General features: G+C 48.7%; 56 protein-coding genes and 1 tRNA gene (2 of these 57 only partly in view). 23 read left to right on the top strand and 34 right to left on the bottom strand.

Annotation, left to right across the window (positions count from 1 at the left end):
• The 3 genes in view from secB to OGX98_RS02775 are tightly spaced (at most 47 nt apart) and all read right to left on the bottom strand, a layout consistent with a single transcriptional unit that may run on beyond the window.
• A protein-coding gene (gene secB / locus OGX98_RS02765) for a protein-export chaperone SecB (protein ID WP_003024155.1) crosses the window boundary here: on the bottom strand, positions 1-162 show its 5' portion. 306 nt of this gene lie to the left of the window's left edge; only the first 162 of its 468 coding nucleotides appear in the window; the start codon lies at positions 160-162; its stop codon lies beyond the left edge, outside the window.
• A 47-nt stretch (positions 163-209) separates the two neighbouring features.
• The gene (gene grxC, locus OGX98_RS02770; protein WP_003024152.1) at positions 210-461 is read right to left on the bottom strand and encodes a glutaredoxin 3; all 252 of its coding nucleotides are present in this window, start codon (positions 459-461) and stop codon (positions 210-212) included.
• 28 nt (positions 462-489) lie between these two features.
• The gene (locus OGX98_RS02775) at positions 490-921 is read right to left on the bottom strand and encodes a rhodanese-like domain-containing protein (protein WP_045448788.1); all 432 of its coding nucleotides are present in this window, start codon (positions 919-921) and stop codon (positions 490-492) included.
• Between the two features lie 246 nt (positions 922-1167).
• On the opposite strand from OGX98_RS02775, the gene gpmM reads away from it, so the two are divergent.
• Genes gpmM through OGX98_RS02790 form a run of 3 tightly spaced genes read left to right on the top strand, consistent with a single transcriptional unit; the run spans position 1168 to position 4941 of the window.
• Positions 1168-2712: a 2,3-bisphosphoglycerate-independent phosphoglycerate mutase gene (gpmM, locus tag OGX98_RS02780; protein ID WP_045448790.1), complete on the top strand. Its 1545-nt coding sequence runs from the start codon at positions 1168-1170 to the stop codon at positions 2710-2712.
• Positions 2713-2745: 33 nt separating this feature from the next.
• The gene (gene envC, locus OGX98_RS02785; protein WP_231593101.1) at positions 2746-4005 is read left to right on the top strand and encodes a murein hydrolase activator EnvC; all 1260 of its coding nucleotides are present in this window, start codon (positions 2746-2748) and stop codon (positions 4003-4005) included.
• A 3-nt stretch (positions 4006-4008) separates the two neighbouring features.
• Positions 4009-4941 carry a divergent polysaccharide deacetylase family protein gene (locus tag OGX98_RS02790; RefSeq protein WP_048223104.1) on the top strand — a complete coding sequence of 311 codons (933 nt, stop codon included), beginning with the start codon at positions 4009-4011 and terminating at the stop codon, positions 4939-4941.
• Here OGX98_RS02790 and OGX98_RS02795 read toward each other — a convergent pair whose 3' ends face one another.
• The 3 genes from OGX98_RS02795 to kbl form a co-directional block, all read right to left on the bottom strand.
• Positions 4942-5979 carry a glycosyltransferase gene (locus tag OGX98_RS02795; protein WP_045448796.1) on the bottom strand — a complete coding sequence of 346 codons (1038 nt, stop codon included), beginning with the start codon at positions 5977-5979 and terminating at the stop codon, positions 4942-4944.
• A gap of 193 nt (positions 5980-6172) precedes the next feature.
• Entirely contained in the window at positions 6173-7198 is a 1026-nt protein-coding gene (gene tdh, locus OGX98_RS02800) for an L-threonine 3-dehydrogenase (protein ID WP_048223107.1), read from the bottom strand.
• 9 nt (positions 7199-7207) lie between these two features.
• Positions 7208-8404: a glycine C-acetyltransferase gene (kbl, locus tag OGX98_RS02805; protein WP_045448800.1), complete on the bottom strand. Its 1197-nt coding sequence runs from the start codon at positions 8402-8404 to the stop codon at positions 7208-7210.
• Between the two features lie 215 nt (positions 8405-8619).
• Between kbl and rfaD the strand changes: the two genes are divergently transcribed.
• From rfaD to OGX98_RS02825, 4 genes are read left to right on the top strand one after another with little or no spacing between them, the layout of a single operon-like run.
• On the top strand, positions 8620-9552 hold the full coding sequence (gene rfaD, locus OGX98_RS02810; protein ID WP_003827312.1) for an ADP-glyceromanno-heptose 6-epimerase: 933 nt from the start codon (positions 8620-8622) through the stop codon (positions 9550-9552).
• A 2-nt stretch (positions 9553-9554) separates the two neighbouring features.
• Entirely contained in the window at positions 9555-10601 is a 1047-nt protein-coding gene (gene rfaF, locus OGX98_RS02815; protein WP_045448802.1) for an ADP-heptose--LPS heptosyltransferase RfaF, read from the top strand.
• A gap of 3 nt (positions 10602-10604) precedes the next feature.
• A complete protein-coding gene (rfaC, locus tag OGX98_RS02820; protein WP_286594789.1) occupies positions 10605-11567 on the top strand; it encodes a lipopolysaccharide heptosyltransferase RfaC in 963 nt (320 codons plus the stop codon).
• Between the two features lie 10 nt (positions 11568-11577).
• Entirely contained in the window at positions 11578-12849 is a 1272-nt protein-coding gene (locus tag OGX98_RS02825; RefSeq protein ID WP_286594790.1) for an O-antigen ligase family protein, read from the top strand.
• A gap of 7 nt (positions 12850-12856) precedes the next feature.
• Here the strand turns inward: OGX98_RS02825 and OGX98_RS02830 are convergent, their stop codons facing one another.
• The 9 genes from OGX98_RS02830 to rfaQ form a co-directional block, all read right to left on the bottom strand.
• Positions 12857-13954, bottom strand: a complete 1098-nt coding sequence (locus OGX98_RS02830) for a glycosyltransferase family 9 protein (RefSeq protein WP_286594791.1) — start codon at positions 13952-13954, stop codon at positions 12857-12859.
• Between the two features lie 31 nt (positions 13955-13985).
• Positions 13986-14840, bottom strand: a complete 855-nt coding sequence (gene waaZ, locus OGX98_RS02835; RefSeq protein ID WP_286594792.1) for a 3-deoxy-D-manno-oct-2-ulosonate III transferase WaaZ — start codon at positions 14838-14840, stop codon at positions 13986-13988.
• Positions 14841-15171: 331 nt separating this feature from the next.
• Positions 15172-16188 carry a glycosyltransferase family 8 protein gene (locus OGX98_RS02840; protein WP_286594793.1) on the bottom strand — a complete coding sequence of 339 codons (1017 nt, stop codon included), beginning with the start codon at positions 16186-16188 and terminating at the stop codon, positions 15172-15174.
• Between the two features lie 38 nt (positions 16189-16226).
• Positions 16227-17246 carry a lipopolysaccharide 3-alpha-galactosyltransferase gene (waaO, locus tag OGX98_RS02845; protein WP_286594794.1) on the bottom strand — a complete coding sequence of 340 codons (1020 nt, stop codon included), beginning with the start codon at positions 17244-17246 and terminating at the stop codon, positions 16227-16229.
• Positions 17246-18331, bottom strand: a complete 1086-nt coding sequence (gene waaB, locus OGX98_RS02850) for a lipopolysaccharide 1,6-galactosyltransferase (RefSeq protein ID WP_286594795.1) — start codon at positions 18329-18331, stop codon at positions 17246-17248. Before waaB ends, waaO begins: the two co-directional genes overlap by 1 nt.
• Before the next feature lie 40 nt (positions 18332-18371).
• Positions 18372-19307, bottom strand: coding sequence for a WaaS/CpsH family glycosyltransferase (locus tag OGX98_RS02855; RefSeq protein ID WP_286594796.1), 936 nt, complete (start codon positions 19305-19307; stop codon positions 18372-18374).
• A gap of 51 nt (positions 19308-19358) precedes the next feature.
• A complete protein-coding gene (gene rfaP / locus OGX98_RS02860; RefSeq protein WP_286594798.1) occupies positions 19359-20156 on the bottom strand; it encodes a lipopolysaccharide core heptose(I) kinase RfaP in 798 nt (265 codons plus the stop codon).
• A complete protein-coding gene (locus OGX98_RS02865; RefSeq protein ID WP_286594799.1) occupies positions 20149-21273 on the bottom strand; it encodes a glycosyltransferase family 4 protein in 1125 nt (374 codons plus the stop codon). The genes rfaP and OGX98_RS02865 overlap by 8 nt, the downstream gene beginning before the upstream one ends.
• Positions 21270-22343 carry a lipopolysaccharide core heptosyltransferase RfaQ gene (rfaQ, locus tag OGX98_RS02870; protein ID WP_286594800.1) on the bottom strand — a complete coding sequence of 358 codons (1074 nt, stop codon included), beginning with the start codon at positions 22341-22343 and terminating at the stop codon, positions 21270-21272. Before rfaQ ends, OGX98_RS02865 begins: the two co-directional genes overlap by 4 nt.
• Before the next feature lie 398 nt (positions 22344-22741).
• Here rfaQ and waaA point away from each other — a divergent pair, with 398 nt between their 5' ends.
• Positions 22742-24019: a lipid IV(A) 3-deoxy-D-manno-octulosonic acid transferase gene (gene waaA / locus OGX98_RS02875; RefSeq protein ID WP_048223116.1), complete on the top strand. Its 1278-nt coding sequence runs from the start codon at positions 22742-22744 to the stop codon at positions 24017-24019.
• An 8-nt stretch (positions 24020-24027) separates the two neighbouring features.
• Positions 24028-24507, top strand: a complete 480-nt coding sequence (gene coaD / locus OGX98_RS02880; RefSeq protein ID WP_045448820.1) for a pantetheine-phosphate adenylyltransferase — start codon at positions 24028-24030, stop codon at positions 24505-24507.
• 28 nt (positions 24508-24535) lie between these two features.
• On the opposite strand, the gene mutM is transcribed toward coaD, so the two are convergent.
• The 4 genes from mutM to radC form a co-directional block, all read right to left on the bottom strand.
• A complete protein-coding gene (gene mutM, locus OGX98_RS02885) occupies positions 24536-25345 on the bottom strand; it encodes a bifunctional DNA-formamidopyrimidine glycosylase/DNA-(apurinic or apyrimidinic site) lyase (protein WP_284097081.1) in 810 nt (269 codons plus the stop codon).
• Positions 25346-25443: 98 nt separating this feature from the next.
• The gene (rpmG, locus tag OGX98_RS02890; RefSeq protein WP_003024094.1) at positions 25444-25611 is read right to left on the bottom strand and encodes a 50S ribosomal protein L33; all 168 of its coding nucleotides are present in this window, start codon (positions 25609-25611) and stop codon (positions 25444-25446) included.
• A gap of 20 nt (positions 25612-25631) precedes the next feature.
• Entirely contained in the window at positions 25632-25868 is a 237-nt protein-coding gene (gene rpmB / locus OGX98_RS02895; RefSeq protein WP_003024071.1) for a 50S ribosomal protein L28, read from the bottom strand.
• 275 nt (positions 25869-26143) lie between these two features.
• Positions 26144-26809: a RadC family protein gene (radC, locus tag OGX98_RS02900; RefSeq protein WP_045448824.1), complete on the bottom strand. Its 666-nt coding sequence runs from the start codon at positions 26807-26809 to the stop codon at positions 26144-26146.
• A gap of 169 nt (positions 26810-26978) precedes the next feature.
• Here radC and coaBC point away from each other — a divergent pair, with 169 nt between their 5' ends.
• The 3 genes from coaBC (at position 26979) to slmA (ending at position 29348) form a co-directional block, all read left to right on the top strand.
• A complete protein-coding gene (gene coaBC, locus OGX98_RS02905; RefSeq protein ID WP_136345383.1) occupies positions 26979-28199 on the top strand; it encodes a bifunctional phosphopantothenoylcysteine decarboxylase/phosphopantothenate--cysteine ligase CoaBC in 1221 nt (406 codons plus the stop codon).
• Positions 28177-28635: a dUTP diphosphatase gene (dut, locus tag OGX98_RS02910; RefSeq protein ID WP_045448827.1), complete on the top strand. Its 459-nt coding sequence runs from the start codon at positions 28177-28179 to the stop codon at positions 28633-28635. Before coaBC ends, dut begins: the two co-directional genes overlap by 23 nt.
• A gap of 116 nt (positions 28636-28751) precedes the next feature.
• A complete protein-coding gene (gene slmA, locus OGX98_RS02915) occupies positions 28752-29348 on the top strand; it encodes a nucleoid occlusion factor SlmA (RefSeq protein ID WP_045448829.1) in 597 nt (198 codons plus the stop codon).
• A gap of 76 nt (positions 29349-29424) precedes the next feature.
• Here slmA and pyrE read toward each other — a convergent pair whose 3' ends face one another.
• On the bottom strand, positions 29425-30066 hold the full coding sequence (gene pyrE, locus OGX98_RS02920) for an orotate phosphoribosyltransferase (protein WP_045448830.1): 642 nt from the start codon (positions 30064-30066) through the stop codon (positions 29425-29427).
• Positions 30067-30143: 77 nt separating this feature from the next.
• Positions 30144-30860: a ribonuclease PH gene (gene rph / locus OGX98_RS02925; protein ID WP_003024054.1), complete on the bottom strand. Its 717-nt coding sequence runs from the start codon at positions 30858-30860 to the stop codon at positions 30144-30146.
• 125 nt (positions 30861-30985) lie between these two features.
• Between rph and OGX98_RS02930 the strand changes: the two genes are divergently transcribed.
• The gene (locus OGX98_RS02930; RefSeq protein ID WP_045448832.1) at positions 30986-31849 is read left to right on the top strand and encodes a YicC/YloC family endoribonuclease; all 864 of its coding nucleotides are present in this window, start codon (positions 30986-30988) and stop codon (positions 31847-31849) included.
• Between the two features lie 255 nt (positions 31850-32104).
• Entirely contained in the window at positions 32105-32722 is a 618-nt protein-coding gene (locus tag OGX98_RS02935) for a trimeric intracellular cation channel family protein (RefSeq protein WP_003024049.1), read from the top strand.
• On the opposite strand, the gene ligB is transcribed toward OGX98_RS02935, so the two are convergent.
• The gene (ligB, locus tag OGX98_RS02940; protein WP_286594801.1) at positions 32719-34398 is read right to left on the bottom strand and encodes an NAD-dependent DNA ligase LigB; all 1680 of its coding nucleotides are present in this window, start codon (positions 34396-34398) and stop codon (positions 32719-32721) included. The genes OGX98_RS02935 and ligB overlap by 4 nt on opposite strands.
• Before the next feature lie 261 nt (positions 34399-34659).
• Here ligB and gmk point away from each other — a divergent pair, with 261 nt between their 5' ends.
• Genes gmk through recG form a run of 5 tightly spaced genes read left to right on the top strand, consistent with a single transcriptional unit; the run spans position 34660 to position 40524 of the window.
• Entirely contained in the window at positions 34660-35283 is a 624-nt protein-coding gene (gene gmk / locus OGX98_RS02945; protein ID WP_048223121.1) for a guanylate kinase, read from the top strand.
• Positions 35284-35337: 54 nt separating this feature from the next.
• Positions 35338-35613: a DNA-directed RNA polymerase subunit omega gene (rpoZ, locus tag OGX98_RS02950; RefSeq protein WP_000135058.1), complete on the top strand. Its 276-nt coding sequence runs from the start codon at positions 35338-35340 to the stop codon at positions 35611-35613.
• An 18-nt stretch (positions 35614-35631) separates the two neighbouring features.
• A complete protein-coding gene (gene spoT, locus OGX98_RS02955) occupies positions 35632-37743 on the top strand; it encodes a bifunctional GTP diphosphokinase/guanosine-3',5'-bis pyrophosphate 3'-pyrophosphohydrolase (RefSeq protein WP_048223122.1) in 2112 nt (703 codons plus the stop codon).
• Positions 37744-37747: 4 nt separating this feature from the next.
• Complete coding sequence (trmH, locus tag OGX98_RS02960) at positions 37748-38437, top strand: tRNA (guanosine(18)-2'-O)-methyltransferase TrmH (RefSeq protein ID WP_045448840.1); 690 nt, start codon at positions 37748-37750, stop codon at positions 38435-38437.
• Between the two features lie 5 nt (positions 38438-38442).
• Positions 38443-40524 carry an ATP-dependent DNA helicase RecG gene (recG, locus tag OGX98_RS02965; RefSeq protein ID WP_286594802.1) on the top strand — a complete coding sequence of 694 codons (2082 nt, stop codon included), beginning with the start codon at positions 38443-38445 and terminating at the stop codon, positions 40522-40524.
• A gap of 48 nt (positions 40525-40572) precedes the next feature.
• Here recG and gltS read toward each other — a convergent pair whose 3' ends face one another.
• The gene (gene gltS / locus OGX98_RS02970) at positions 40573-41778 is read right to left on the bottom strand and encodes a sodium/glutamate symporter (RefSeq protein ID WP_286594803.1); all 1206 of its coding nucleotides are present in this window, start codon (positions 41776-41778) and stop codon (positions 40573-40575) included.
• 225 nt (positions 41779-42003) lie between these two features.
• Here gltS and xanP point away from each other — a divergent pair, with 225 nt between their 5' ends.
• Both xanP and OGX98_RS02980 read left to right on the top strand, forming a co-directional pair.
• Positions 42004-43395 carry a xanthine/proton symporter XanP gene (gene xanP / locus OGX98_RS02975; protein ID WP_045448845.1) on the top strand — a complete coding sequence of 464 codons (1392 nt, stop codon included), beginning with the start codon at positions 42004-42006 and terminating at the stop codon, positions 43393-43395.
• 121 nt (positions 43396-43516) lie between these two features.
• A complete protein-coding gene (locus tag OGX98_RS02980) occupies positions 43517-45226 on the top strand; it encodes an AsmA family protein (RefSeq protein WP_045448846.1) in 1710 nt (569 codons plus the stop codon).
• 92 nt (positions 45227-45318) lie between these two features.
• Here OGX98_RS02980 and OGX98_RS02985 read toward each other — a convergent pair whose 3' ends face one another.
• From OGX98_RS02985 to OGX98_RS03025, 9 genes are all read right to left on the bottom strand, one after another.
• On the bottom strand, positions 45319-46002 hold the full coding sequence (locus tag OGX98_RS02985; protein WP_045448848.1) for a D-lyxose/D-mannose family sugar isomerase: 684 nt from the start codon (positions 46000-46002) through the stop codon (positions 45319-45321).
• A 49-nt stretch (positions 46003-46051) separates the two neighbouring features.
• Positions 46052-46912 (bottom strand): ketose-bisphosphate aldolase, encoded by an 861-nt coding sequence (locus OGX98_RS02990; protein WP_286594804.1) that lies wholly within the window; start codon positions 46910-46912, stop codon positions 46052-46054.
• 80 nt (positions 46913-46992) lie between these two features.
• On the bottom strand, positions 46993-47844 hold the full coding sequence (locus OGX98_RS02995) for a class II fructose-bisphosphate aldolase (RefSeq protein WP_286594805.1): 852 nt from the start codon (positions 47842-47844) through the stop codon (positions 46993-46995).
• 11 nt (positions 47845-47855) lie between these two features.
• Positions 47856-48947, bottom strand: coding sequence for a PTS fructose transporter subunit IIC (locus OGX98_RS03000; RefSeq protein ID WP_045448853.1), 1092 nt, complete (start codon positions 48945-48947; stop codon positions 47856-47858).
• 26 nt (positions 48948-48973) lie between these two features.
• On the bottom strand, positions 48974-49294 hold the full coding sequence (locus OGX98_RS03005) for a PTS fructose transporter subunit IIB (RefSeq protein ID WP_045448856.1): 321 nt from the start codon (positions 49292-49294) through the stop codon (positions 48974-48976).
• A 19-nt stretch (positions 49295-49313) separates the two neighbouring features.
• Positions 49314-49784 (bottom strand): PTS sugar transporter subunit IIA, encoded by a 471-nt coding sequence (locus OGX98_RS03010; protein WP_045448857.1) that lies wholly within the window; start codon positions 49782-49784, stop codon positions 49314-49316.
• Between the two features lie 26 nt (positions 49785-49810).
• A complete protein-coding gene (locus tag OGX98_RS03015; RefSeq protein WP_284097084.1) occupies positions 49811-51364 on the bottom strand; it encodes a BglG family transcription antiterminator in 1554 nt (517 codons plus the stop codon).
• 254 nt (positions 51365-51618) lie between these two features.
• Positions 51619-53937 (bottom strand): alpha-xylosidase, encoded by a 2319-nt coding sequence (gene yicI, locus OGX98_RS03020; RefSeq protein ID WP_286594806.1) that lies wholly within the window; start codon positions 53935-53937, stop codon positions 51619-51621.
• A gap of 11 nt (positions 53938-53948) precedes the next feature.
• On the bottom strand, positions 53949-55331 hold the full coding sequence (locus OGX98_RS03025; RefSeq protein ID WP_048223139.1) for a glycoside-pentoside-hexuronide family transporter: 1383 nt from the start codon (positions 55329-55331) through the stop codon (positions 53949-53951).
• 289 nt (positions 55332-55620) lie between these two features.
• Here OGX98_RS03025 and OGX98_RS03030 point away from each other — a divergent pair.
• Positions 55621-55715 (top strand) — tRNA-Sec (locus tag OGX98_RS03030).
• Complete coding sequence (locus OGX98_RS03035) at positions 55702-55893, top strand: hypothetical protein (RefSeq protein WP_286594807.1); 192 nt, start codon at positions 55702-55704, stop codon at positions 55891-55893. Before OGX98_RS03030 ends, OGX98_RS03035 begins: the two co-directional genes overlap by 14 nt.
• A 516-nt stretch (positions 55894-56409) precedes the next feature.
• On the opposite strand, the gene OGX98_RS03040 is transcribed toward OGX98_RS03035, so the two are convergent.
• A complete protein-coding gene (locus OGX98_RS03040) occupies positions 56410-57027 on the bottom strand; it encodes a helix-turn-helix domain-containing protein (protein WP_048223141.1) in 618 nt (205 codons plus the stop codon).
• Between the two features lie 173 nt (positions 57028-57200).
• Positions 57201-57671, bottom strand: the 3' end of a protein-coding gene (locus tag OGX98_RS03045) for an Ig-like domain-containing protein (protein ID WP_286594808.1). 5862 nt of this gene lie beyond the right edge of the window; 471 of the gene's 6333 nt are visible here — the last part of the coding sequence; the start codon falls outside the window, past its right edge; it ends in the stop codon at positions 57201-57203.

Consider the following 57671-nt stretch of genomic DNA (forward strand, 5'->3'; position numbering starts at 1 on the left):
ATCATCTGCCAGTTGGGTAGATGCAGTATCAAGATCAAGTTTAACCTCTGGCTGCCAATCTTTCTGGAAAACATGCGGTGCATTTGGCGCTTCGAAAGATACATCCTTGGTATAAATACGTTGGATCTGGAAAGCCATTTCAGTGTTGTTTTGTTCTGACATGTTTAGAAAACCCTTTAGTGTTGTCCTTTAAATACTTTCTGTACGCCTTAACGCAGCAGGGGATCCAGTCCACCACGCGCATCCAACGCATACAAGTCGTCACAACCGCCAATGTGCTGTGCATCAATAAAAATCTGCGGAACCGTCGTACGGCCACTGCGCTTGATCATCTCTTCACGCTTCACGGCATCACCGTCAATCGGAAGTTCCTGGAAACTCACACCCTTGCTGTTCAACAGCGCTTTTGCGCGGTGGCAAAACGGGCAGGTTGCTTTGGTATAGATCTCGATGTTGGCCATGACTTCTCTCCGATATTACCTTACGGTGCTATTTGCCGCGAACCAGTGGCAGGTTTTCACCACTCCAGCCTGCTACACCGTCTTTCAGTACAGATACCTGCTCAAAACCAGCTTTGATCAGCGCGGTTGCAGATTCCTGACACTGCATGCCGGAGCCATCAACCACAATGACCGGTTTGGCCTTGTGTTTTTCAAGCTCACCAAAATTGTTGGCTTTGATTTCGCTTGGCAGCAGGTTCGTGGAGCCTGCGATATGACCTTTGCGGAAGTCATCGCGCTGACGTAAGTCCACAATAACCGCATCTTCTTTATTGATAAGACGCGTAGCTTCACCACGTGTGATTACCTTCACTTTCGAGGTCAGGCTTTTAAACGTAGTAAATAATACAGCCGCCAGTAACGCAATCCAGGCGATACTCAATACAGGGTGGCGACTAACAAATTGCATAATTTCTTGCATGGGGGGTAACAACTCCCGACTTAGTGATTAAAAAACAGGGAAAGAGTATACCTGCGCGTTGGCGCAAATACAGCCAGAGCGTGCATTGGATTGCATTTTTGCGGAGCGCTACCGAAAAAAAAACGTAAATCAGAGCGCTCCCCGGACCGCTCTACCCCATTATTTGATCTTCTGGGGCTATTTTATCGATTCAGCTGTAGTAAAATTACGCAATTACTTTTGTCTATTGAGTGTGAGGTTGTCGCAATGTCGGTTTCTAAAAAACCTATGGTACTGGTGATTCTGGATGGCTATGGCTATCGTGAAGACAGCCAGGATAATGCCATCTTTAATGCCAAAACCCCGGTGATGGATGCTCTGTGGGCAAAACGTCCGCATACCCTGATTGATGCGTCTGGTCTGGAAGTCGGGCTGCCTGATCGCCAGATGGGCAACTCCGAAGTGGGCCACGTCAACCTGGGTGCGGGCCGTATCGTGTATCAGGACCTGACTCGTCTGGATGTTGAAATCAAAGAACGTACCTTCTTCGCTAACCCGGTGCTGACCGACGCGGTTGACCAGGCAAAAAATAGCGGAAAAGCAGTACACATCATGGGTCTGCTGTCTGCTGGTGGCGTACACAGCCACGAAGATCACATCATGGCGATGGTTGAACTGGCTGCAGAACGCGGCGCAGAAAAAATCTATCTGCACGCCTTCCTCGATGGCCGCGATACCCCACCGCGCAGCGCTGAAAAATCCCTGCAAAAATTCGAAGAGAAATTTGCTGCACTGGGCAAAGGCCGCGTAGCGTCCATCATTGGTCGTTACTACGCAATGGACCGCGACAACCGTTGGGATCGCGTTGAACAAGCGTATGACCTGATGACGCTGGCACAGGGTGAATTCCAGGCTGATACTGCGGTAGCTGGCCTGCAAGCTGCTTATGCCCGCGATGAAAACGACGAATTCGTGAAAGCGACCGTGATCCGTGCTGAAGGCCAGGCTGATGCCGCAATGGAAGACGGCGATACGCTGATTTTCATGAACTTCCGTGCTGACCGTGCGCGTGAAATTACCCGTGCGTTTGTTAACACTGATTTCGATGGTTTCGCACGTAAGAAAGTCGTTAACCTCAACTTTGTGATGCTGACTGAATACGCGGCTGACATCAAAACTGCCGTTGCCTATCCACCAGCATCTCTGGCTAACACTCTTGGCGAGTGGATGGCGAAACACGACAAAACGCAGCTGCGTATTTCCGAAACCGAAAAATATGCACACGTCACCTTCTTCTTCAACGGCGGCGTAGAAGAGCCGTTCAAAGGCGAAGAACGCATCCTGATCAACTCCCCGAAAGTTGCTACCTACGATCTGCAGCCAGAAATGAGCTCCGCAGAACTGACCGAGAAGCTGGTTGCCGCGATTGAGAGTGGTAAATACGACACCATCATCTGTAACTACCCGAACGGCGATATGGTCGGCCACACCGGGGTGATGGAAGCGGCAGTTAAAGCAGTGGAAGCGCTGGATCACTGCGTTGAGCAGGTAGCCAAAGCGGTTGAATCCGTTGGCGGCCAGTTGCTGATTACCGCAGACCACGGTAACGCTGAGCAAATGCGCGATCCGTCTACCGGTCAAGCACATACCGCACATACCAACCTGCCAGTTCCGCTGATTTATGTGGGCGACAAAAACGTCAAAGCAGTCGAAGGCGGTAAACTTTCCGATATCGCCCCGACCATGCTGACGCTGATGGGTATGGAAATCCCGCAAGAGATGACTGGTAAGCCGCTGTTCATCGTGGAATAATCCCTCCCCATGAGGGGAAAGGCGATTAATACCATCACATGGGCCGTGAAATTGCGAAAGTTTTCAGTCAGGCCCTTGTTCTACGCCAGCGCGCTTAGCGCTGGCGTATTGTTGTGCGCCTTTTCCGCCCACGCGGACGAACGCGATCAACTCAAATCTATTCAGGCCGATATCGCGGCAAAAGAACGCGCGGTACGCCAACAGCAGCAGCAGCGCTCCACCCTCCTCGCCCAGCTTAAAGTCCAGGAACAGGCTATCGCCGTTGCCGCGCGTCAATTGCGCGAAACGCAAAATTCGCTGGCGCAGTTGAATGCACAAATCGCTGAGATGAATGCCTCAATAGCAAAACTGGAAAAACAACGCGCAGCGCAGGAGCGCAGCCTTGCGGCCCAACTGGATGCCGCGTTTCGTCAGGGTGAGCATACCGGTATCCAGTTAATCCTCAGCGGTGAAGAGAGCCAGCGTGGACAACGTCTACAGGCCTATTTTGGTTATCTGAACCAGGCGCGGCAGGAAACAATCGCCCAGTTGAAGCAAACTCGCGAAGAAGTCGATGCGCAGAAAGCCGAACTGGAAGATAAGCAGAGTGAACAACAGACGCTGCTGTACGAACAGCGCGCTCAGCAGGCTAAGCTGGAACAGGCCCGTAATGAGCGCAAAAAAACGCTCGCAGGGCTGGAGTCATCCATCCAACAGGGTCAACAGCAGTTAAGCGAGTTGCGTGCCAACGAATCCCGTCTGCGCAACAGTCTTGCCCGGGCTGAAGCCGCCGCCAAAGCACGCGCTGAACGTGAAGCTCGAGAGGCGCAGGCTGTACGCGATAAGCAGCAGGAAGCGTCACGCAAAGGCTCTACGTACAAGCCGACCGAAAGTGAAAAATCACTGATGTCTCGTACCGGCGGTTTGGGTTCACCACGCGGTCAGGCATTCTGGCCTGTACGCGGCCCGACTTTGCATCGCTATGGCGAACAACTGCAAGGTGAGCTACGTTGGAAAGGGATGGTTATCGGCGCTTCCGAAGGTACCGAAGTAAAAGCCATTGCTGATGGCCGCGTTATTCTGGCGGACTGGCTACAAGGCTACGGTCTCGTCGTCGTGGTTGAACATGGTAAAGGCGATATGAGCCTGTACGGTTATAACCAAAGCGCACTGGTCAGCGTGGGTACGCAGGTTCGCGCCGGGCAGCCGATTGCCCTGGTGGGTAGCAGTGGTGGTCAGGGCAGACCTGCACTCTATTTCGAAATTCGTCGCCAGGGTCAGGCGGTCAATCCACAGCCGTGGTTGGGAAGATAAGTTTTGCCTCAGTTTCATCGCATATTGTTCTCACTCGCCAGCCTGCTGGCATTCGCAACCCCTGTTTTTGCTGGCAAACTCGCTATCGTCATTGATGATTTCGGTTATCGCCCGCACACTGAAAATCAGGTACTGGCGATGCCGTCAGCGATCTCCGTCGCCGTATTACCTAACGCCCCACATGCACGTGAGATGGCGACCAAAGCGCATAACAGTGGCCACGAAGTCTTGATCCACCTGCCAATGGCGCCGCTGAGCAAGCAGCCGCTGGAAAAAGATACTTTGCGTCCGGAGATGAGCAGCGACGAGATTGAGCGGATAATTCGCGACGCGGTGAACAAAGTGCCGTATGCCGTCGGACTCAACAACCATATGGGCAGCGCGATGACTTCCAGCCTGTTTGGGATGCAGAAAGTAATGCAGGCGCTGGAGCGCTACGATCTCTACTTCCTGGACAGCATGACCATCGGCAATAGCCAGGCCATGCGTGCGGCTGCAGGAACGGGTGTGAAGGTCATCAAACGCAAAGTCTTCCTCGACGACACACAAAACGAGGCGGACATTCGCCGTCAGTTTAATCGCGCAGTCGATCTTGCCCGCCGCAACGGTTCCGCTATTGCCATTGGGCACCCTCACCCTTCTACAGTACGTGTCCTGCAGCAGATGGTTTATAGCCTGCCAGCTGATATTACGCTGGTGCGCCCGAGCAGCCTGCTCAATGAACCGCAGGTGGACACCTCCACGCCAAATCTGACGACACCGAAAAACGGCGCGCCTGATGCACCGCGAAATCCTTTCCGCGGAGTAAAACTGTGCAAGCCGAAAAAACCGTTAGAGCCGGTTTACGCCAGCCATTTCTTTAACGTGCTTGGAGAAAGCATCACCCAAAGCACGCTGGTGCAGTATATGAGACTGCAGTGGCAGGGCTGGCAGTAATCAGTCTTTCAGATTGAGCGTTAAATGGGCCAGTCGGCGCGGAGTCAGTGATGTATCGCGCCACTTGCTAAACCGGATGGCCCACAGAAGCACCTGATAACCCAGTTTGACGCTGCAAATATTACTCACCATGCGCTTAAACATACCAGAGGCGAAAACCTCGGCAATCATGCGCTGACGAATCTTTTCGTCAGGCTCTTTACGTATGCAATGACAAACACGCAGCGCTTCGTAAATCACCTGCTGTTTGAACTCTGGATAAATCGGGATCCGTCCGGCGTAATCATGATTCATCTTATCCAACAGACGGGTAATTTTTATGTAATGACGCTGATAGGCCAGGTTTTTCAATCCCGTACGTTTCAAACGGCTAACAGAAGCGCCGTGCAGGAAGTATTTATACAGCGGAACTTCCGTGTAGCGCGCACGTTTAGCGTTAAACATAAACTCCGTAGTCCAGATAATATCCTGATGGTGGAGGCCGGAAAGAAAAGTCAGCCCAGCGTCACGGATGGTTTGATGGCGGTAAACGCCCATCCAGACCACATGTCGCCAGCGGCGACTGGCTAACGCTTTTCGCAACCAATCCGGCCCGGTCATCACCTCGGTAGAGCGAATACGATCGGTTGGAATAGATGCCCAGGTATGGCCTGTTTCCGCAATACACCAGTCCGCGTTGCACTGCGCAACATCCAGATTGTCCTTCAGCGCCATAGTCATCAGCGTTTCGTACATTTCCGGATAGGCAATATCATCGCCGTCAACGTAAGCGATGTATTCACCTTTCGCAATCTTCATGCCGGTATTTCGCGCCGCCGAAACGCCCCCATTACGCTGGTGTAACAGATGAACGTGCGGATAACGATCCGCATAAGTCTGAGCGAGCTCCGCCGAGTTATCCGTAGAGCCATCATTAACAATAATGATTTCCAGATTTTTCCAGGTTTGCGCAATCAGCGAATCCATACACGCAATGAACGGTTCACCCGTGTTGTAAAGCGGCATAATGACGCTCAGGAGACCAGGGGTATAGGTCATATAAAATCCTGTCAGACAGTATAATTAACGGCAATTTTAAACATATTAAGCGGCAAATGATCAGAGATAATGAGTCATATCTTTGACGGAAAATGCGCCGGACATGTGGGATCGTGCAAACAAAAAAATCCCCGGAGATTTAACGATAATAAATATCCGGGGACAACGCACAGAATCCATTGAATGGATATGGTTAATCCCAGCTCAGGATCACTTTCCCTGACTGACCTGAACGCATTGCGTCAAAGCCCTGCTGGAACTCATCGATAGAGAATCGATGCGTGATGATTGGCGACAAGTCCAGGCCAGACTGGATCAGGGCCGCCATTTTGTACCAGGTTTCAAACATTTCGCGACCGTAGATACCTTTAATAAACAGTCCCTTAAAGATAACCTTTGTCCAGTCGACTGACATGTCTGACGGTGGGATCCCCAGCATGGCAATACGGCCACCATGGTTCATGGTGTCTAGCATGGCGCGAAACGCTGGCGGCGCACCGGACATCTCCAGACCCACATCAAACCCTTCAGTCATCCCCAGTTCGACCATCACATCGGTCAGATTTTCTTTCGATACATTGACCGCGCGAGTGATACCCATTTTGCGCGCCAGATCCAGGCGATACTCATTAACATCCGTAATCACCACGTGGCGTGCGCCAACATGCTTCGCTACCGCTGCGGCCATAATACCGATAGGGCCAGCACCAGAGACCAGCACGTCTTCACCCACCAGATCGAATGACAGAGCCGTATGCACGGCATTGCCGAACGGATCGAAGATAGATGCTAAATCATCGGAAATATTATCCGGGATTTTAAACGCGTTAAACGCCGGGATCACCAGATATTCTGCAAAGCAGCCAGGACGGTTCACGCCGACACCAGTCGTATTCCGGCACAGGTGAGTACGCCCACCGCGACAGTTACGACAATGTCCACAGGTAATGTGACCTTCACCGGAAACACGATCGCCGATTTTAAAACCTTTAACTTCCTGGCCGATACCGACAACTTCGCCGACATATTCATGCCCTACTACCATCGGAACCGGGATGGTTTTTTGCGACCATTCATCCCAGTTATAAATGTGAACGTCAGTCCCGCAGATGGCTGTTTTACGGATTTTAATCAGCAAATCGTTATGACCGACTTCCGGTTCAGGAACGTCAGTCATCCAAATGCCCTCTTCCGCTTTCAGTTTGGATAACGCTTTCATTTCACATCCTCAGGCAATAACGCCCAGTTGTTTACCAATGCGTGTGAACGCGTCGACAGCACGCGTAATCTGCTCAGGAGTATGCGCCGCAGACATCTGGGTACGGATACGCGCCTGGCCTTTCGGAACCACCGGATAGAAGAATCCAGTAACGTAAATCCCCTCTTTTTGCAGCTCGCGGGCAAAGTCCTGTGCTACCACAGCATCACCCAGCATTACCGGGATAATGGCGTGATCGGCACCGGCCAGCGTAAAGCCAGCAGCTGACATTTGTTCACGGAACTGACGTGCGTTCGCCCACAGACGACCACGCAGTTCGCTACCTGCCTCGACCATCTCCAGCACTTTGATGGAAGCAGCAACAATTGCCGGGGCCAGAGAGTTAGAGAACAGATACGGGCGCGAACGCTGACGCAGCCACTCCACCACTTCTTTACGTGCCGCAGTATAACCACCAGATGCGCCACCCAGTGCTTTACCCAGCGTCCCGGTGATGATGTCCACACGCCCCATCACGTCACAATACTCATGAGAACCGCGACCGTTTTCGCCGACAAAGCCAACCGCGTGGGAATCATCAACCATCACCAGCGCATCGTATTTGTCTGCCAGATCGCAGACGCCTTTCAGGTTTGCAATCACGCCATCCATGGAGAAGACGCCGTCGGTGGCGATTAGCACATGGCGAGCCCCCGCTTCACGAGCTTCTTTCAGGCGAGCTTCCAGCTCCTGCATATCGTTATTGGCGTAACGGAAACGCTTCGCTTTACACAGACGAACGCCGTCGATGATTGATGCGTGGTTCAGGGCATCGGAGATAATCGCATCTTCTGCACCCAGCAGCGTTTCGAACAGGCCGCCGTTGGCGTCGAAACAGGAAGAGTAAAGAATGGCGTCTTCCATCCCCAGGAATGTAGCCAGTTTTTGCTCCAGTTGCTTATGGCTGTCCTGGGTTCCGCAAATAAAGCGCACCGACGCCATACCAAAGCCGTGAGAATCCATACCCGCTTTTGCTGCCGCAATCAGTTCCGGGTGGTTAGCCAGTCCCAGGTAATTGTTCGCACAAAAGTTAATAACGTGGCTTCCGTCTGCCACGGTGATATCCGCCTGCTGGGCAGACGTAATAATGCGCTCTTCTTTAAACAATCCTTCCGCACGTGCGGTTTCCAGATCGTTCGTTAACTGCTTGTAAAAATTCCCACGCATTGCAATTCTCCAGACTGGGCAAATTTCAGCACATATTACCCAAAGCTATACGTTGATACGAGATGACGCATCATCACTTCTTTAAAATGAAGCATAAATCACGTGTACCCGCACAGCTTATCTGTGAATGGCTGAAGCCAGAGCCATGTAGTGATATGATTAGAGACATTCGTGTCTGAGATTGTCTCTGACTCCATAATTCGAAGGTTACAGTTATGATCATCGTTACCGGCGGCGCGGGCTTTATCGGCAGCAACATCGTTAAGTCCCTGAATGATAAAGGCATCACCGATATTCTGGTGGTGGACAACCTGAAAGACGGCACCAAGTTTGTGAACCTGGTGGATCTGAATATTGCTGACTACATGGACAAGGAAGACTTCCTGATCCAGATTATGGCCGGAGAAGATTTCGGCGATATTGAGGCGATTTTCCACGAAGGCGCATGCTCCTCCACCACCGAGTGGGACGGCAAGTACATGATGGACAATAACTATCAATACTCTAAAGAGCTGCTGCACTACTGCCTGGAACGCGAAATTCCGTTCCTGTACGCCTCTTCTGCCGCCACCTACGGCGGTCGTACTTCTGACTTCATCGAATCCCGCGAATATGAGAAACCGCTGAACGTCTACGGCTACTCAAAATTCCTGTTCGACGAATATGTGCGTCAGATCCTGCCTGAAGCAAACTCCCAGATCGTTGGCTTCCGTTATTTCAATGTCTACGGACCGCGTGAAGGCCATAAAGGCAGCATGGCAAGTGTGGCTTTCCATCTCAACACCCAGCTCAACAATGGCGAAACACCAAAGCTGTTTGAAGGCAGTGAAAACTTCAAACGTGATTTCGTCTATGTCGGCGATGTTGCAGCGGTAAACCTGTGGTTCCTGGAAAATGGCGTTTCCGGAATCTTCAACCTCGGTACTGGTCGGGCAGAATCTTTCCAGGCCGTCGCGGACGCTACGCTGGCGTACCACAAAAAAGGCAGTATTGAGTACATTCCGTTCCCGGAAAAACTGAAAGGCCGTTACCAGGCATTTACCCAGGCGGATCTGACTAACCTGCGTGCTGCGGGCTATGACAAACCGTTTAAGACCGTTGCCGAAGGCGTAACGGAATATATGGCCTGGCTGAACCGCGACGCGTAAGTATGAAAATTTTGGTGATAGGCCCGTCATGGGTGGGCGACATGATGATGTCGCAAAGTCTCTATCGCACGCTCAAGGCGCGCTATCCCCAGGCGATAATCGACGTGATGGCACCTGCATGGTGCCGTCCGCTGCTGTCGCGTATGCCTGAAGTCAACGAAGCCATCGCCATGCCGCTGGGACACGGTGCGCTGGAGATCGGCGAACGCCGTAAACTCGGTCACAGTATGCGTGAGAAACGCTATGACCGTGCTTACGTGCTACCAAACTCTTTTAAATCCGCTCTGGTGCCGTTCTTTGCAGGCATTCCCCATCGTACAGGCTGGCGTGGCGAGATGCGCTACGGCTTACTCAACGATGCGCGCGTGCTGGATAAAGAGGCCTGGCCGCTGATGGTCGAACGCTATGTGGCGCTGGCCTACGATAAAGGCGTGATGCTTTCCGCCAAAGATTTACCGCAACCGCTGTTATGGCCACAACTGCAAGTCAGTGAAGGCGAAAAATCACTGACCTGTAACCAGTTCTCCCTCTCTGCTGAACGCCCAATCATCGGTTTTTGCCCTGGCGCAGAATTTGGTCCGGCGAAACGCTGGCCTCACTATCACTATGCTGAACTGGCGAAGCAACTGATCGACGAAGGCCATCAGATTGTGCTGTTTGGCTCGGCCAAAGATCATGAGGCCGGCAATGAGATTCTGGCAACGCTGAACACCGAACAGCAGGCGTGGTGTCGTAACCTGGCTGGCGAAACGCAGCTGGAACAGGCCGTTATTCTGCTTGCCGCCTGTAAAGCTGTTGTCACCAATGACTCCGGCTTAATGCACGTTGCCGCGGCGTTGAACCGACCTCTGGTAGCATTGTATGGCCCAAGTAGTCCTGACTTTACCCCGCCGTTGTCTCACAAAGCGCGGGTCATTCGTCTGATTACGGGTTATCACAAGGTTCGTAAAGGGGATGCAGCAGAAGGTTATCACCAGAGCCTGATTGACATCACTCCCCAGCGTGTACTGGAAGAACTCAATGACCTGTTGTTACAAGAGGAAGTCTGACGGATGCGGGTTCTGATCGTTAAAACATCGTCAATGGGCGATGTACTGCATACGTTGCCCGCATTAACGGATGCGCAGCAGGCCATTCCGGATATTCAATTTGATTGGGTAGTGGAAGAAGGGTTCGCCCAAATCCCCGCCTGGCATTCGGCCGTTGACCGCGTAATTCCGGTGGCGATTCGCCGCTGGCGCAAGGCCTGGTTTTCCGCACCGATTAAAGCGGAGCGTAAAGCCTTTCGCGATGCAGTTCGTTTGCAGCAGTATGACGTGATAATTGATGCACAAGGCCTGGTAAAAAGCGCCGCGCTGGTCACGCGTCTGGCGCGTGGCATCAAGCATGGTATGGACTGGAGCACGGCACGCGAGCCCCTGGCGAGTCTTTTTTATAACCGCAAACATCATATTGCCAAACAGCAGCATGCCGTTGAACGAACCCGAGAACTGTTCGCAAAAAGTCTGGGATATGCCAAACCACAGTCACAAGGTGATTACGCTATCGCGCAGCATTTTCTGAATGAACTTAATGCCGATGCGGGACAGTATGCGGTCTTCTTGCATGCCACTACGCGTGATGATAAGCACTGGCCAGAAGCGAACTGGCGGGAGCTGATTGGCCTTTTAAATAATGCAGGCATACGCATTAAGCTCCCCTGGGGTGCTCCTCATGAAGAAGCGCGGGCCAGGAGACTGGCTGAGGGATTTGATTACGTAGAGGTTCTACCGCGAATGAGCCTGGAGGATGTGGCCCGGGTATTAGCAGGCGCTAAATTTGTCGTCTCAGTTGATACCGGATTAAGCCATTTAACTGCCGCACTGGATCGACCGAATATTACGCTGTATGGCCCGACGGACCCTGGGTTGATTGGGGGATATGGGAAGAATCAGGCTGAGTGTCGCTCGCCGGAAAATAATTTAGTGCTACTTAGTGCTAATTCGGTCTGGGGCAGAATATCATCATTATTATAAAGGTCAAATAATGCAAACCTTAATGCATAATAATTTACATAAACCCAACACGCAAAACATATCTTTGGGGTTAGAAATAACAACGTACTTACTTTGTTTTATCACCCTTATTGTTGCACTGTTGGATAATAATTTGAGTATGAAACTTTATAGTATTACTGCAATTTTAAGTTTATTTGCTCTCATATCCAGAGGAAAGCCAAAAAATTACAACATGCAATATTGGTTGCTCTCGCTGGCAGTGTTGATTATTGGTATTACTAACTTAATCTGGTACTCCGCATTTAAAGTAGATAACTCACCATTTAGATCGACTTATCATAACTATTTGAATACTGCGAAGATATTCATAATGGGCGCATTTTTAGTTTTACTTGTTCTCTCATCAAAAATAAAAATTAAGAGAGAGGTACCCTTATATATTATGTACACACTATCATTTATCATTGCGGGTTATGCTTTCTATATAAAATCAACAACGGGAGCAATCCGCATTGATTTCGGCATTGGAACTGCTACAGGTGCAGCTTATTCGATCATGTTTGTAGGGATTACCAGCGCTGTATCTGTTCTTTACACCAGACGCAACCATCCAGTCTTTTTCATTTTGAATATCATAGCTGTATTTTACGCATTAGCACTAACTCAAACCCGTTCATCATTATTATTACTTCCAATTATTAGCGCGTTATCTTTGGCATTATTTTACATGAAATCACCGAAAAAACTTTTTTTCTCAGCGATCGGTTTTCTCATTTTAATGACAACGCTTATCATTGTTTTCAGCAAACCACTATATGATCGATACCACGAAGCTGTAGTCGATTTAAATCTATATAGCAACGACAACAGCAATAGTTCATTGGGCGCGCGCTTCGCGATGTACGAGATTGGATTCGATATTTTACGCGAAGATCCATTTGTAATGAGATCGGCTGAAAGCCGCGCTCAACTAATGACCGAACGGGCAGAAAAACAAACATATCTAAGTGGTGCACTAGAATATTCTAATATCCATCTTCACAATGAAATTATTGAAAGTGCGTCTCTGAAAGGAGTTGCAGGTGTTATCTCGACAATATTTTTATATATCGCTTTATTTTACACTGTCTATAAATATAAATCTTTGGGGCTTTTTGCATTCACACTAGCTATAATAGGAACTGGCCTCAGCGATGTTATCATCTGGGCCAGAAGTATCCCAATCATTATGATATGCGCTATCGTGTTATTACTTTTTATAAAAAAAATAAAAATTGAAGATACTAATCTAGTAGATTAACACTTTATTAAGAAGTGGACTGATGCTCACTTCTTTTATATTCAAACAAAGTATCAATAGAATTGACAATAACATCAGGGCTGATATCTTTTACAGTGAAAGAAGATGAAACAACTTGTATTGCATTACAATTATTTGGTGCCCATATTAGATGAGATGGATAAGAGGGATGTCGAGAGTTTGGATATAAAGCTAATGTGGGAATTTTATATGCCGAGGCAATATGGACCAGTGCGGTATCCACTGATATAACAAACTTACTATACTTGGTTAATGCTACCGTATAAATGAAAGCATCATAAGGTAGTATCTCTATTCCTGGTATAGAAATTGACTGCAAATCTTCCGGCAAGCCAGTGAAAATAACTCTATATTTTGGACATATTTCTCGGACGCGCGAATAAATATTATAAATTTGCTCCGATGTTAACCGACATATTTTTTTAGCACCCAATGGGTTGATAATTACAATGTTTGAATCTCCAACAAAGTTGGTGATCTTATGTTCTATATTATCAGGTAAAGGTAAGTCATAACTAAGATCAAATATTTCACCTGACTTGTTGCTATACAGATGGGAGAGTATTTTATTAGCCCGCGTACACATATGTTCAGTCAATTTCTCATCGTGCAGGTCATAAGAAGAATAGTAGCGCTGATACCATTTATCAAAACCGAGTATATAAGAAGATCGTAGACTGAACAGCAGTAAACTATGACCAAAAGAAGGCATTGTTTCAAATGGATCCAGTACAATATCAAAATGCTGGCATCGTAACTGATTACATACTTTTACCAACCCATTTATATTATTAGATTCCTTGATATAAAACTGATGAATTTTACTATTGCCAGAAAGAAATGCTTTTCCAGTTACTGTTGTTAGCACAGATAGTTTAACACCACGCTTTTCAAGCTCTCGATAAAGTGAACTCAAAACAATCAAATCGCCGATTTTATTGTTATCATGGATAAGGAGACATGAGTGAATATTCTTTGAATTAACATCCTCATTTCTTTTTTTATTAAGGAATAAAGACAATAAATTTATTTTTATTTTATTAATAAAAAATCTTCTTTTTTTATGAAAAGTTCCTAACCGCATTTTTAATTCCACGCATCAATGATAAAAAATCTTAACCTACATAATAGCTAACACTACCATCAAGAGTAACGTTTTTATCCTTAGCAATTTTTTTACAGGAAAAGCTTAATATATCATCGGGTTTAATAAATGGAATAACATCATATCCAATAGCTGTATCGTCAGATAAATTATAAATATTTAAATCATCGATATGGTCATGCATAAACCCGAAGAAAGGGAGGATTTTATTTAAATCACGACTTAATTCAGAAGGCATTGGATTATTATGTTCATCATAAAAACGAGAGCAATTCCCTGTCAAATCTAATCCAGAGCAAATTATTCTATCAAATGCTAATGAGTATGCGATCTGAATTGCGGCAAAAGCAATAGTGTGGCATGAACAATACCCAACGCTGATATCTTTGCTAAAACCAACAAGCCTGCCTTTTTTAGATACTGGTATTGATATTAATAAATTTTTATGAAACTTTTTCAAATAACTAAATTTAATTTTCTTAAAGAACCCGCCTTTCTCTCTTTTATAATAAGAACGGAGAATAAAGCAATTTTTCAATATATAGAGTTTATCCTCTGCCGAAGCATTCTCATAAACATCAACGTTAACGATTGTATAACGACTTCGCTGACTATATCTATAGAAATCATCGCGCCGCTGGTGAAGGAAACGGACATCAGTAAGCACATAGATATAGGGTGCGATATTATGACTCAGTAAGTATTGTGCCGAGCCATTAACTGCAATTACATCTTTTATTTGTAGGAGGCTCAAAGGAGTTTTCTTAGATGTTGGGCCAGAAAGAAATATAATTACATCATCAGATGTTTTATTATCGATGAGCTCTTCAACATCTATTTTGTCAATGTATTTGATATTCTTCATGATAAACCTGTAAATGATAAAAGCTCCACATAATGTCCATTGTAATTTAACAAATCGTGAACAAAGACATGCTCAAAAACCAGACAAAGAATAATATACTTCACCATTATTCATTTTAATCATCTCATCGTAACTTTAGCTAAGTTAATACATAAGAATGAAATGGCCAAAGGTTCTTATGAATATTATTGTGCATTAATAAATCAATTCGTTCTTTCGTTTTCCGTGGCACCAAATCTACATAAGAATAATAGTTAGTTAATATGTTACAAGGTCTACTTTTAGTAGTGTAAGCAACATTGTTTTTACTTACAATAATAACAATACTTGATTATTTGTTGAAATGTTTCCTACGCAGATATAATATCCCTGCCACAATCCCAGATAAAAATTTGCCTTGCGCAAGAAGATGTTTGTATCTCTTTTTATATTCAATAATACTTTTCGCATCTCTACCCAAATTATCTTTCCAAGGAGATAAATCAGCCGCTTTTTGATAATATTTAACTGAGGGATATACTGCCCATTTATGCCAAGGTTTTGTTGCACCAGTGTAATGAATCAATAATGTATTATCTAAGATAATATTTTTATACTTTTGATGCGTTTTATCACTCAATTCACTTTTTATCGTATAGATTGTATTGTATTTTCTTGGCAAGAATATAGTCTTTCCTTTCAAAAGCACATTCATAACGTCTTGGTCAGGATATTTATATGTGCTATTCTTATCCAATAGTATAGATAGTGCTTTCTCTGTTAATTTGTACTCAATCCATTTCCGCAAATTCGCGTATACCACACCAGAGTTAAAGTACTTCCCTCTCAATTCAGGATCTGATAGCCGTGCAACCGCTTTTTCCTGCATTGGTTCAACATCTGTAACAACTGCAACCACTGCATCGTCTAAATTAATGGTTAATAAATCGCTAATATCACCTTTGCATACCACATCGGCGTCAAGATAGAGCAATCTATCCAACTTCAAGCTCAGCGAATTAAATGCAAAAAGCCGAAAATACATCGCTCTAGACCATACTTGCGTACTGGGTAGATTTGTAAGTTGATCAACATTAATAGTATAGAGTGATATTTTTACATGATATAACTCTGCAAGATCATGAATTTTTTTCAGATATGCATCATCATATTGTTCGGCGATAATATAAAAATCCACATTAATATGTGAATTATTTATTAATATTGATGTGATGGAAACACCCACTCCATCAAGGTAGTTAGCATCAACACCATATGCAATATTCAGTTTGCCACACGAATTTGAAGGGAAAATCCTACTATCATAAATTTTAAATTCATTAATACCTATTACAGGAAAATCGTCCACAAAGCTATCCTTCCATCATCATTTCACAGTTAATATTATTAATGAGCGATTTTTTTTATAAAATACCAAAAATAGCTAACCAAACCATTTATATAACGCCCCTTTTTTAACATGTGCTTAGCACAGTACCTTAGCTGATTGCTATTTATCGGTTTCAATAGCGGAACATCCACCCAGGGTGATGCTTTTTTCGCATCGATAAATGGTTGTGATACAGGATAGTCGCCAGCCCAGTTATGCCATGGTTTTGTTGGACCGATATAATGAATAAACACGGTGTCATCTTTTATTGGGTTAAAAAAATCATCTTTTAATTGATAATTGAGGCTAAACTGAGTATTAAACTTTGTATTGGAAAAATACAATTTATTTGCCAGTAGAATATTAAGCACATCCTGATCCGGATGAGTTATCTTGTTTGTAATCTCTGGATCAGAGAGCATTTCAATTGCAAGTTCAGAAACCCTCTCTTTAGCCCACAGAGGTAAATTTATTAATAAAAAACCTGAATTAAAGTAACCATTCGCAATACCAGATACACCCAAAATTTCTGAACGCTTTATCCACCAGTCACTTTCACCTTCAGTCACAACCATGGCAACTTCATTATTAGGGAAAGAAAAATTGGATAATTCGTCAATACTTCCTTTGCAAATTATATCTGCATCGAGGTAAAGAAGTTTATTTGCCTTGTTAATAAAATAGTCAGCTATAGCAAATCGAAAATATATCGCATATGTCCAGTTTTTTGTGTTGGGTAGTGTACGCAAATGTTCGCAATTTATTAAATAGATCGTTATTCTTGTTTTATATTGTGCAGCGAGCGCATCAAATATTTTAATATCAGAATCACTGAAAGAATCAATAAAAACATGAAACCGTAGATTTTTTCCTGGATTATACTTTAATATAGATGCAATCGATATTCCACAACCAAAAAGAAAATTTTGATCAACACCATAGGTAATATCTAAGCAGATACTTGTTACATTGCCCTGATGGTTACAATCAATCGTAGAAGTGAGAAAATCTGATTCTTTAAAGTGGGCTTGCTGCATTATTCTCTCCGGGAAACAGCAGAAAAAATGGTTTTACTCAATCGTTCAAAATAGGCTGAACTATAAAACTCCCGGATAGTTAAAGGAATATGTTTATGCTCTAATTGAATACCTCCAGAAGTATACTGATTGAGCAGCGATACAAATCCTTTAATATCACCAGGCTGATACATATGACCATTGATACCTGGCTGAATAATATCTTCAGGCCCTGAGATACAATTAGCACTGATGCAAGGTACACCGTAAGACATAGCTTCAAGCAATGTCATAGGGAACCCCTCAAAAGAGGAGGTGAGTAGTAATGCACTGACTTTTTTAATCTCTTTCTGCACAACTTCCCATGGTTTTGCCTGCCAACCATACCAAGTAATACGGCCATCAATGTTTAGTTTTTTACCATAAGCTTTACATTTTTCAAAATCGGAACCATCACCAAGAACATGCAGGTGCCATTGCCCCTCAACCTGCGATAACCCTTCCAGCAAATCTTTGATCCGCTTCTGGCCCTCAAACTTCATGCGACCAATATAGATAAAGTTCGCTGGTTCATTCATTTCACTGGCTGGAATAGTGATCGACTTAGGTTCGACAGGATTATAAATCACACTAATGGCTGATTCAGGGATTCCGTGCGCCATCATCTGCTTTTTAATGCCCGAACTTATCGCTAAATGTTTGTCGGCATAAGTCACAAATTCGGCGTGTTTCTTATGATCGAGAGAAAAATGCGGCCATGAAAAAACAGGAAAATTCATTCCAACCAGCTTACGCGCCTTATCTGCATAAAGACAGGATACAACATCTATGCACACAACAACATCAGGCTTATTTTCTCTAAGCCAGTTGCTAAAAGCATGTATATGCTTCGCTCTACGTAAAAAACCTAATCGAATATTAGAAAATGAGCATTTATAATCAAATCCGTTCAACCACTCCTTATCCATTTTGTCGTTGCGACAAAAGAAAAACATTTTGCACTCTGCGTCCGGAAGGTTACTGTAGAATGAACGAACTACATCTTGAATAACTGTCTCCATTCCACCGAAACCAGAGACAGCTTCACCGATAAATGCTAATTTCATAGTGATATAGTAGCCTTATTAATTATGAGAATATCCAATATCATATGTTTTTTATATCCCTGACTATTTTCTCTATCATATAATCAGGACTAAAAGTACGTAGTATCGTTTCATCTACCGGCGCAACAGGTGAATTAATGAAATTATCTAACTTATCCCAACCATCATAATCAAGAATAAAAAATCTCTGCGGAGAATATATGGATGATTTTAATACATTAACATTGTTGGTGATGATTTTTTTGTTAAAATATAACGACTCTAATACACGAAGGGTCCAGCCAGACTGACTTTCCTGAGTAATATCAATAATGACATCAGATAATAATGAACGTTTTATATTTTCTTTATAGGGTAGTGGTTTATCAATAAAATATTTTGAACTTAATGTTGTCTTTTTGTCTTTGACAATATTAAAGTCGACAATAAAACCACGTTCTATCAGATTATCTGCAAGCTTGGAAATAGTATCAAACCGACCTTTTTCTCTACCTAGGAAAAAGAAAACTGGTTTATTTTTTTTCGCTGCAACTGATTTAAACTTTCCTAGTTCCTCGAACCCAATAGGAAAAAACTGTTCCAAATGTTTTATTTTTTCATTATTTATTTTTTTACATTCAAAATCATATATTAAATCAAAAGAACTGCAATTTTTATTTATGTACTCTTCATCCACCGAATTTCTGAGAAGCAAGACTCTATGGCAATTTGCAGCATCAATTACATACTGATTAATTCCCTTATTTAATAAACTATCATTAAATATTACCACATCTTGAGGCTGTAAGTCTCTGAGATATTTCTTGATAAAAAGTTTACCTAACCAACAACTTTTCAATCCTAATTTTTTTAGCTGTTTATCAAACCATACATACTTTTCTGGTACATAAACAGAAAAAATAGAATAATACTCTTTCAGATAATTAATCATTCTGACTTCATAATCAGCTTTCCAATTTATAAAATATATATTCATTTAAATATATCGACACCAATTATAATTAAAACCACAAAGCCATTTGTTATATTATAATCCTTTACGCTGTGTTCTTTCACTTATTTTAGAAGCTTTAGTTTCAGTTTTTTTCATTAACCCTATTTCGCACAAAAAAATATCCCGCAGTGTTTTTCCAAAATAACCCCGCATAAACCGCCAGATATCGCGTTGGGTCAGACCAATATTCATTGATGAGAAATAGAGACCAATCAGATCCTTATCACGCCAGCGGCGAGGAACCTTAGTGCGGATCTGCGCACGATGCAAATCAATGACAGAAATCTTTAAATCATCCTCATGACCGGTGAAGGGTAAATGCAACAGGAAATGGCAAATGTAACAATCGCGATGGTTAATCCCACCAGCATGCATCTTACGTACCATAGTGGCGACACGTTTTATAATCATCCTCTTCACTTTGATATCAGGAGGATTTATCGCCCAATCGGCACAATAATCTTCCAAACTAATCGTTGGCGTCAGATCCTCTGTAATAATGAACGACGTTCTGGTCAGAGGATTCAGCCCTTTTTCGCCAAAACCCACGCCATGCATCGTATCTACCCCTAAATTGCTAAGCCGGTGGATAGCATTCCACTCTCGATCCGCACCTAAAACAGGCATACGAAACGAAAGCAGATTTTTCACGATCTCTTTGAGGGAAGTGCCTCGATGCCATTTGAGAAAATAACTTTTACCTGCTAATTCAAACCGCAAAGTCCGGCGGGTTTCAAGTTCTCTGAACACTTCACCCTGCAATGTTTTGACTTCCTCAAAAGTATCTTTACCGCGCCAAAGCGTGATCAACGGCTCTTTCAGTTCAACCATTCAAACCACCTGTAATGAGGTCTGCCGCTTTTTCCGGCAAACTGTACAAATCTTGTGTATCCGCATAATGTCGTGCGTTTTCCGCCCACGCAGTACGTAGTGAAGACTGTGTCAGCGCTTCACGCAAAACCTCATTCAACATGCCTTGCCGAAAGGGTTCTTCAATCACCACACCGCAATTTGCATCCTCAATATAGTGTGCGTATCCGCATACCGACGATGCCAAAATGGGCAGCCCAGCAGTAATTGCCTCCAGTAGCACAATACCCGCAGCCTCCTGGTACGCAGGATGCAAGAGTAAATCGGCAGCGGCCATTAATTCCGCAACATCATTACGTCCAGAGAAAAAATGAACATTAGCCCGAACTCCATGCTTTTCCGCCAATGCTTCAAATTTTCGCGGTTTATCCTGCCCGACAATAAACAACAACGTATTATGGCGTAGGGCTTCTGGCAGGGATGCCAGCGCTTCAATGGAACGATCAACCCCTTTGCGGGTAAAATCTGACCCCACCTGCAGTAATAAATGTTGCTGCTCAGTTATGTCGTTTTTCTGGCGATAAATTTCACGGCTATTCGGGATCTGTTGATTATATTTTCTGTCCGGATAAATCCCGGGAGGGAGAATATGAAAGCGCTCTGCTTCAGTCTGATAATGCTTCTGGAAATCAGCAATCTGCTTATCGGTTAGCATTAATAGTTGCGTCGCTTTACCCTGCTCAAATGTCGCGCGTTCAAAAGCTGCATAGTGACGGTAACGTGACGTTAAACGGTAGAAGAAACCTTTTTCTTGTGCCACTTTCTCGGCATAGCAAACGTCAGCAGCATAGTAAACGTCCAGCCCCGGCATTTTATTGAAACCCACAACTCGATCGACAGGATGTTCACGTAAATGCGCTTGCACCCATGAATAATATTCAGCGTTACGGCCATGGTTCGTCCTTGATTTAACCGGGACCCTAATCAGCTCAAAAACGTCAGGGCATTCACCTTCCCAAAACTGTGTATAGATCCGAACATGGTGCCCGCGAGCTGCAACAGTTTGGGCAATTCGCATAAAATCCCTCTGCAAACCACCAAAAGGGAAATATTTATATAAACAGAAAGCGACGATCATAATGGTACATCTCGGATGTCGGTTTGCACATTTTTTTGCGGCAACATTTTTTCCATAGCAGCAATCACATCCTCGGCAGGAATAACGGAAAGATATTTTTTATTCCGGTCGAGCTCGCTTCTCTTCGGCATAGACTGATAATTTCCTGCCCAGAACTGAATAATATCGTCAGTCCAGGGACGCCAGAAAACATGATCGGTAGCACCAAACAGGCATATCACTGGTGTTTTTACCGCTGCAGCAATATGGCCCGGTGCAGAATCGACGCCAATGAAGAGATCCGCATGGTCAATAAGTGCCGCCAATTCAGGGAAGCTGGTTTTACCAGCAAGCGCTGTGACAGGTCGGGTTTCACATGCCCGTGCAATTTCTTCCACACAAGCCAAGTCATCAGCCGAAGGGCCTGATGTCAATACAACCTCGTACCCACGGTAATGTAGGGCATCAATAACACGAGAGAATTTGTCGTTGTCCCAGCATTTAAATAGCTGCCGTGCAGTTGGTTGAATAACGACATAGCGCCCCTTTATACTCAAAGCACCCAAAGCGTTACGAATTTTTTGCCAGTGCTCAGGAGCATAACTCATTGTGGTATCTTGATAAAAATTCGTTATACCTAAAGGTTCCAACACGGATAAATTACGTTCAACAATATGAGCACCGTGAACAGGAGCTAATAGTGTGAAGCTATTTTTCCAAAAACCATGTTGTCGATGACCATAAAGCTGTGAAATTTTCACACGAGCCGGAAGGCAACGTACAATCACTGACACCATCCACTGATCGGTGAGATTGACGACAAGGTCATACTGGTTAGCACGCAATGTTTTGATCAGTGAAAGGGCATTTTTAATCTTATCTGTTATTTTTGCCCCCTTATTACTGATCCCATAAAGCGCATTAATTTCAGGGTTTTCAGACAAAATAGGGATCGTATCCTGGTAAAGCAACATGTCTATTTTTGCGTCAGGATAATTCTGCTTTAGCGTACTAATAACAGGAGTTGTTAATAACATATCTCCATGAAAACGCATTTTTATGACCAGGATTTTTCGAAATGGCTTATCCACAAGCGACTCTTTTGTTGTGATTGTCTGGTTAAGTTAAGCAGAAAAAAGCACGCTACCGCCCCAGGCTCAACAGTTACCTGATTACTGATACCGCACTTACTTTTACGCGCTAGTGTATCACTTCTTTCGCTGCAATCCGACATGAATAGAAATCAAGCAAAACCATTATTTTTTTATTTAAAATCAAACAGATGAATGAACAATCAAGAACATTTTCATTTACGAATTACCCACTTTATCAATGAATATCAACAAATCGCATAAAGATGCAAAAAATGGCGAATTGTCCACTGGGATAGCTGCACTTAAGGCTATTTCAGCTAAAATCGGGAAAAGTAATGGTAAAGCCATAGTTAAATACATAGAATCCCCAGCACATTCATAAGTCAGCTACTATTATGCTCGAATTGCTTTACACCGCCCTTTTCTACCTTATTCAGCCCCTGATCTGGATACGGCTTTGGGTGCGCGGACGTAAGGCTCCGGCCTATCGTAAACGCTGGGGTGAACGCTATGGATTTTATCGCCGCCCACTGAAACCTGGCGGCATCATGCTTCATTCCGTTTCTGTAGGCGAAACGCTGGCGGCGATCCCTTTAGTTCGCGCTCTGCGACATCGTTATCCCGATCTACCGATCACGGTAACGACCATGACGCCAACAGGTTCCGAGCGCGTACAGTCTGCTTTCGGTACTGACGTTCAACACGTCTATCTCCCTTACGATTTACCAGACGCACTGAACCGCTTCCTGAACAAAGTTGACCCCAAGCTGGTGTTAATAATGGAGACTGAGCTATGGCCAAATCTGATTGCTGCACTGCATAAGCGTCATATTCCTCTGGTCATTGCCAACGCACGTCTTTCTGCCCGCTCAGCTGCCGGCTATGCGAAACTGGGTAAATTTGTTAGCAGGCTACTACGTCGCATTACGCTGATTGCTGCACAAAATGAAGAAGATGGCGCACGCTTTATTACCCTTGGCGCAAGAAACAATCAGGTAACGGTTACTGGCAGTCTTAAGTTTGATATTTCCGTCACTCCGCAACTGGCTGCCAAAGCGATTACATTGCGCCGCCAGTGGGCACCACATCGCCCGGTATGGATTGCAACCAGCACGCACGATGGTGAAGAAAGCATCATCATTGCTGCTCATCAGGCGCTATTAAATCAGTTTCCGAACCTTTTACTGATTCTGGTTCCCAGACATCCAGAACGATTCCCGGATGCTATTAACCTCGTACGCCAGGCTGGGCTAAGCTATACCACACGGTCCTCGGGTGAAGTCCCGTCTTCAGCTACCCAAGTCGTTATCGGCGATACTATGGGCGAGCTGATGCTTCTGTACGGCATTGCCGACCTTGCTTTTGTCGGTGGCTCACTGGTGGAACGTGGAGGTCACAACCCATTAGAGGCCGCAGCGCATGCCATTCCGGTACTGATGGGGCCACATACCTTTAATTTTAAAGATATTTGCGCGCGACTGGAGCAGGCAAGCGGATTGATCACCGTTACCGACGCCACCACGCTGGTTAAAGAGATCTCTTCTTTACTGACAGATGCAGATTATCGTAGTTTTTATGGTCGTCATGCGGTTGAAGTTCTGTATCAAAACCAGGGTGCGCTACAACGTCTGCTGCAGCTGCTGGAACCTTACCTGCCACCCAAAACGCATTGAGGGTTGTCATGCAAAAACGGGCGATTTATCCAGGAACCTTTGATCCAATTACTAATGGCCACATTGATATCGTGACGCGCGCAACGCACATGTTTGATCACGTTATCCTGGCGATTGCCGCAAGCCCCAGTAAAAAGCCGATGTTTACGCTTGAAGAGCGCGTTGAACTGGCACAGCAGGCAACGGCACATCTTGGCAATGTGGAAGTTCTGGGATTTAGCGATCTGATGGCAAACTTCGCCCGCGATAATCAGGCTAACATTCTGATACGCGGTCTGCGTGCGGTCGCGGATTTTGAATATGAAATGCAGTTGGCGCACATGAACCGCCATCTGATGCCCCAGCTGGAGAGCGTCTTTTTGATGCCTTCCAAAGAGTGGTCATTTATCTCATCATCGCTGGTTAAAGAGGTCGCCCGCCATCAGGGTGACGTGACCCACTTTTTACCAGAGAACGTTCATCAGGCGTTAATGGACAAGCTAAAGTAAAACGCGTTATTCAGCTTGCTGATTAACTTTATTTCTGACAGCGGCGACAATAGAACGTCGTCCGCTGGGCATGTTTAGTGGCGACAACGGGTGCACCACATGCGCGGCAGGGCTCACCTTCGCGCCCATAGACTTGCAATTCTTGTGCAAAATAGCCCGGCTTACCGTCGCTTTGCAGGAAATCCTTCAGCGTCGTCCCGCCCTGCTCGATAGAGCGCAGTAAAACCGCTTTGATAACGCGCACCAGCAATTCACACTCGGCTTTTGACAGTGACGATGCCAGACGGTCAGGATGGATGCCAGCCGCAAAGAGCGACTCACTGGCATAGATATTACCCACGCCCACCACCAACTTGTTATCCATCAGCCAGGGTTTAATCGCCGTTTTCTTCTTCGCACATCTGTGCTGGAGATAATCGGCGTTGAAATCATCGCTCAGAGGCTCGGGACCAAGATGTGCGAGAACATTGTGTCCTTCCAGCTCTTTTGTCCACAGCCAGGCACCAAAACGACGAGGATCGGTGTAACGCAGGACTTTGCCATTACTCATCACTAAATCGACATGGTCATGTTTTTCTGCCGGAAGCTCTTCAGGGAGGATACGCAGGCTGCCTGACATGCCCAGATGAATGATAATCCAGCCATCCGGTAGCTCCAGCAACAGATATTTCGCACGGCGCTGTACGCTAATGACGGGTTTATCACTAAGACGATAAATTTCCTCTGATACCGGCCAGCGCAAACGACCATTCCGAACATTGGCATGCAGAATCGTTGCCCCTACCAGATGAGGTTCAATACCACGGCGACTGGTTTCGACTTCAGGTAATTCAGGCATAGCATCTCCGGCTGTATATCAGGTTTTATTAATATGGGGACGGCCAGAAAACAAAAAACCCCGCCGAGGCGAGGTTTTTCGTGACATCGAAACTAAAATTATTTGATTTTAGCTTCTTTGTACAGAACGTGCTGACGGACAACTGGATCGAATTTTTTCAGTTCCAGTTTTTCCGGCTTAGTACGTTTGTTCTTCGTAGTGGTATAGAAGTGACCAGTACCAGCAGAAGAAACCAGCTTGATTTTCTCACGAATACCTTTAGCCATGATTTATTTCCTCTTAGTACTTAGTACTTTTCGCCACGGGCACGCAGTTCAGACAGAACTGTTTCGATGCCTTTCTTATCAATTACACGCATACCTTTAGCAGATACACGCAGGGTGACAAAACGCTTCTCGCTCTCAACCCAAAAACGGTGAGAGTGCAGGTTAGGCAGGAAACGGCGTTTAGTCGCGTTCAGTGCGTGGGAACGGTTGTTACCGGTCACCGGACGCTTGCCAGTAACTTGGCAGACTCGGGACATGTCTATTCTCCAAAAATCAAATTAGCTCGAGCTTCGTATGGGGTATTGGCGCCTCGTCAGGCTTCTCAGCCCGGTTATCGCAGTTCAATACACTTAATCGTTCATACTGCATCATCATTGGACGCCGAATGAATGATCTCATGTATTCGCGAACTCTCGATTGCCAGGCCCAAATGCCAAACCCGAGATTCTCAAAGGTGGCGTAGTATACGCTGAGTCAGCGATGTGCTCAAGTCCCGAACAGACAAAGATCCCGATGGATCGCGTAAAGTGCGCTAAATCCAACCACGTTCCGCAAAAGAAACGTACTCTCCACGCCCAATTACAAGATGATCAATCACCCGGATATCCATGAACTGACAGCATTTCACCACACGCTCGGTGATGAGTTTATCTGCTTTGCTCGGCTCTGCACACCCCGAAGGGTGATTATGTGCAAGGATCACCGCTGACGCATTCATTTTTATCGCCTCACGGACAATTTCTCGCGGATGCACCTCTACGTGGCTAAGCGTACCGGAAAAAAGTTTGCTGTGTTTAATTACGCGATGCTGAGCATCCATAAAGATCACCAGAAAGATCTCCCGCTCCTCTTCCGCAAGCTGACTTTGCAGAAATTCTCTCGTCATTTCCGGGCTAAGTAGCGCCCTTTCCTCAATCACCCGCACGTTGTAGTAGCGTCTCGCCAGTTCGGCAATCCCCTTGAGTTGTGCATACTTCGCCACGCCAATACCCTGGACGTGGCTAAACTCCATGTAATCTGCAGACAAAAGGCCATAAAGCGAATCAAAATGCTGAAGCATTTCTTTCGCCAGCGTGAGTACATCAGTACCGCGTAATCCGGTGCGTAAAAAGAGCGCCAGTAGCTCAACATCCGTAAGAGAACGGACTCCCAGCTTCATCATCTTTTCCCGGGGCATCAAACATCCTGTATTTTTCATGCCTCCCTCCTTTGGCGTCAGCATGGTGGCATAACGCCAACAACGAATCGACGCTCAGTTCTCACTTCTTCGTAGCGCCTCGCAAAGTGGATCGCGGTCAAAAGCACGACAAATGGTGGATTGTGATAAAATATCCGCCTTCTGGTGTAACCCAACAGGAAAGATCATGATGAGCCTGGCCGGTAAAAAAATCGTACTTGGCGTCAGTGGCGGCATTGCTGCATACAAAACCCCTGAGCTGGTGCGTCGTTTACGGGAGCGTGGCGCAGACGTCCGCGTGGCAATGACCGAGGCGGCAAAAGCGTTTATTACTCCCCTGAGCTTACAGGCGGTTTCGGGCTATCCCGTTTCCGATAGCCTGCTTGACCCCGCAGCAGAAGCCGCGATGGGCCATATTGAACTGGGAAAATGGGCAGATTTAGTTATTCTTGCCCCCGCTACGGCAGATCTGATTGCACGCGTCGCCGCAGGCATGGCTAACGATCTGGTTTCAACGATCTGCCTGGCAACACCAGCGCCTGTTGCCGTTCTGCCCGCCATGAACCAACAGATGTACCGTGCCGCTGCTACGCAACACAATCTGGGGATTCTCGCCTCACGTGGATTACTCATCTGGGGGCCAGACAGCGGCAGCCAGGCATGTGGCGATGTCGGCCCTGGGCGCATGCTGGATCCGTTAACGATTGTCGATATGGCTGCTGAACATTTCTCATCTGTCAACGATCTGCAACATCTCAACATCATGATTACGGCTGGCCCGACACGTGAACCACTTGATCCTGTACGTTATATTTCCAACCACAGTTCAGGGAAAATGGGATTTGCCATCGCAGCAGCAGCGGCAAAGCGTGGTGCAAACGTCACGCTGGTATCGGGTCCCGTTACGCTATCAACCCCCCCCTTTGTACAGCGCATAGATGTGATGACAGCGCTGGAAATGGAGGCCGCCGTACAATCTACGGCACAACAGCAGCATATTTTTATCGGCTGCGCCGCAGTTGCTGATTACCGGGCAGAAACCGTCGCCAGTGAAAAAATTAAAAAGCAGGCCACGCAGGGTGATGAATTAACAGTAAAAATGGTCAAAAACCCGGATATTATCGCTGGCGTTGCCGCACTGGATGCTAATCGTCCTTTTGTCGTTGGATTTGCCGCAGAAACGAATAATGTGGAAGAATACGCCCGGCAAAAACGTATTCGTAAAAACCTTGATATGATCTGTGCAAACGATGTTTCACTGTCTACTCAAGGGTTTAACAGCGACAGCAATGCATTACACCTTTTCTGGCAGGATGGAGATAAAGTCTTACCGCTTGAGCGCAAAGAACTCCTGGGCCAATTATTACTCGACGAGATCGTGACCCGTTATGATGAAAAAAATCGACGTTAAGATTCTGGACCCGCGCGTAGGGCAACAATTCCCACTCCCGACGTACGCAACTTCTGGTTCTGCTGGACTTGACCTGCGCGCCTGTCTGGATGACGCCGTAGAGCTGGCACCTGGTGCAACGACACTGGTACCGACCGGATTAGCCATTCATATCGCCGATCCCTCGCTGGCGGCAGTGATGTTACCGCGCTCCGGACTGGGTCATAAGCACGGCATTGTGCTGGGCAATCTGGTCGGTCTGATTGACTCCGACTACCAAGGACAACTGATGGTGTCCATCTGGAACCGTGGCCAGGATAGCTTCACTATTGAGCCTGGTGAACGCATTGCACAAATGATCTTTGTACCAGTCGTGCAGGCTGAATTTAATCTGGTGGAAGAGTTTGAAGCCACCGATCGTGGCGAAGGTGGCTTCGGCCATTCCGGGCGCAAGTAACCCGTAGAGAAGTATCCCACAGCGCAATAACGCAATAACAAACCGCAAACAGCAGTTTGCGGTCGCTGTGTGGATGCCTGCCTGGCAAGTGCTTATTTTCAGGGGTATTTTGTAACATGGTAGAAAAGCAAACTGCGAAAAGGAATCGTCGCGAAGAAATACTTCAGTCTCTGGCGCTGATGCTTGAATCCAGCGATGGAAGCCAACGCATCACGACTGCAAAACTGGCGGCCTCTGTTGGCGTTTCCGAAGCGGCATTGTATCGCCATTTTCCCAGCAAGACCCGCATGTTCGATAGCCTGATTGAGTTTATCGAAGATAGTCTGATTACCCGTATCAATTTGATTTTAAAAGATGAAAAAGACACAAGCGCACGTCTGCGTCTGATCGTACTGCTGATTTTAGGTTTTGGTGAACGAAATCCCGGCCTGACGCGTATTCTGACCGGACACGCGCTCATGTTTGAGCAAGACCGCCTGCAAGGTCGTATTAACCAGCTTTTTGAGCGCATTGAGGCGCAATTGCGCCAGGTTCTGAGAGAAAAAAGAATGCGTGAGGGCGAAGGTTACGCTGTGGATGAAACGCTGCTGGCCAGCCAGTTACTGGCTTTCTGCGAAGGTATGCTGTCCCGCTTCGTGCGTAGCGAATTTAAATACCGTCCAACGGACGATTTTGACACCCGCTGGCCGCTACTGGTTGCTCAACTGCAATAACGTCTTAGCCAGACTGCGGCGTTGCCTTATCCGGCCTACTGCTTTGTAGGCCAGGTAAGCGCAGCGCCGCCGGCGATTAAACCCCAAACTCTTCGCGATACGCCCGCACAGCGGCCAGGTGTTCCGCCATTTCAGGCTTCTCTTCCAGATACGCAATCAGGTCTTTCAGGGTAATAATTGAAATCACCTTGCAGCCATAGTCACGCTCTACTTCCTGGATTGCAGAAATCTCACCACGACCACGTTCCTGGCGATCAAGAGAAATCAGTACCCCAGCCAGCGTCGCACCATTGGCCTGGATTATCTCCATCGACTCGCGAATCGCTGTACCGGCGGTGATCACATCATCCACCAACATCACTCGGCCCTGTAGTGCACTGCCTACCAGGTTTCCACCTTCGCCGTGGGTTTTCGCCTCTTTACGGTTAAAGCAGTACGGCAAATCTTTATCGTGGTGTTCCGCCAGCGCAACGGCCGTGGTAGTGGCAATAGGAATCCCTTTGTATGCGGGGCCAAACAGCAGATCAAAATCAATACCGGAATCCACAAGCGCTTCAGCATAAAAACGACCTAACAGTGCCAGATCGCGCCCGGTATTAAACAGCCCGGCGTTGAAGAAATAGGGGCTCTTGCGCCCGGATTTCAGCGTAAACTCGCCAAACTTTAGTACCTGCTTGCCAAGCGCAAACTCAATAAACTGGCGCTGATATGGTTTCATGGATTCGCTCCTCTTTTCACTTTCATCATTTACGAAATCTGCAGACAAAAAAAAGGGCGACTACGTCGCCCTTAAAATCAATTTTCTAACGCCGCCTTCTGCGTCGCTACAATGGATTCGATCCCCCCTCTGGCCAACGCCAGTAGGGTGAGTAGTTCTTCATGGCTGAACGGTTCACCTTCTGCAGTACCCTGCACTTCGATAATGCGACCATCTTCAGTCATCACCACGTTCATATCGGTTTCTGCCGCAGAGTCTTCAACATACTCCAGGTCACAGAGCGCTTCGCCATTAACAATACCTACTGAGACCGCAGCGACCATCCCTTTCATTGGGTTGGTTTTCAGTTTACCGCTCGCCACCAGCTTGTTTAGCGCGTCAGCCAGCGCAACACAAGCACCTGTAATCGATGCGGTTCGCGTGCCACCATCTGCCTGAATAACATCGCAATCCAGGGTAATAGTAAATTCGCCGAGAGTCTTCAGGTCAACGGCTGCACGCAGCGCACGTGCAATCAGACGCTGTATTTCCATGGTACGGCCACCTTGTTTACCCTTCGCCGCTTCACGTGCGTTACGGGTATGAGTGGCGCGAGGCAGCATGCCGTATTCGGCGGTGATCCAGCCCTGGCCCTGGCCTTTCAGAAAACGTGGAACGCCTTCATCAATAGAGGCAGTGCACAGCACTTTAGTATCACCAAATTCGACCAGTACGGAGCCTTCAGCGTGTTTTGTATAATTACGGGTCAGGGTGACAGGACGCACCTGATTGGCACTACGACCGGCTGGACGCATGATAAAATCTCCGACTTGAAACGAATGTGGCTGCGCATTATACGGACTTCCGACGGTTATTCCTATCCTGACAAGACGTGGATGGCTATAATCCTCCCATCTCATCTTTAAAAACAGGAACGTCTATGATCCGCAGCATGACCGCCTACGCCCGGCGTGAAATCAAGGGTGAATGGGGTAGCGCCACCTGGGAAATGCGCTCGGTAAACCAGCGTTATCTGGAAACCTATTTTCGCCTGCCGGAGCAGTTCCGTAGCCTTGAACCTGTTGTACGCGAACGTATCCGCTCACGTCTGACGCGCGGTAAAATCGAATGCACACTGCGTTTTGAGCCTGACGCCAGCGCGCAAGGTGAGCTGATTCTGAATGAGAAGCTCGCTAAACAGCTCGTTACCGCCGCAAACTGGGTCAAAATGCAGAGCGATGAAGGTGAAATTAATCCGGTTGATATCCTGCGTTGGCCGGGTGTAATGGCTGCCCAGGAGCAAGATCTGGACGCTATTGCCGCCGAAATCCTTGCCGCACTTGACGGTACGCTGGATGACTTTATTGTCGCGCGTGAAACCGAAGGCCAAGCGCTGAAAACATTGATCGAACAGCGTCTGGAAGGCGTCAGCACCGAAGTGGCGAAGGTCCGCGCACACATGCCGGAAATTCTGCAATGGCAGCGCGATCGTCTGGTTGCCAAGCTGGAAGATGCACAGGTGCAGCTGGAAAATAACCGCCTTGAACAAGAGTTAGTGCTGATGGCACAGCGTATTGATGTGGCAGAAGAATTGGATCGTCTCGAAGCCCACGTTAAAGAAACCTACAACATCCTGAAGAAAAAAGAAGCGGTCGGCCGCCGTCTGGACTTCATGATGCAGGAATTTAACCGTGAGTCGAACACTCTGGCATCTAAATCCATCAATGCTGAAGTCACTAACTCCGCGATTGAACTGAAAGTATTGATCGAGCAAATGCGCGAACAGATTCAGAATATCGAGTAAGTTCCCTTACACGTAGCGTGTCGATAAACGGTGGCGCTACGTGTAATTCTCTTTTGTCAGCTATTCTTTGCTCTAATTGGATTATATTTTCTCATCAATTATTATCCTAATTAACGATCAAAAGTCCGTTATCTCTGGCATTTCCAATAAATTCGCATTAGCTATTTTTATTAAAATCACTTCGCCTTAGAAAATCTCAATCGTGACATTGCGCACAAATCGTTAACCTTAGCCCCAGCAAATCAGGGGGAAGGCATGCTGCTACACGTTTTATATTTAATTGGTATTACTGCTGAAGCTATGACAGGTGCGCTTGCGGCAGGCCGTCGTCGTATGGATACATTTGGCGTAATTATCATTGCCACCGCGACTGCCATTGGCGGCGGGTCCGTACGCGATATTCTTCTCGGTCACTATCCGCTCGGCTGGGTCAAACACCCTGAGTACGTCATTATCGTGGCAACCGCCGCTGTACTGACCACGATTATTGCTCCCGTCATGCCCTACCTGCGCAAAATATTCCTGGTACTGGATGCTCTGGGTCTCGTAGTTTTCTCTATTATTGGCGCTCAGGTAGCGCTCGATATGGGGCACGGACCGATTATTGCCGTTGTCGCCGCCGTCACCACCGGTGTCTTTGGTGGCGTCCTACGAGACATGTTCTGCAAACGCATTCCGTTAGTGTTCCAGAAAGAGCTGTATGCCGGTGTGTCATTTGCCGCCGCCGTGCTTTACATTGTGCTGCAACATTATGTCTCCAGCCACGATGTAGTGGTTATCTCTACCCTGCTATTTGGTTTTACCGCCCGATTATTGGCGCTGCGCCTGAAGTTAGGGCTGCCGGTATTTTATTATCGCCATGAAGGTCATTAAGGCGTAAAGCCCGTAATACGCTGAGCTGCTAACCAGTTGCTCAGCGCTTTTACTTTCTGATTCTCCAGCCACTGAATTAACTGTCGGGTACGGCGCTCCCCCATCGACGGAAGCTGCCGCCAGCTTTTTTCATCGCGTTCCTGTAGTTGCCGCCATGATCGGTCACGACTGGCATCCAGTGTCACCTGTGTTAACGGTATTCCCATAGCAACTATCCAGCGAGTAAAAGGATGCTGACGCGACAGGTTAAACTGATGCCACAACTTCTCGCCTTTACGGACTCCAAGCGTGGACTGTAGCTGTTCCTGGGTTAAGGCGAGCCAGGAAAAGATATGCTCAAAGCGATGTGCATGATGGAGTTCCCGCCACCCTGCCTCACCGATACCGTCAAAATTCAACGCCTCTTTTGCACTCAGCCAGACCAGCCTGGCAACAAATTGTTGCTGGCATTCCCGTGTTGCATAAAAACAGGTTAATGAATTGAAATGACCTTTTGGAGGAGCGGGTTTAGTCCGCTGGGTACTGCACCAGACCACATCGTCTATGCGGGGAATCCCCTGTCCGGCCAGACTGACAAGGAGATGATCGCCAGGTGCGATATCCCATTCATTCCACCGGCGAACAGAGCCAATATTGACGCGCTGCACTCGTTTATCATCCAGCATAACCGGAGCCAACAAGGCGACTACGGCAATTTGCCCACTCTTGCCGACAGAGAATTGAATCCCCGTCACCTCGGACACCCGAGCAACCGGAGGATATTTCCAGGCCACCAGCCAGTCTCCCTGGCCAGGTAACCAGTTTCGTGCTTCTGGCTCCTTTCCCGTTCGTACCACAACACCATCGGTCACAAAAGGCAATCCCGAGGTCCACCAGTGTGTACGGGCACGCTCAACCTCATCGGCATTTTTAACAGGCTGGGTAAATTGCCGGGTCAGACTGAAACCTGCATCAGCAAGCTGTCGCAGTCTGTCCGGCATGTTCACCGGACCATCGGGCCAGGCCCAGATAAAAATGGCTAAAGATCGCAACAACTCTGGATTATCCTTGCGCATCATCATCCCAGCCACCTTAGAGCGGGCATTCATTCCGCCACTCTTTTGTTGGATATGACCGTCCTGCGGCAAAAAAATCTCACCCTGCAACGTACTGTTAGCCAGCTGGCCTTTGGTCATTTTTGGCACGGAAGGGATCTGGCGAACTTTGTTCGTCCAGTCTTCTCCTTTCAGCCCATTACCGCGACTAATTGCCCTGACCAGATTACCATCCCGATAGACCAGCGTAACCGCCACTCCGTCCACCTTCGGCTGTACCCAGAGATCGCCACGAGTACGCATCCATTGTTGTACAGATCGCTTATCTGCAAGCTTACGTACCCCCGTGTGGGGGACTGGGTGCGATATCGTTCCACTAATGGGTGGAACTGACTGGTCTGCATGTGAATCATCGCTAAAACAGCGGTGCCATTGGGCCAATTGCGCATCAAGCTGGTCATAGACACTATCATCTACAGCACTGATGCCTTGTTTCCAGTAGCTGTCATTCCATTGAGCCATTTGCTGCTGTAGCCGTGATATTTCCGCGTTTGCCCGGGCAGGCGACCAGACAGGACATACTGTCCATGCCGGAAAATGCCATACCAGTAAAACCAGCGCTACGCATTTCCATAACCTCATCACCACCTCCGCTAAACATTACGTTGCCCGGCAGGTATAGCGCGAAGCGTCAGCGAAACAGAGTGGCAAAAGATCATCCTGCGAACCGCTTTCCAGACATTTTTGTTTATTGCAGCAAATCCCCGGTAAAACAGGAAAAAGGTATACAAAACGCAATAATCATGCGCAAAAAGTGTGACAAGGGCTACGTCGTATAGCGGCTACGTGTATAATAAGCCCGTATGTAGGCTCTCTTTCGACAATCACATACATAAGATACTCATGGCTCAAGGCACGCTTTATATTGTTTCTGCCCCCAGTGGCGCGGGTAAATCCAGCCTGATTCAGGCTTTATTAAAGACCCAACCGTTGTATGACACCCAGGTTTCTGTTTCGCACACTACCCGTGCACCGCGTCCCGGGGAGGTGCATGGTGAACACTATTACTTCGTAAACCATGATGAATTCAGAAGCATGATTGGCAGAGATGCGTTCCTGGAACACGCTGAGGTATTTGGCAATTATTATGGCACCTCGCGTGAGGCAATTGAGCAAGTGCTGGCATCGGGTGTAGATGTCTTTTTAGATATCGACTGGCAAGGTGCGCAGCAAATTCGTGAAAAAATGCCGCATGCGCGCAGTATTTTTATTTTGCCGCCCTCTAAGATCGAGCTGGACCGCCGCCTGCGCGGTCGTGGTCAGGATAGCGAAGAAGTCATCGCAAAACGTATGGCGCAAGCTGTTGCAGAAATGAGCCATTACGCCGAATATGATTATCTTATTGTGAATGATGATTTCGATACTGCCCTAGGCGATTTGAAAACTATCATTCGCGCCGAACGTCTGCGCATGAGCCGCCAAAAGCAGCGTCATGACGCTTTAATCAGCAAACTGTTGGCAGACTGAACTCACATTCAGTATCATGCCCAGTCATTTCTTCACCTGTGGAGCATTTTAAGTATGGCACGCGTAACTGTTCAGGACGCTGTAGAGAAAATTGGTAACCGTTTTGACCTGGTACTGGTCGCCGCGCGTCGCGCTCGTCAGATGCAGGTAGGCGGAAAGGATCCGCTCGTACCGGAAGAAAACGATAAAACTACTGTAATCGCGCTGCGCGAAATCGAAGAAGGTCTGATCAACAACCAGATCCTTGACGTGCGTGAGCGCCAGGAACAGCAAGAGCAGGAAGCCGCTGAATTACAAGCCGTTACCGCTATTGCTGAAGGTCGTCGTTAATCACAAAGCGGGTCGCCCTTGTATCTGTTTGAAAGCCTGAATCAACTGATTCAAAACTACCTGCCGGAAGACCAGATTAAGCGTCTTCGGCAGGCGTATCTCGTTGCACGTGACGCTCACGAGGGCCAGACACGTTCAAGCGGTGAACCCTATATCACGCACCCGGTTGCGGTGGCCTGCATTCTGGCCGAGATGAAACTCGACTATGAAACGCTAATGGCCGCGCTGCTACATGACGTGATTGAAGATACTCCTGCCACCTACCAGGACATGGAACAGCTTTTTGGTAAAAGCGTTGCTGAGCTGGTAGAAGGGGTATCAAAGCTTGATAAGCTTAAGTTTCGCGATAAGAAAGAGGCGCAGGCCGAAAACTTTCGCAAGATGATTATGGCGATGGTGCAGGATATCCGCGTCATTCTCATCAAACTTGCCGACCGTACCCACAATATGCGCACGCTGGGCTCATTACGCCCGGATAAGCGTCGCCGCATCGCCCGTGAAACCCTCGAAATCTACAGTCCGCTGGCACACCGTTTAGGTATTCATCACATTAAAACCGAGCTGGAAGAGCTGGGTTTTGAGGCGCTATACCCGAACCGCTACCGCGTGATTAAAGAAGTGGTTAAAGCCGCTCGCGGCAACCGCAAAGAGATGATTCAAAAAATCCTCTCTGAAATCGAAGGACGTTTACAGGAGGCAGGCATTCCGTGCCGCGTAAGTGGTCGCGAGAAACACCTGTACTCTATCTACTGCAAGATGGTACTCAAAGAGCAGCGTTTTCACTCAATCATGGATATCTACGCATTCCGCGTTATCGTCCATGACTCTGATACCTGCTATCGCGTACTCGGGCAGATGCACAGCCTGTATAAACCTCGTCCTGGCCGAGTAAAAGATTATATTGCGATTCCGAAAGCGAACGGATATCAGTCTTTACACACCTCAATGATCGGCCCGCACGGTGTTCCAGTCGAAGTACAAATTCGTACTGAAGACATGGACCAAATGGCGGAGATGGGGGTTGCTGCACACTGGGCGTACAAAGAGCACGGTGAAACCAGCACAACGGCACAAATCCGCGCCCAGCGCTGGATGCAGAGCTTGTTGGAACTGCAGCAGAGCGCCGGTAGCTCATTTGAATTTATTGAAAGCGTCAAATCTGATCTCTTCCCGGATGAGATTTATGTTTTCACGCCGGAAGGGCGCATTGTTGAACTGCCTGCCGGTGCAACGCCTGTCGACTTCGCTTACGCGGTACACACCGATATCGGCCATGCCTGCGTCGGCGCGCGCGTCGACAGGCAGCCATACCCGCTTTCACAGCCACTCTTTAGCGGTCAGACCGTTGAAATCATCACTGCACCGGGCGCACGTCCCAATGCGGCATGGCTCAACTTTGTTGTCAGTTCGAAAGCACGCGCCAAAATTCGCCAGTTGCTGAAAAACCTCAAACGCGATGATTCCGTCAGTCTTGGGCGTCGTCTGCTCAACCATGCCTTAGGCGGTAGCCGTAAGCTGGCTGAGATCCCGCAAGAAAGTATCCAGCGTGAGCTTGAGCGTATGAAGCTCGCCACGCTTGACGATCTGTTAGCGGAAATCGGACTGGGGAACGCCATGAGCGTTGTGGTGGCAAAAAACCTTCAGCAAGGTGAAGTACCGGCGAACGCTCCCGCACAATCCGGTCATGGGCATCTGCCAATTAAAGGCGCAGATGGCGTGCTGATTACCTTCGCGAAATGCTGTCGCCCGATTCCTGGCGATCCGATCATTGCCCACGTCAGCCCGGGTAAAGGTCTGGTTATCCACCATGAATCCTGCCGTAACATCCGTGGCTACCAGAAAGAGCCAGAGAAGTTTATGGCGGTGGAATGGGATAAAGAGACAGAGCAGGAATTCATCACCGAAATTAAGGTGGACATGTTTAACCACCAGGGTGCACTGGCTAACCTGACGGCGGCAATCAACACAACCACCTCTAATATTCAGAGTCTGAATACCGAAGAGAAAGATGGTCGCGTCTACAGCGCCTTTATTCGCCTGACCGCACGCGATCGTGTGCACCTGGCAAATATCATGCGCAAAATCCGTGTTATGCCGGACGTGATAAAAGTCACCCGTAACCGAAACTAGTTTTATGAATAAACAACGTTATGCTCGAATCTGCGAGATGCTCGCCAGGCGTCAGCCTGATCTGACCGTCTGCATGGAGCAGGTCCATAAACCTCATAACGTTTCTGCGATCATTCGAACCGCAGATGCAGTCGGCGTACATGAAGTTCACGCTGTCTGGCCAGGGAGCCGTATGCGCACCATGGCCTCTTCTGCTGCAGGCAGCAACAGTTGGGTACAGGTTAAGACCCACCGCACGATTGGCGATGCGGTAACGCATTTAAAAAGCCAGGGCATGCAGGTTCTGGCGACGCACCTCTCTGATAAAGCCGTCGATTTCCGCGAGATTGATTACACGCGTCCTACCTGCATCCTGATGGGTCAGGAGAAAACCGGTATTACTCAGGAAGCGCTGGCTCTGGCGGATCAGGACATCATCATTCCTATGACCGGCATGGTACAGTCGCTGAATGTCTCAGTCGCCTCCGCGCTTATTCTGTACGAAGCACAGCGCCAGCGACAAAACGCCGGGATGTACCTGCGAGAGAACAGCATGCTGCCGGAAGATGAACAGCAGCGGTTGCTGTTTGAAGGCGGCTATCCGGTGCTGGCAAACGTTGCTAAGCGCAAAGGTCTTCCCTATCCCCACGTCAATTCGCAGGGCGAAATTGAAGCCGATGCAACGTGGTGGGCCACTATGCAATCTGCGAGATAAACGCGATGAAAGGCCGTTTACTGGATGCTATTCCACTCAACTCTCTGACGGGCGTTGGCGCAGCGCAAAGCAGTAAACTGGCGAAAATCGGCCTGCACACCGTGCAGGATCTTCTCTTACACCTTCCCCTGCGCTACGAAGACCGCACGCATCTGTATCCAATTGGCGAACTGCTGCCTGGCGTATATGCGACCGTAGAAGGCGAAGTGCTGAACTGCAACATCACCTTTGGCGGCCGCCGAATGATGACCTGCCAGATAAGCGATGGCTCCGGCATTCTGACAATGCGCTTTTTCAACTTCAGCGCAGCAATGAAAAACAGCCTTGCGACAGGAAGACGGGTGCTGGCCTATGGCGAAGCCAGGCGCGGGAAATACGGCGCAGAGATGATCCACCCGGAATATCGCGTGCAGGGAGATCTCAGCACACCGGAACTCCAGGAAACACTCACGCCTGTTTATCCGACCACTGAAGGTGTAAAACAGGCAACGCTGCGCAAACTGACCGATCAGGCTCTGGATTTGCTTGATACCTGTGCCATTGCCGAACTGCTGCCGCCAGATTTATTACAGGGTTTGATGAGCCTGCCAGAAGCTTTACGCACGCTGCACCGCCCGCCGCCATCACTACAGCTCAGCGACCTTGAAACGGGGCAACACCCGGCGCAGCGACGTCTGATCCTTGAAGAGCTACTAGCGCATAACCTCAGCATGCTGGCATTACGCGCAGGCGCTCAGCGCTTTCATGCTCAGCCTCTCAGTGCCAATGATACCCTGAAAAACCAGCTACTGGCCGCGCTGCCATTTAAACCTACCGGCGCACAGGCTCGCGTAGTGGCTGAGATCGAACGCGACATGGCGCTGGATGTCCCGATGATGCGTCTGGTTCAGGGCGATGTCGGTTCCGGTAAAACTCTTGTCGCCGCACTCACGGCGCTAAGGGCTATCGCACATGGCAAGCAGGTAGCGCTCATGGCACCAACCGAACTTCTGGCCGAACAGCACGCGAATAACTTCCGTAACTGGTTTGCGCCATTGGGTGTTGAGGTGGGCTGGCTGGCGGGTAAGCAGAAAGGTAAAGCGCGTCTTGCGCAACAGGAAGCTATCGCCAGCGGACAGGTGCAGATGATTGTCGGCACTCATGCGATTTTCCAGGAGCAGGTGCAGTTCAACAGTCTGGCGCTGGTTATCATCGACGAACAACACCGCTTTGGGGTTCACCAGCGTCTGGCGCTGTGGGAAAAAGGTCAACAGCAGGGTTTTCACCCGCACCAGTTGATCATGACCGCTACCCCGATCCCCCGTACGCTGGCAATGACCGCCTATGCCGATCTCGATACCTCGGTGATTGACGAACTGCCTCCGGGCCGTACACCAGTCACTACTGTCGCCATCCCGGATACCCGTCGCAGCGACATTATTGACCGCGTGCGTAACGCCTGCACTCACGAAGGGCGTCAGGCATACTGGGTCTGCACGCTCATTGAAGAGTCTGATTTACTGGAAGCACAGGCTGCGGAAGCCACGTGGGAAGAACTTAAACTCGCCCTGCCAGAACTCAATATTGGCCTGGTACATGGGCGAATGAAACCTGCAGAGAAACAATCGGTGATGGCCGCCTTCAAACAGGGTGAACTGCATCTGCTGGTCGCCACCACGGTGATTGAAGTTGGCGTGGACGTGCCAAACGCCAGCCTGATGATTATCGAAAACCCGGAGCGCTTAGGCCTGGCCCAGTTGCACCAGCTTCGTGGCCGCGTAGGCCGTGGCGCGGTGGCCTCTCACTGTGTGCTGCTCTACAAATCGCCGCTTTCAAAAACTGCTCAGAAGCGTCTGCAAGTGTTGCGGGACAGCAACGACGGATTCGTTATTGCGCAAAAAGATTTGGAGATCCGCGGCCCGGGCGAATTGTTAGGAACGCGTCAGACCGGAACTGCAGAATTCAAAGTGGCGGATTTGCTGCGCGATCAGGCGATTATTCCGGAAGTTCAGCGCATTGCCCGTCACATTCATGAACGTTATCCACAACAGGCGATGGCGCTGATAGAGCGCTGGATGCCGGAAACAGAGCGCTACTCCAACGCATAACAGATCAAGATCAATAGCGGCGGCGGTTATCACACCGCCGCACAGCCTTTATTGCGCAAAAATCGGCAACAGTAGATACAGCTTAATCACCAGCGCGTTGACAATATCGATAAAGAACGCCCCCACCATTGGCACCACCAAAAATGCCATATGCGACGGACCAAAACGCTCAGTAATTGCCTGCATATTGGCAATCGCCGTCGGCGTCGCGCCAAGACCAAAACCACAGTGTCCTGCCGCCAGCACCGCTGCATCATAGTTCTTACCCATCATGCGCCAGGTCACGAATACAGCGTACAGCGCCATGAAAATGGTCTGTACAACGAGGATAGCCAGCATCGGCAGTGCCAGTGAAGCCAGCTCCCACAGTTTCAGGCTCATCAACGCCATCGCGAGGAATAGCGACAGGCTAACGTTACCCAACACCGAAACCGCACGCTCAAATACCCGATAAAAGCCCATTAACGCCAGGCCATTGCTGAGGATCACCCCCACAAACAGCACGCAAACAAAAGTCGGAAGTTCCAGTATCGTTCCCACCAGCAATTGCGCAACGATTTTTCCGACCGTCAGACAGATAGCAATCAGCGCGATGGTTTCAATCAGCACCAGAGAGGTGATTATGCGCCCGACATCCGGTTTTTCAAACGCGGTCGGAACCGCCTGATCGTCCGGCATACCGTCCGGCGTCGTGGAGTGCTTTACCAGATAGCGCGCCACCGGACCACCAATCAGTCCGCCCAACACCAGGCCAAACGTTGCGCACGCCATCGCCACTTCGGTGGCATTGGTGAAACCATAGCGTTCAATAAACAGTTTGCTCCACGCAGCTCCTGTGCCGTGGCCGCCAGAGAGCGTTATCGAACCGGCAATCAGCCCCATCAGCGGGTCAAGGCCGAGCAGACTTGCCATCCCAATACCAATGGCGTTCTGCATCAATAGCAAACCTACCACCACAATCAGAAATATTCCCACCACGCGCCCACCGGCTCGCAGGCTGGCGATATTGGCGTTCAGGCCGATAGTCGCAAAGAACGCCAGCATCAGCGGATCGCGCAGCGTCATATCAAAATTGACTTCCCAGCCCATACTTTTTTTCAGTACCAACAGCGCGATCGCCACCAGCAATCCACCCGCTACAGGTTCGGGAATGGTGTATTTCTTCAGGAAGGGAACAGACTGGACGAGCTTGCGCCCCAGCAGCAACACCAGGGTTGCAGCAACCAGTGTTGATAAAGTATCGAGGTAAAACATATACAGCTCCATTAGTGCGTTTAGCACAGTCACGCACGATGCATTCCAGATCGATTTTTAGCTCTTAATGAGTTATCGGGGTGGATTTTAAGCAGAAAATGATGAAAAGTTATATAAAAATGTTTGTTTATCCGTTTTAAATATTAGCAATAGTTACTGGCAAACGTTTGCTTTTACGCCCTGGTCAGATAAAATCACCGCTTTTCCACCATGGGATTGCCTCTGATGTCCGTTAACGCCGTAGAGTCAGCAAATGCGCAACCGGTTGCGCAGACTCACAACAGTGAACTGATTTACCGTCTTGAAGATCGCCCTCCGCTAGCCCAGACCCTGTTTGCCGCCTGTCAGCACCTGCTGGCGATGTTCGTCGCGGTTATCACGCCTGCCCTGCTCATCTGCCAGGCGCTCGGTTTACCGGCTCAGGATACTCAACACATTATCAGTATGTCGCTGTTCGCATCTGGCGTAGCTTCCATCATTCAGATTAAAGCCTGGGGGCCAGTTGGCTCGGGGCTGTTATCCATTCAGGGCACCAGCTTTAACTTTGTTGCGCCGCTGATTATGGGCGGCACGGCGCTGAAAACCGGTGGTGCCGATGTCCCTACTATGATGGCAGCGCTGTTTGGCACGTTAATGCTGGCAAGCTGCACTGAAATGGTTATTTCTCGTGTACTGCATCTGGCGCGCCGTATTATTACCCCGCTGGTCTCCGGCGTGGTGGTGATGATCATCGGCTTGTCGCTGATTCAGGTCGGCCTGACATCGATTGGTGGCGGCTACGCGGCGATGAGTGATAACACCTTTGGCGCACCGAAGAATTTGATGCTGGCAGGTGTCGTACTGGCACTCATTATCATTCTGAATCGCCAGCGCAACCCATACCTGCGCGTTGCGTCACTGGTAATTGCGATGGCCGCGGGCTACCTGCTGGCCTGGTTTATGGACATGCTGCCGCAAAATACCGCACCGGTAAGCCAGGACCTCATCATGGTGCCAACACCGCTGTACTATGGTCTGGGTATCGACTGGAACCTACTGCTGCCGCTGATGCTGGTCTTTATGATCACTTCGCTGGAAACCATCGGTGATATTACGGCCACGTCCGATGTCTCCGAACAACCCGTCTCCGGCCCGCTGTATATGAAGCGTCTGAAAGGTGGCGTATTGGCTAACGGTCTGAACTCATTTGTCTCCGCCGTATTCAACACCTTCCCGAACTCCTGCTTTGGGCAGAACAACGGGGTCATCCAGTTAACCGGCGTCGCCAGCCGCTATGTCGGCTTTGTAGTCGCGCTGATGCTGATCGCACTGGGCCTGTTCCCGGCGGTAAGTGGTTTTGTGCAGCACATTCCAGAACCCGTTTTGGGCGGCGCTACGCTGGTCATGTTTGGTACCATTGCAGCATCCGGGGTACGCATTGTTTCACGCGAGCCGTTGAATCGCCGCGCCATTCTGATTATCGCGTTGTCGCTGGCTGTCGGTCTTGGCGTCTCCCAGCAGCCGCTGATCCTGCAGTTTGCTCCTGACTGGGTGAAAAACTTACTCTCCTCCGGCATTGCCGCTGGCGGTATTACCGCTATCGTCCTGAACCTGATTTTCCCGCCAGAGAAAGCCTAAGCGAAGTGCGGCGTTGATTCAGAATCAACGCCGCTGTAACGCTCTTTCACCATTCCCGCCTTGAGCATTGCGCATAAATCGTGCATAACTTGACTATGTGCACTTCGCGGGATGGAAGACCATGAAATTTATTGGAAAGCTGCTTCTTTACGTGCTGATCGCTTTTGCAGTGGTGATCCTCGGCCTTTATTTTCTACTGCAAACCCGCTGGGGCGCAGAGCATGTCAGCGCCTGGGTATCGGAGAATAGCAGCTACCACCTGACTTTTGATGCCATCGATCACCGGTTTTCCGCACCCTCCCACATTCTGTTGGAAAACGTCACCTTTGGCCGGGACGGGCAGCCTTCCACTCTGGTCGCAAAAATGGTCGATATTGGGCTGAGTAGCCGTCAAATCACCGATCCATTGCACGTTGACACCATTCTTTTGCAAAACGGTACGCTCAATCTTTCCCAGCAAACTGCGCCGCTTCCATTTCAGGCCGATCGCCTGCAATTGCAGGATATGGCGCTTAACAGCCCCGGCAGTGCGTGGAACCTGAGCGCCCAGCGCGTGAACGGTGGCGTTATCCCCTGGAGTCCTGAGGCAGGTAAAATTCTCGGCAACAAGGCGCAAATCCAGCTCAGCGCCAGCTCGTTGACGCTGAACGATGTTCCCACCACTAACGTGCTGATTGAAGGCAGTATCGACCATGAACGGGTGACGTTAAGCAACATTGGTGCAGATGTGGCACGCGGTGCATTAACCGGTGTGGCACAGCGGAATGCCGACGGCAGTTGGGTAGTGGAGAATCTGCGTCTGAATGATATCCGACTACAGAGCGATAAATCACTGGCCGATTTTTTCGCGCCGTTAACCACCATTCCTTCTCTGCAAATAGGTCGCCTTGAGGTGACGGATGCCCGTCTGCAGGGCCCTGACTGGGCGGTAACGGATCTCGACCTTAGCTTGCGCAACATGACCTTCAGCAAGGACGACTGGCAGACACAGGAAGGTAAACTGTCGATGAACGCCAGTGAGTTCATCTACGGTTCACTGCACTTCTACGATCCTATTCTGAACGCCGAGTTCTCACCGCAAGGCATTGCACTTCGCCAGTTCACAACCCGCTGGGAAGGCGGCATGGTCAGAACGTCCGGCAACTGGCTGCGCAACAACAAAGCGCTGATCCTCGACGATGCCGCGATTGCCGGGCTGGAATACACGCTTCCGGAAAACTGGAAGCAACAGTGGATGAAACCGCTGCCAGCCTGGTTGAACAGCCTGACCCTGAAGAAATTCAGCGCCAGCCGTAACCTGGTGATTGATATCGATCCAGCGTTCCCGTGGCAACTTACCGCGCTGGATGGCTACGGCGCTAACCTGGGGCTGGTGCAAAACAATCAATGGGGGATCTGGAGCGGTAATGCCACGCTCAATGCCGCTGCTGCTACATTCAACCGCACCGACGTTCGCCGTCCTTCGCTGGCACTCACAGCGAACAGCAGCACGGTTAACATCAGCGAGCTAAGCGCGTATACCGAGAAAGGGCTGCTGGAAGCCACCGCCAGCATCTCGCAGCTACCACAGCGCCAGACAAAAGTCAGCCTGAACGGGCGCGGTGTACCAATGACTATCCTGCAACAGTGGGGTTGGCCTGCACTGCCGCTTTCCGGTGACGGCAACATCCAGCTTATCGCCAGCGGTAACATTCTGGCAGATGCACCGTTGAAGCCAACAGTGAACGGTCAGTTGCATGCGGTGAATGCGCAACAACAACAGATGACGCAAACCATGCAGGCAGGCGTCGTGTCTGGCGGGGAAGTCACGTCCCCGTCGCCTGCGCAATAAAACCAGATTGCCCGGTGGCGTTTGCGCTTACCGGGCCTGCGATTTTGCCTCCTTGCCAGCCGAATAAGACCAAGCCACCATCCGGTGACGGGCTATTCCCGTAAACCATCATATTCACTGCATAACAACCATTTTACTGGCTCATCCTCAGCTATCGCCGGGAAGCGCCCGCCTGGCTCAAGGAAGTGGTTATCCTGCAGGTCGTCATTCACCATCGAAATTTCCCAACCCAGCACAAACGCTTTCTCAGCCCAGAAGCGATGGTACAAACGCGGCGGCAGGCAGACACTCTGCCCCGGCTTCAGCACCAGAGTGTCGCCGGGCTTGAAAGTACGCCGTTGACCATCCACGCTGACATCAACTATTCGCTGGCCGTCGTACTGTGCATCGGGCGTGGCCCACGCCAGCTGCATGCATAAATCACCACCGCCGCGATTCACGATATCTTCCATTTTATGCGTATGAAAATGCCACGGAGTTTGCTGATCCTGCTGAATTTGCAGCATCTTTTCGGCATACGGTTTGGGGTAGTTGGCTGAACCCAGCAAGCCATTGCGCAACGTCAACAACGTCAGCCCCGTTTGCGAAAAATCCCCGCGACCAAAGTCGGTAATATCCCAGCCCAACCTGAGATCGAGTACTTCACACCACTCCGCTCTATCCTGCTGTCGCCAGACATCAGCGGTAAAATAGGCAAAATCAGGCAGACACACCCGAAAGGTCTCGGCGATGGCATGCGCTTTATCAACGGCATAATTTATTTGAGAACGCTTCATTCCACTTTTCCTTGTTGCGAAAGAGGCGGGTCACCCCGCCTGCATGCGGTTAGTAAAGTGACGCTTTTCCGGTGGAGCCGAACAGTTTCATTTTGTGACGGATCACATCCCGTGCGGTGCTGATCGCTTCCGGATAGATTACATTTGGGTCCCACCAGGTCTCTTTTGCCAGGATTTCACGGACTTTCTGGAAATAGGCGTATTTCATATCACTGGAAATATTGATTTTTCCGACCCCCAGCGTGACGGATTCGGCAATTTCTGCATCCGGATTCGCTGAGCCGCCGTGCAGAACCAGCGGAATATCCAGCCGTCCAGCGATGTCGCGCAGGATGTTCATTTGCAGTTCAGGCTGCATACCTTTCGGGTAGATCCCGTGTGCGGTACCAATCGCCACCGCCAGCGTGTCGGCACCCGTACGGGCAATAAAATCCTCTGCCTGAGCAGGATCGGTATAGGTAACTTGCGAGACACCGCCTTCTACTGACGTCCCGGTCTGACCAATCGTTCCCAACTCACCTTCAACAGAAACACCTACCGCGTGCGCCAGTCTGACCACTTCCTTCGTCAGTGCCACATTCTCCTCATACGGCAGCAGCGAGCCGTCAATCATCACGGAGGTAAACCCGCATTGAATTGCGCGCAGGACATGCTCTACCGAGGCACCGTGATCCAGATGCAGAGTGAACGGTACCGGGCTGCGCATCGTGATATCACGAACATAGCTAAAAAACGCATCACCGAGGAAATCATGCTCGCTAGGGTGGATGGAGATAATCGCAGGTGTGTTGGTCGCTTCCGCTTCTTCCACCACAGCACGCACAAAACAGCTATCTGCAACGTTAAAGGCGCCAATGGCAAAACCGTGCTGACGGGTAGGTTGCAGTAATTCTTTCATCGAAACTAACATGGTAATTCTCCAGTTTCAGGGTGTAGAAAGCCCTGCCAGTGCGTTATCGCAGAGGCATAGAGGGCGTTACAGAAAACGAATCAGGCTTTGTCGATAGCGCCGCTGGCCTGCAGGTACGGAATTATGGCTTCCTCGCTGGCCTGCTCCATCACCGCCAGAGCATCAACCAGTTCACAGGATTTGTCCCGACAGAGGGTATGCAGCAATGCCGCTTTTCCTGCCTCAAAGACAGCCGCCCCAACGTTGATCTTGGCAACGCCAAAGGCCGGGCAATGCTGGAGCTGGTCAAACGGCGTACCGCTACCGCCATGCAGAGCAAGCGGCACGGTCGACATACGGGCGATCTCCTCAAGACGCTGGAAATCAATGGCAGGGGTAATGCCAGGCGCGTACATGCCGTGCGCCGTTCCGACTGAAACGGCCAGTAAGTCGATACCTGTCTGCTGGATAAACGGCGCAACATCTGCGACCTGAGTCATCAAATCGACGTTCGTCGCATGGTCATAGCGCGGCGCATCGGCCAGATGGCCCAGTTCCCCCTCAACGCAAAGTTTTGCGCTGGCGGCCAGTTCCACCACTGCCCTGGTCTGGCGAATATTCTCTTCCAGCGCAAACGCAGAGGCGTCGATCATCAAACCGCTAAATCCGGCGCGGAAAGCCTGGCGAATGCGTACAGGATCCTTTCCATGGTCAAGTGCTAACGCGACAGGTACAGAGGCCTCTTCTGCCAGTGTTTTAACGACCGCTGCCGCCAGTGAGGCAGGGAAATGATCCAGATGTCCCTGGTACAGATTCAGAATGATGGGCGCACGGTGTTTCTCAGCAACCCGCACCGCAGCTCTGGCACTTTCCAGGTTCATACAATTGATCGCCAGCAGTGCGTACTGCCCACGCCAGGCTTTCGTCACCATGCTTTTCATATCGGCAAACATACGGCCTCCAGTTATTCCAGGGTGAAGGTGATATCTTCGTCTTTCAGTTTTTGATCGCTAAGTTCGTCAAACTCTTCGTCACGCTCGGTCACTGGTTTCTTCCACAGCGACAGCATGACGCCACAGATAACCGTCCCGATGCCCAACGCCAGGCAAAACAACAGTGGATGTGTGAAGAGTGGGACAACAAACATGCCGCCGTGCGGGACAGGACTTTCTACGCCCCACACCATAATCAGGCCGCCCGCCACCGCGGAGGCCACCACACAGGACCCCACCACGCGCAGCAGGTCGCGCGCCGCAATCGGAATGACCCCTTCGGTGATCATGCAAATCCCCATCGGGAACGCCGCTTTCAGCGCTTCGCGTTCAGCACGGGTGTACTTGTGACGCGTCAGCAGGAAGGAGAGCGTAATGCCGAACGGCGGGATAATCGAACCGACAAACTTCACGGCTTCCGGGCCGTATACGCCACTTACCAGCATGCCATCGGCGAACAGTGACATGGTTTTATTCACCGGGCCGCCAAAGTCGAATGTCGCCATTGCGCCGAGGATTGCGCCCATCAGAAAGCGCGAGCCGCCCTGCATAGACTCCAGCAAATGAATCAGCGCTTCCTGAAGCCAGGCAATTGGCTTGCCAATCAGCGTCATCATCAACAGACCGCCAATCACGGTGCTCAATACCGGCAACACCATAATGGGCATCAACCCCTGCATCGACTGCGGCAACCGGATATAACGCTTAAGCAGCAACACGGTGTAGCCGACAAGAAATCCGCCCAGCATCCCGCCAATAAAACCGGTATGAATTTCACCGCAGACAAAACCGACAATCAGACCCGGCGCGAATCCGGGGCGGTCGGCGATAGAGTAAGCAATTGCCGCACTAATCAGCGGAACAATTAATCCCATCCCCCAACCGCCAATCTGGTTAAGCATCCACGGTATTGTCCCGGTTTTTTCACCAACATTTGTGCCACCGAGTATTTGCCCAAGGGCAATACAAATCCCTGCGGCAACAATTAGCGGGATCATCCACGAAATTCCCGTTAATAAATGTTTTTTTATTTCCTGAGATAGCGGTATTTTATTTTCATTCATGTGAGATCCCTCCAGAATGAGGATCGCTACTGGTTCAAATTAACCAATGATTTTTCGACCTTTTCAAGAAACTGAATTGGCGACTTTATCACTATTTCTGTTTTCACTCGCACAATACGTTTATTTATAAAGCGTTCCTCCCCTTTTATTTTGACATCCACAGCCAGAATGACGACATCAGCGGCAGAAATATCACCTGCCAACAGTTCGTTTTCCGTGCCGATGGTGCCCTGGGTTTCAACTTTGATATTATGGCCAAGCGCTTTTGCGCCTTTTATTAACTTTTCACGGGCGATATAAGTGTGCGCAATACCCGCCGTACAAGCGGCAACACAAACAATATTCATAAGATGCTCCACATTTTATTTAGCAGACATTCGACTCAGCATATTGGCTAAACAACTCAATAATTTTTTGTGGACTGCGCTCGATCAGCAACTGCTCAATAATCTCGTCATCTGCTAACGCCCCGGCAACCTGAGAGAGCAGACGAATATGTGTTGTGTTTTGATCTTCAAGACGAACGGCAAATAAAATAATGCACCGCACGTTGCTGCCATCAAGCGTTTCCCACGGAATATCATGACGAGTACGCCCGATAGCCAGAGTAGTATTGACCACCGCCGAAGATTTACCGTGCGGGATAGCAATATGATTTTCAAAACCAGTCGAGCCTTCAGACTCACGCTGCCAGACGTCCTGAATAAACGTATCCCGGCAGCTAATCGCACCATCTTTTTGCAGCAGGTCAGTCAGTTCCTCAATGGCCTCCGTTTTATTTGTAGCCTTCATGTCCAAAATAACGCGATTTGTATTGAGTATTTTCGTTATGTCCATCAATCATACCTCATGGAGTTCAGACATTAATTTTCAACGACCAGCGACGTCGCACGATGTAATTTTTCAGTAATAACCGTTTCAGTAACTCGTTTAATATCAGCATCATTGAAGAACGCGGTAACATACACGACAGGCATCGCAATGGTGGGTAAATTTATTGTTGAAACCACCAGTTCAATATCTTCCGTCAGTACGGAGGGCAAACTTCCTGCCGACACCACACCCACAATGGTCCAGTCCGGAAAGGCGCGTAAAATGCGGCTTTTGAGTAAGTGAGAAGTACCGATACCCGTTGAGCAGACCAGTAGCACCCGCTTGCGGGCAATCTGGCGTTCCATTGCTGCCTGAAAATGCACAGTTAAGTACCCAACTTCATCTTCCGATACAGCCCGGTCGCCCCAGCCGCTAAACACCCGATTCACCGCGCACTGTGTTAAACGCCAGACATCCTCCAGCTCTCCTTTGATGTCATCCAACAGCGGGTTACGAATACGAATATGGTAGTTCAGCCGGTTAATCAACGGCTTAATATGAATCAGTAACCCGTCATACAGCGCAACGTCCTGACTGAGGTCGCTGTCGACCATCTCCGCAAATGTCGCGATCAGCCGCCAGGTAATCAACCGCGCCTCATCGCTGGAGTGCATATGGCCAATTACGCTCACATCGTTATGTTCTTCAATCATCACACCAGAAGAGATAATGTACTGATAAATAAACCAGACTTCGTCTTCCGGCAGCGGGTGCGCAATACGTTTTTCGATATGCTGGATCATGCGGCTGGCAATGGAAAAGATGCTCTCGTCAAATGAGGTAATATTTTCATCTTTTCTCGGTAACGCATTCCCCCGTGTGATGCGGTACATCATGATCAGAATATGAGTAAAAATATTGACGTAATAAGGCTCACCCAACGACCAACACAGATCATTCTCCATTTCCTGCAACAGCGTTTGTACAAATAAAACGTCTTCTTCACCGAAGTAATGCACTAGCGCTTTATAGCTACCTGAATCAAGGCGAGAATAAACGACGCTACCGGGTTCATTATGGTTAATCACACCGTTAATCAGCGAGGCCATCGCCTGACGCACACCACTCTCGCTGCCTTCAATGTGCGTTCCGCTTTGGCTACGAATCAAAGATAATCCCAGCGGGGTTATCCATGATTCAATGACTTTCAGATCGTTAACAATCGATGCGCTACTGATAAAATAACGTTCAGATAATTTGCTGATAGATGTTTCATGCGGCGTTTCGCTTAATAATTGTGATGCTATCTTTACGCGCCGTGAATTATTCATCATTCCATCAACATCATCGCCCTCGGCACCTAATAACTGATCCAAATATAAAATATCAGTAATATTATCGGCAATCAGCATCACGCCTGCGCCAGTACGTTTATCAATGGATATTTTCCATTCCGATAACCACTGCTCCAGCATCCGCAGATCGCGTTGCACAGTTTTTTCTGAAACAGCTAAGTATTCAGCGATTTTCAGCAGCGTGACATATTCCTTCCGGGGCAGAAGAAATTTTAATAATCTGTTTTGTCGCGAGGTAATCATTTGCATTATTTACCCTTATCACACACCAGATTAAATATCTAACGAAGCACTGACGCTCCACTTGCAATCCGTGATGATAAATATAAAAGGCCTACGATGTTGCAACAATACTAAATCGTGTCCTGTATTCCGGACAGAAATAAGACAAAAAAGGGAAATAGTGAGATATTTACAGCGCAGATCACATTTTTTGCCAGAGTTATAGTGATAACGCTCGCAAAAACCCTCCCTCTTTATCAGAGAGAGGGAGGATAAAAAATTTATAACGTGATGGTTAATTCATTGCTGTCAGGCGTCACAACCACGCCCCATTCGCTGCCCGCAGATGAACCGCCCTTCACGCCACTAATCTGCAGGATATTTCGCAGGCACAGCGTCCAATTACGCGCTTCGCCGACACCTTGCACAGTAATGGTATTACCCGCGCGCGTGGCCTTCAGCGTGAAGGTAACCGAGCCGTCAGCCGCCGGGACTTCACAGATGGCTTCCCGGCCCTCCTCCAGTTGGAATAACTGGAATGCCGTCCCTTCGTGCCAGGCATAGTCAGGCTTCTGGCTATTGCAGCCTAGCGCCAGCAGGGTGTTGTCTCGCACATAGACCGGCAGGCTCAGGAAGCCATGCTGTTGCTTATGCCACCGGTTGCCCTGCACGTCGTCATTATGCCACAGGTGTGTCCAGCGTCCTTCCGGCAGGTAAAACTGTACATCCCCTGCCTGCGAGAACACCGGTGCGACCATGATGCTATCGCCCAGCATGTACTGACGGTCGAGATAATCACACGCCGGATCGTCCGGAAACTCCAGCATCATCGCGCGCATCATCGGCGTACCCTGTTCACTGGCGCGGGCGGCTTCACGGTACAGATACGGCATCATGCGGCATTTCTGTTCGGTGAAGTAACGCACCACATCACAGGACTCGTCGTCATATGCCCACGGCACACGGTAGGATTTACTGCCGTGCAGGCGGCTGTGGCTGGAAAGCAGTCCAAACGCGCACCAGCGTTTATAGACGTGCGCGGGCGCTGTATTTTCGAAACCGCCGATATCGTGGCTCCAGAAACCAAAGCCGGAAAGGCTGATAGATAATCCACCGCGCAGGCTTTCCGCCATGGATTCGTAGTTGGCGTAGCAGTCACCCCCCCAGTGCACCGGGAATTGTTGCGCGCCCACGGAGGCGGAACGGGCAAACAGCACCGCTTCTTTCTCACCCACAGTTTCTTTCAGCACGTTCCACACCAGTTCGTTGTAGATGAAAGCGTAGTGATTGTGCATTTTCTGCGGATCGGCACCGTCGAACCACTGTACATCCGTGGGGATCCGTTCGCCAAAATCGGTCTTGAAGCAATCCACTCCGATATCCACCAGACCTTTTAGCTTGCTGGCGTACCACTCGCAGGCAGCGGGGTTGGTAAAATCATAAATCGCCAGGCCGGGCTGCCATTTATCCCACTGCCACAGAGAACCGTCAGGCCGCTTGAGCAGATAACCTTTCTCTTTCAGCTCATTGAAGAGAGGGGATTTTTGACCAATGTACGGGTTAATCCATACGCAGACCTTCAACCCTTTCTCTTTCAGGCGGCGGATCATCCCTTCCGGGTCCGGGAACGTCACCGGGTCCCATTCGAAATCACACCACTGGAATGCTTTCATCCAGAAACAGTCGAAGTGGAAAACGTGCAGTGGCAGGTTACGCTCCGCCATACCGTCAATAAAGCTGTTTACTGTCGCTTCATCATAGTTGGTCGTGAACGAGGTGGTGAGCCACAGACCGAATGACCAGGCTGGAGGCAGCGCCGGACGGCCAGTAAAGCGGGTATATCGCTCCAGTACCGCTTTAGGCGTTGGCCCGTCGATCACAAAGTATTCCAGATACTCACTCTCCACGCTGAACTGCACTTTTGAGACTTTCTCGGAGCCGATTTCAAACGATACGCACTGCGGATGGTTCACCAGTACGCCGTAGCCACGGTTGGTGATATAAAACGGGATGTTCTTATAAGACTGCTCAGTGCTGGTACCGCCATCGCGGTTCCAGGTATCTACAGTCTGACCATTACGCACCAGCGCGGTAAAGCGCTCGCCCAACCCGTAGACCGTTTCACCGACGCCCAGATCCAGACGCTCAAACATATAGTTGCGCCCGCTGTTGGTATCCTGCACATAGCCGTTATTTTTCAACTGGCTGCCGGTAATACGCACGCCGTTACGTAAAAAATCGAGTGACCAGAACTCCCCTTTGGTAACGCGCACGCTCAAATTACCGCTCTTCAGTTCGGCAAATTCGGCATTGTTCTGCATTACTACCGGCACATCCTGCTGCACATGCAACGGATAATGCGGACCTTTATCCAGCGCGCCCTGGAAGTGCTCCATACGCACGCCTACAACCCCTTCCTGCGGCGAGAAGAAGCGCAGGGTAAACAGTGGAGTATCGAGTTGCCAGGTGCGCTCACGTACATCGCGCGGCGCAACGTAGACCACCATCTCACTTCCCTGCTGCTCAACGTCGAATACCTGAATCGGGTTTATCAAATTTAGCCCAGGCTGAATCAGCCAGTTTCCATCGCTAATTTTCATCGTCTGTTCCTTTAGTTCTGAAATTCTTTGGTCGTAAAGTCCTGCTGATTGCGACGTGCCCCCTGAGCCAACTGGCTCATAATTTCAGTCAGATACGGGGTTTTCAGGGTATAGAAGCGTTTGGCAATGACGGCACTCAACAGGTAGCAGATCGCTGGGGCGATGGTGAACAACGCAATAATGATGCTGATGGTGGCGCTGTTCTGGGTTTTCGCTGCGGCATCGTAGCCACCGCCAGCCAGCATCCAGCCAATAAGCGCCCCACCGAGAGCGAGGCCCAGCTTGAGCACAAACAACGTCCCTGCGAAGCTAATACCCGTCAGGCGCTTGCCGTTGCACCACTCACCGTAGTCAACGGTGTCAGACATCATTACCCACTGGATAGGCGTCACCAACTGGTGCAACACACCAATCGCAAAGATAAAGATGAACATGGTGATAGTGGCGTGCATCGGCACAAAGAACATCGCCAGGCTGATAACCGCCAACAGGGCGTTAGTCCACCAGAAGACGCTCACTTTGCATTTCCAGTCGGTAAGTGGTTTTGCCAGCGCAGAGCCGATCAGATTTCCGACACAATAGGTGGTGAGGAAGGCGACAAACACCTCCGGCGTGCCCAGGATCCAGGTGACGTAATACATCATTGCCCCGCCACGTACGCAGACAGCCAGGATATTGAGAATGGTGAGCAATCCGACGATGCGCCATTGATCGTTCTTCCAGATATCGCGCAGATCTTCCCGCATTGAGTTATTACCCGGAGGTGCTGCAACACGTTCTTTGGTAGTAAAGAAGCAAAAGGTCAGCATCAGGAATGCAATGACCGAGAGCACAGCAATCCCGCCCTGGAAACCCAATGCTTTGTTTTCGCCGCCAATCAGGTTTACCAACGGCATCATCAGCACCGTGGAGAGCATGCCGCCCGCCGTCGCCAGCACAAAGCGCCAGGACTGCAGTGAGATACGTTGAGTCGGGTCTTTGGTAATAACGCCGCCCAACGCGCAGTAAGGGATGTTAACCACGGTGTAGAGCAGGGTCAGCAGCGTATAGGTGACGGCGGCGTAAATCATTTTGCCATTCAGACTGAGGTCCGGCGTGGTGTATGCCAGCACGCAAACGAGGCCAAACGGAATCGCGCCAAACAGGATCCACGGGCGGAACTTACCCCAGCGCGATTGGGTACGGTCGGCAATCAGTCCCATGCACGGGTCTGAGATAGCATCCAGTGCGCGCGCCAGCAAAAACATAGTGCCGACAAAACCGGCGGGGATACCGAAGATATCAGTGTAAAAAAACATCATATACAACATAACGTTATCAAAAATAATATGACTGGCGGCATCACCCATTCCATAGCCAATCTTCTCTGTGACGGACAATATCTCGCTCTTCATTGTTTTATCCTTTAACACCGTAAGGTAGCTGAAACCGGTTACAGACGTTGTAAACCATCCTTGTGAGCACGAACATTCCGATATTTTGTAATCAATTTACGATTCTTGCTTTCTGTGATCGGAGTAGCGTCGAAAAAATATGTCTAAATGTAAGTATTGGATTTTGTAGAGGTTTATTTGAAAACGGTCATGGTAAAGAGAAAGGGAAGTTAAAAAAGTGAGTGGGGGGGTGTGGAAACTCCTGGAAGTAGCTATAATGCGCCCCGCCTCCATGTAGCAATCGAGGCGCGGAAGATCGTCATCTCCGGTGAGGTGGCTGGACTTCAAATCCAGTTGGGGCCGCCAGCGGTCCCGGGCAGGTTCGACTCCTGTGATCTTCCGCCAAAATGCCTCAAGTAAGCACGTCTTTAATCACATCTCTTTTAAGCTGTCTTTATCCCGTATTGAACTCTGGCCAACCTGTAAGTCTTACTTACAAGTTCCACAGGAAGGGAATTGTCAGGTAATCCGCAATATTCGCGCCAGCCAGCCGGAATACAGTCAGTTTGCCGGGCAACAATGACGCTTAAAAGAAGCCGAAGGCGAGTAGGATATTGCCGGTTTGCTACAGTGGAAAAAAGAGCCGAAAAAGTAGCTCAGAATGCCCCCACATCCCACAAGCAGAATCATTTGAGGGTGATTATGGGGGTTACTCATTTATCCAATACAAAACATCAATATTAAATCAAAAGACCAGAGGTATTTCATCCACGCTGTGCACAATCATTAATTACGTCATTTTGTGCCATTGTTTATCTGTAAGAAGTGAAGTACAACAGATTGCAGAGTGATATAAATTTATAATATTCCGTTTTCAACTGGCTATGCACCATCCTCAACGAATTCCACCATGTCCGTAGTCTTCCATTCCTGATACAAAATGCGCCTACCACCCCTTCAGTTGTGATGATCGGCTAAAAAACAACGTTTCTTTAACAGTTGATAATTTCTCTTTCAACTGCTTATCACTGACTGTGTCAATGCTTATCCCATTTACCTAACACATATTTATCTAATAATTCACTCTCCAGCACTAAATTTAAAAACTTTCTGGTAAGAATTTTATACTCTTAAGATGCCCTTTACTGATATCTATGTACTCTCCTTTTTTTAACTCACTAATGATTAATGAAATCATGCTTTTAGACAACTTTGTATGCTTATGCAGATAATACAACGCACTCAATCTCTCTTTTACTTCCGGGCATTCAGAATTCAGAATATTGAGATAGTGACAGATAATCTTGTACGCATTACTGGACGATAGCAGCACCTCACGCGCCAACAACCTTCGGATAATATAGCTCAGGACAACAGATACATCGTACCACAAGTCATTCTCAGAGATGAGCTGACCCACTTTCTCGGCAGAAAGATAGAACCCTGATGTTTCCGTCTCCGTAAAAAAACGCCCGGCGTATTCATTCGGATAGTAATAATCAACAAACCCTAAGACCATGGGCGCTCTGACGGAAGACAACCAATAATCATCAGATAACTCATAACGCACCTGTCCCTTTACAAGATAAAAGAATAAAGGTTCGCCATCTGGTGATGTTCTTATTAATTCATTGCCTTCTGCAAGATGGAATGAATAACCATACTGAATAATCATGTCGCCAAGTCGTTTAATTGACTCACGAGGGATTTCTAACATAAAGCACGTTACTCCTGTTATTAGCTAATTAAAAAATTAGGAACGATAGCGGCACGGCGACAAACATCGCTGGATTTTGTTTATCTGAAGCCAGAGCTCTGCCAATATTTCCAATAGTCATCATTCAAATCTTATCCCTGGTAAAAGATTCGAATCCACTGTGCTACTTTAGGTTATGGTGCCAAAAAATCCAGAGGCCCGGAACTGAGAAAATTTTCTGGGCTCCCTGCTGCTGATATTGATACTTCTGAAGTTCCTACTTCCGTAGAGGTTAAATAAACCGTCGCACCAGCACTTTCGCTCACCGGAACATCCATTTCTTTCAAGGTACCTGGAACACCACTAATATTGCTTATAGTACCGACTCCAGAAACGCCGAAATGTAAATAGGCATCATCCCCAAGAGCCTCAACCTCTTCACTCGTCAGAAACCCAGGTTTAGTACAATTTTTCACATATGCGTAAATTACGATACGACTTTGCCCATCGGCAACTTGGTAGTCTCGGTTAACTTGCATATCATCTGGGCATAATCCATCGAACGAAACCGACATCGTATTTAATTGCCCACTATCAAAAGAGAAAGAAAGTGCTACTTTGTCTGTATGGAAATCCTTGATAGAAACAGAAGCGACTCCGCTCTC

The sequence above is a fragment of the Citrobacter sp. Cm046 genome, assembly GCF_030333065.1.
In the GTDB taxonomy this organism is placed as follows: domain Bacteria; phylum Pseudomonadota; class Gammaproteobacteria; order Enterobacterales; family Enterobacteriaceae; genus Citrobacter; species Citrobacter murliniae.

What these genes read in the sequence shown, in the direction of transcription:
- tdh (WP_048223107.1), bottom strand. Translation starts at nt 7,198, where the DNA reads ATGAAAGCGTTATCCAAACTGAAAGCGGAAGAGGGCATTTGGATGACT.
- OGX98_RS02855 (WP_286594796.1), bottom strand. Translation starts at nt 19,307, where the DNA reads ATGAATATATATTTTATAAATTGGAAAGCTGATTATGAAGTCAGAATG.
- OGX98_RS02990 (WP_286594804.1), bottom strand. Translation starts at nt 46,912, where the DNA reads ATGTTAGTTTCGATGAAAGAATTACTGCAACCTACCCGTCAGCACGGT.
- coaD (WP_045448820.1), top strand. Translation starts at nt 24,028, where the DNA reads ATGCAAAAACGGGCGATTTATCCAGGAACCTTTGATCCAATTACTAAT.
- OGX98_RS02935 (WP_003024049.1), top strand. Translation starts at nt 32,105, where the DNA reads ATGCTGCTACACGTTTTATATTTAATTGGTATTACTGCTGAAGCTATG.
- OGX98_RS02830 (WP_286594791.1), bottom strand. Translation starts at nt 13,954, where the DNA reads ATGCGGTTAGGAACTTTTCATAAAAAAAGAAGATTTTTTATTAATAAA.
- OGX98_RS03040 (WP_048223141.1), bottom strand. Translation starts at nt 57,027, where the DNA reads ATGTTAGAAATCCCTCGTGAGTCAATTAAACGACTTGGCGACATGATT.
- mutM (WP_284097081.1), bottom strand. Translation starts at nt 25,345, where the DNA reads ATGCCTGAATTACCTGAAGTCGAAACCAGTCGCCGTGGTATTGAACCT.
- OGX98_RS03000 (WP_045448853.1), bottom strand. Translation starts at nt 48,947, where the DNA reads ATGAATGAAAATAAAATACCGCTATCTCAGGAAATAAAAAAACATTTA.
- OGX98_RS02930 (WP_045448832.1), top strand. Translation starts at nt 30,986, where the DNA reads ATGATCCGCAGCATGACCGCCTACGCCCGGCGTGAAATCAAGGGTGAA.
- waaA (WP_048223116.1), top strand. Translation starts at nt 22,742, where the DNA reads ATGCTCGAATTGCTTTACACCGCCCTTTTCTACCTTATTCAGCCCCTG.
- OGX98_RS02995 (WP_286594805.1), bottom strand. Translation starts at nt 47,844, where the DNA reads ATGTTTGCCGATATGAAAAGCATGGTGACGAAAGCCTGGCGTGGGCAG.
- pyrE (WP_045448830.1), bottom strand. Translation starts at nt 30,066, where the DNA reads ATGAAACCATATCAGCGCCAGTTTATTGAGTTTGCGCTTGGCAAGCAG.
- kbl (WP_045448800.1), bottom strand. Translation starts at nt 8,404, where the DNA reads ATGCGTGGGAATTTTTACAAGCAGTTAACGAACGATCTGGAAACCGCA.
- gmk (WP_048223121.1), top strand. Translation starts at nt 34,660, where the DNA reads ATGGCTCAAGGCACGCTTTATATTGTTTCTGCCCCCAGTGGCGCGGGT.
- rfaF (WP_045448802.1), top strand. Translation starts at nt 9,555, where the DNA reads ATGAAAATTTTGGTGATAGGCCCGTCATGGGTGGGCGACATGATGATG.
- xanP (WP_045448845.1), top strand. Translation starts at nt 42,004, where the DNA reads ATGTCCGTTAACGCCGTAGAGTCAGCAAATGCGCAACCGGTTGCGCAG.
- waaZ (WP_286594792.1), bottom strand. Translation starts at nt 14,840, where the DNA reads ATGAAGAATATCAAATACATTGACAAAATAGATGTTGAAGAGCTCATC.
- waaO (WP_286594794.1), bottom strand. Translation starts at nt 17,246, where the DNA reads ATGCAGCAAGCCCACTTTAAAGAATCAGATTTTCTCACTTCTACGATT.
- waaB (WP_286594795.1), bottom strand. Translation starts at nt 18,331, where the DNA reads ATGAAATTAGCATTTATCGGTGAAGCTGTCTCTGGTTTCGGTGGAATG.
- OGX98_RS03015 (WP_284097084.1), bottom strand. Translation starts at nt 51,364, where the DNA reads ATGCAAATGATTACCTCGCGACAAAACAGATTATTAAAATTTCTTCTG.
- rfaC (WP_286594789.1), top strand. Translation starts at nt 10,605, where the DNA reads ATGCGGGTTCTGATCGTTAAAACATCGTCAATGGGCGATGTACTGCAT.
- rpmG (WP_003024094.1), bottom strand. Translation starts at nt 25,611, where the DNA reads ATGGCTAAAGGTATTCGTGAGAAAATCAAGCTGGTTTCTTCTGCTGGT.
- gpmM (WP_045448790.1), top strand. Translation starts at nt 1,168, where the DNA reads ATGTCGGTTTCTAAAAAACCTATGGTACTGGTGATTCTGGATGGCTAT.
- slmA (WP_045448829.1), top strand. Translation starts at nt 28,752, where the DNA reads ATGGTAGAAAAGCAAACTGCGAAAAGGAATCGTCGCGAAGAAATACTT.
- gltS (WP_286594803.1), bottom strand. Translation starts at nt 41,778, where the DNA reads ATGTTTTACCTCGATACTTTATCAACACTGGTTGCTGCAACCCTGGTG.
- OGX98_RS02865 (WP_286594799.1), bottom strand. Translation starts at nt 21,273, where the DNA reads ATGATCGTCGCTTTCTGTTTATATAAATATTTCCCTTTTGGTGGTTTG.
- OGX98_RS03025 (WP_048223139.1), bottom strand. Translation starts at nt 55,331, where the DNA reads ATGAAGAGCGAGATATTGTCCGTCACAGAGAAGATTGGCTATGGAATG.
- OGX98_RS03010 (WP_045448857.1), bottom strand. Translation starts at nt 49,784, where the DNA reads ATGGACATAACGAAAATACTCAATACAAATCGCGTTATTTTGGACATG.
- OGX98_RS02775 (WP_045448788.1), bottom strand. Translation starts at nt 921, where the DNA reads ATGCAAGAAATTATGCAATTTGTTAGTCGCCACCCTGTATTGAGTATC.
- recG (WP_286594802.1), top strand. Translation starts at nt 38,443, where the DNA reads ATGAAAGGCCGTTTACTGGATGCTATTCCACTCAACTCTCTGACGGGC.
- OGX98_RS02980 (WP_045448846.1), top strand. Translation starts at nt 43,517, where the DNA reads ATGAAATTTATTGGAAAGCTGCTTCTTTACGTGCTGATCGCTTTTGCA.
- yicI (WP_286594806.1), bottom strand. Translation starts at nt 53,937, where the DNA reads ATGAAAATTAGCGATGGAAACTGGCTGATTCAGCCTGGGCTAAATTTG.
- OGX98_RS02825 (WP_286594790.1), top strand. Translation starts at nt 11,578, where the DNA reads ATGCAAACCTTAATGCATAATAATTTACATAAACCCAACACGCAAAAC.
- OGX98_RS02795 (WP_045448796.1), bottom strand. Translation starts at nt 5,979, where the DNA reads ATGACCTATACCCCTGGTCTCCTGAGCGTCATTATGCCGCTTTACAAC.
- OGX98_RS02985 (WP_045448848.1), bottom strand. Translation starts at nt 46,002, where the DNA reads ATGAAGCGTTCTCAAATAAATTATGCCGTTGATAAAGCGCATGCCATC.
- coaBC (WP_136345383.1), top strand. Translation starts at nt 26,979, where the DNA reads ATGAGCCTGGCCGGTAAAAAAATCGTACTTGGCGTCAGTGGCGGCATT.
- grxC (WP_003024152.1), bottom strand. Translation starts at nt 461, where the DNA reads ATGGCCAACATCGAGATCTATACCAAAGCAACCTGCCCGTTTTGCCAC.
- rpoZ (WP_000135058.1), top strand. Translation starts at nt 35,338, where the DNA reads ATGGCACGCGTAACTGTTCAGGACGCTGTAGAGAAAATTGGTAACCGT.
- radC (WP_045448824.1), bottom strand. Translation starts at nt 26,809, where the DNA reads ATGAAAAATACAGGATGTTTGATGCCCCGGGAAAAGATGATGAAGCTG.
- rph (WP_003024054.1), bottom strand. Translation starts at nt 30,860, where the DNA reads ATGCGTCCAGCCGGTCGTAGTGCCAATCAGGTGCGTCCTGTCACCCTG.
- ligB (WP_286594801.1), bottom strand. Translation starts at nt 34,398, where the DNA reads ATGAGGTTATGGAAATGCGTAGCGCTGGTTTTACTGGTATGGCATTTT.
- rpmB (WP_003024071.1), bottom strand. Translation starts at nt 25,868, where the DNA reads ATGTCCCGAGTCTGCCAAGTTACTGGCAAGCGTCCGGTGACCGGTAAC.
- dut (WP_045448827.1), top strand. Translation starts at nt 28,177, where the DNA reads ATGATGAAAAAAATCGACGTTAAGATTCTGGACCCGCGCGTAGGGCAA.
- trmH (WP_045448840.1), top strand. Translation starts at nt 37,748, where the DNA reads ATGAATAAACAACGTTATGCTCGAATCTGCGAGATGCTCGCCAGGCGT.
- OGX98_RS03005 (WP_045448856.1), bottom strand. Translation starts at nt 49,294, where the DNA reads ATGAATATTGTTTGTGTTGCCGCTTGTACGGCGGGTATTGCGCACACT.
- rfaP (WP_286594798.1), bottom strand. Translation starts at nt 20,156, where the DNA reads ATGGTTGAACTGAAAGAGCCGTTGATCACGCTTTGGCGCGGTAAAGAT.
- rfaD (WP_003827312.1), top strand. Translation starts at nt 8,620, where the DNA reads ATGATCATCGTTACCGGCGGCGCGGGCTTTATCGGCAGCAACATCGTT.